The sequence below is a fragment of the Telluria sp. ZT3P39 genome, assembly GCF_059685935.1.
Genome location: NZ_JCASIH010000002.1, coordinates 1 through 57,671 on the forward strand (window position 1 = coordinate 1; position 57,671 = coordinate 57,671).

Annotated in this window: 45 protein-coding genes and 1 pseudogene (1 of these 46 running past the window's edge); 23 read left to right on the forward strand and 23 right to left on the reverse strand. The window is 67.0% G+C overall.

Features of this window, described 5'->3' with window-relative positions:
• Window positions 1–291 precede the first annotated feature (291 nt).
• On the reverse strand, window positions 292–741 hold the full coding sequence (locus AC56LR_RS02140) for a hypothetical protein (protein WP_497126911.1): 450 nt from the start codon (window positions 739–741) through the stop codon (window positions 292–294).
• A gap of 260 nt (window positions 742–1,001) precedes the next feature.
• Between AC56LR_RS02140 and AC56LR_RS02145 the strand changes: the two genes are divergently transcribed.
• A complete protein-coding gene (locus AC56LR_RS02145; protein ID WP_497126913.1) occupies window positions 1,002–2,627 on the forward strand; it encodes a response regulator in 1,626 nt (541 codons plus the stop codon).
• A gap of 39 nt (window positions 2,628–2,666) precedes the next feature.
• Here the strand turns inward: AC56LR_RS02145 and AC56LR_RS02150 are convergent, their stop codons facing one another.
• Window positions 2,667–3,122, reverse strand: coding sequence for a hemerythrin domain-containing protein (locus tag AC56LR_RS02150; RefSeq protein WP_497126915.1), 456 nt, complete (start codon window positions 3,120–3,122; stop codon window positions 2,667–2,669).
• A 188-nt stretch (window positions 3,123–3,310) separates the two neighbouring features.
• Between AC56LR_RS02150 and AC56LR_RS02155 the strand changes: the two genes are divergently transcribed.
• On the forward strand, window positions 3,311–4,048 hold the full coding sequence (locus AC56LR_RS02155; RefSeq protein ID WP_497126917.1) for a sensor histidine kinase: 738 nt from the start codon (window positions 3,311–3,313) through the stop codon (window positions 4,046–4,048).
• Between the two features lie 21 nt (window positions 4,049–4,069).
• On the opposite strand, the gene AC56LR_RS02160 is transcribed toward AC56LR_RS02155, so the two are convergent.
• A complete protein-coding gene (locus tag AC56LR_RS02160; protein WP_497126919.1) occupies window positions 4,070–5,404 on the reverse strand; it encodes an NAD(P)/FAD-dependent oxidoreductase in 1,335 nt (444 codons plus the stop codon).
• Window positions 5,405–5,565: 161 nt separating this feature from the next.
• Between AC56LR_RS02160 and AC56LR_RS02165 the strand changes: the two genes are divergently transcribed.
• A complete protein-coding gene (locus AC56LR_RS02165; protein WP_497126921.1) occupies window positions 5,566–6,576 on the forward strand; it encodes an aldo/keto reductase in 1,011 nt (336 codons plus the stop codon).
• Between the two features lie 4 nt (window positions 6,577–6,580).
• Here the strand turns inward: AC56LR_RS02165 and AC56LR_RS02170 are convergent, their stop codons facing one another.
• From AC56LR_RS02170 to AC56LR_RS02180, 3 genes are all read right to left on the reverse strand, one after another.
• Entirely contained in the window at window positions 6,581–7,075 is a 495-nt protein-coding gene (locus AC56LR_RS02170) for a hypothetical protein (RefSeq protein ID WP_497126923.1), read from the reverse strand.
• A 102-nt stretch (window positions 7,076–7,177) separates the two neighbouring features.
• Entirely contained in the window at window positions 7,178–7,957 is a 780-nt protein-coding gene (locus AC56LR_RS02175; protein WP_497126925.1) for a LytR/AlgR family response regulator transcription factor, read from the reverse strand.
• Complete coding sequence (locus tag AC56LR_RS02180; protein WP_497126927.1) at window positions 7,950–9,248, reverse strand: sensor histidine kinase; 1,299 nt, start codon at window positions 9,246–9,248, stop codon at window positions 7,950–7,952. Before AC56LR_RS02180 ends, AC56LR_RS02175 begins: the two co-directional genes overlap by 8 nt.
• A 214-nt stretch (window positions 9,249–9,462) precedes the next feature.
• On the opposite strand from AC56LR_RS02180, the gene AC56LR_RS02185 reads away from it, so the two are divergent.
• The 3 genes from AC56LR_RS02185 to AC56LR_RS02195 all read left to right on the forward strand — a co-directional run bounded on the left by AC56LR_RS02185 (window position 9,463) and on the right by AC56LR_RS02195 (window position 11,685).
• On the forward strand, window positions 9,463–10,134 hold the full coding sequence (locus tag AC56LR_RS02185; RefSeq protein ID WP_497126929.1) for a hypothetical protein: 672 nt from the start codon (window positions 9,463–9,465) through the stop codon (window positions 10,132–10,134).
• A 69-nt stretch (window positions 10,135–10,203) separates the two neighbouring features.
• Window positions 10,204–10,329: a hypothetical protein gene (locus AC56LR_RS02190; RefSeq protein WP_497126931.1), complete on the forward strand. Its 126-nt coding sequence runs from the start codon at window positions 10,204–10,206 to the stop codon at window positions 10,327–10,329.
• Between the two features lie 108 nt (window positions 10,330–10,437).
• A complete protein-coding gene (locus tag AC56LR_RS02195) occupies window positions 10,438–11,685 on the forward strand; it encodes a DEAD/DEAH box helicase (RefSeq protein WP_497126933.1) in 1,248 nt (415 codons plus the stop codon).
• A 68-nt stretch (window positions 11,686–11,753) separates the two neighbouring features.
• Here AC56LR_RS02195 and AC56LR_RS02200 read toward each other — a convergent pair whose 3' ends face one another.
• Window positions 11,754–14,432 carry a bifunctional acetate--CoA ligase family protein/GNAT family N-acetyltransferase gene (locus AC56LR_RS02200; protein WP_497126935.1) on the reverse strand — a complete coding sequence of 893 codons (2,679 nt, stop codon included), beginning with the start codon at window positions 14,430–14,432 and terminating at the stop codon, window positions 11,754–11,756.
• A gap of 299 nt (window positions 14,433–14,731) precedes the next feature.
• On the opposite strand from AC56LR_RS02200, the gene AC56LR_RS02205 reads away from it, so the two are divergent.
• Together AC56LR_RS02205 and AC56LR_RS02210 are read left to right on the forward strand one after the other, a co-directional pair.
• The gene (locus AC56LR_RS02205) at window positions 14,732–15,088 is read left to right on the forward strand and encodes a translation initiation factor Sui1 (protein ID WP_497126937.1); all 357 of its coding nucleotides are present in this window, start codon (window positions 14,732–14,734) and stop codon (window positions 15,086–15,088) included.
• Window positions 15,089–15,190: 102 nt separating this feature from the next.
• A complete protein-coding gene (locus AC56LR_RS02210) occupies window positions 15,191–16,435 on the forward strand; it encodes a glycoside hydrolase family 1 protein (protein WP_497126939.1) in 1,245 nt (414 codons plus the stop codon).
• Window positions 16,436–16,459: 24 nt separating this feature from the next.
• Here the strand turns inward: AC56LR_RS02210 and AC56LR_RS02215 are convergent, their stop codons facing one another.
• The 9 genes from AC56LR_RS02215 to AC56LR_RS02255 all read right to left on the reverse strand — a co-directional run bounded on the left by AC56LR_RS02215 (window position 16,460) and on the right by AC56LR_RS02255 (window position 31,346).
• Window positions 16,460–19,180 carry an ATP-binding protein gene (locus AC56LR_RS02215; RefSeq protein ID WP_497126941.1) on the reverse strand — a complete coding sequence of 907 codons (2,721 nt, stop codon included), beginning with the start codon at window positions 19,178–19,180 and terminating at the stop codon, window positions 16,460–16,462.
• A 192-nt stretch (window positions 19,181–19,372) separates the two neighbouring features.
• Window positions 19,373–21,814, reverse strand: a complete 2,442-nt coding sequence (locus AC56LR_RS02220) for a heavy metal translocating P-type ATPase (RefSeq protein ID WP_497126943.1) — start codon at window positions 21,812–21,814, stop codon at window positions 19,373–19,375.
• A 76-nt stretch (window positions 21,815–21,890) separates the two neighbouring features.
• On the reverse strand, window positions 21,891–23,789 hold the full coding sequence (locus tag AC56LR_RS02225; RefSeq protein ID WP_497126945.1) for a PAS domain S-box protein: 1,899 nt from the start codon (window positions 23,787–23,789) through the stop codon (window positions 21,891–21,893).
• Between the two features lie 153 nt (window positions 23,790–23,942).
• Window positions 23,943–26,363, reverse strand: coding sequence for a sensor histidine kinase, YfiR-like protein-associated (locus tag AC56LR_RS02230; protein WP_497126947.1), 2,421 nt, complete (start codon window positions 26,361–26,363; stop codon window positions 23,943–23,945).
• Between the two features lie 2 nt (window positions 26,364–26,365).
• Window positions 26,366–26,965 carry a TOL_0243 family YfiR-like periplasmic protein gene (locus AC56LR_RS02235; RefSeq protein WP_497126949.1) on the reverse strand — a complete coding sequence of 200 codons (600 nt, stop codon included), beginning with the start codon at window positions 26,963–26,965 and terminating at the stop codon, window positions 26,366–26,368.
• Window positions 26,953–28,863 carry a TOL_0244 family TonB-dependent receptor gene (locus AC56LR_RS02240; protein ID WP_497126951.1) on the reverse strand — a complete coding sequence of 637 codons (1,911 nt, stop codon included), beginning with the start codon at window positions 28,861–28,863 and terminating at the stop codon, window positions 26,953–26,955. The genes AC56LR_RS02235 and AC56LR_RS02240 overlap by 13 nt, the downstream gene beginning before the upstream one ends.
• Before the next feature lie 224 nt (window positions 28,864–29,087).
• The gene (locus AC56LR_RS02245) at window positions 29,088–29,510 is read right to left on the reverse strand and encodes a DoxX family protein (protein WP_497126953.1); all 423 of its coding nucleotides are present in this window, start codon (window positions 29,508–29,510) and stop codon (window positions 29,088–29,090) included.
• Window positions 29,511–29,534: 24 nt separating this feature from the next.
• Window positions 29,535–30,320 carry a dioxygenase family protein gene (locus tag AC56LR_RS02250; protein WP_497126955.1) on the reverse strand — a complete coding sequence of 262 codons (786 nt, stop codon included), beginning with the start codon at window positions 30,318–30,320 and terminating at the stop codon, window positions 29,535–29,537.
• A 129-nt stretch (window positions 30,321–30,449) separates the two neighbouring features.
• Window positions 30,450–31,346, reverse strand: coding sequence for a LysR family transcriptional regulator (locus AC56LR_RS02255; RefSeq protein WP_497126957.1), 897 nt, complete (start codon window positions 31,344–31,346; stop codon window positions 30,450–30,452).
• A gap of 75 nt (window positions 31,347–31,421) precedes the next feature.
• Between AC56LR_RS02255 and AC56LR_RS02260 the strand changes: the two genes are divergently transcribed.
• From AC56LR_RS02260 to AC56LR_RS02300, 9 genes are all read left to right on the forward strand, one after another.
• Window positions 31,422–33,890: a putative bifunctional diguanylate cyclase/phosphodiesterase gene (locus AC56LR_RS02260; RefSeq protein WP_497126959.1), complete on the forward strand. Its 2,469-nt coding sequence runs from the start codon at window positions 31,422–31,424 to the stop codon at window positions 33,888–33,890.
• A gap of 97 nt (window positions 33,891–33,987) precedes the next feature.
• Window positions 33,988–34,416 carry a hypothetical protein gene (locus AC56LR_RS02265; RefSeq protein WP_497126961.1) on the forward strand — a complete coding sequence of 143 codons (429 nt, stop codon included), beginning with the start codon at window positions 33,988–33,990 and terminating at the stop codon, window positions 34,414–34,416.
• 103 nt (window positions 34,417–34,519) lie between these two features.
• Window positions 34,520–34,858 (forward strand): hypothetical protein, encoded by a 339-nt coding sequence (locus tag AC56LR_RS02270; protein WP_497126963.1) that lies wholly within the window; start codon window positions 34,520–34,522, stop codon window positions 34,856–34,858.
• Window positions 34,859–34,877: 19 nt separating this feature from the next.
• Window positions 34,878–36,290, forward strand: a complete 1,413-nt coding sequence (locus AC56LR_RS02275) for a TolC family protein (RefSeq protein WP_497126965.1) — start codon at window positions 34,878–34,880, stop codon at window positions 36,288–36,290.
• Between the two features lie 16 nt (window positions 36,291–36,306).
• Entirely contained in the window at window positions 36,307–37,698 is a 1,392-nt protein-coding gene (locus AC56LR_RS02280; protein ID WP_497126967.1) for a multicopper oxidase family protein, read from the forward strand.
• A gap of 51 nt (window positions 37,699–37,749) precedes the next feature.
• Entirely contained in the window at window positions 37,750–38,106 is a 357-nt protein-coding gene (locus AC56LR_RS02285; protein WP_497126969.1) for a copper-binding protein, read from the forward strand.
• Window positions 38,107–38,139: 33 nt separating this feature from the next.
• Window positions 38,140–38,505 carry a copper homeostasis periplasmic binding protein CopC gene (copC, locus tag AC56LR_RS02290; protein ID WP_497126971.1) on the forward strand — a complete coding sequence of 122 codons (366 nt, stop codon included), beginning with the start codon at window positions 38,140–38,142 and terminating at the stop codon, window positions 38,503–38,505.
• A 1-nt stretch (window position 38,506) separates the two neighbouring features.
• Window positions 38,507–39,445 carry a CopD family protein gene (locus tag AC56LR_RS02295; protein ID WP_497126973.1) on the forward strand — a complete coding sequence of 313 codons (939 nt, stop codon included), beginning with the start codon at window positions 38,507–38,509 and terminating at the stop codon, window positions 39,443–39,445.
• Between the two features lie 22 nt (window positions 39,446–39,467).
• Window positions 39,468–39,914, forward strand: coding sequence for a YybH family protein (locus AC56LR_RS02300; RefSeq protein WP_497126975.1), 447 nt, complete (start codon window positions 39,468–39,470; stop codon window positions 39,912–39,914).
• A gap of 20 nt (window positions 39,915–39,934) precedes the next feature.
• Here AC56LR_RS02300 and AC56LR_RS02305 read toward each other — a convergent pair whose 3' ends face one another.
• From AC56LR_RS02305 to AC56LR_RS02320, 4 genes are all read right to left on the reverse strand, one after another.
• On the reverse strand, window positions 39,935–41,737 hold the full coding sequence (locus AC56LR_RS02305; RefSeq protein WP_497126977.1) for a 2Fe-2S iron-sulfur cluster-binding protein: 1,803 nt from the start codon (window positions 41,735–41,737) through the stop codon (window positions 39,935–39,937).
• Window positions 41,734–42,408, reverse strand: coding sequence for a PepSY domain-containing protein (locus AC56LR_RS02310; RefSeq protein ID WP_497126979.1), 675 nt, complete (start codon window positions 42,406–42,408; stop codon window positions 41,734–41,736). The genes AC56LR_RS02305 and AC56LR_RS02310 overlap by 4 nt, the downstream gene beginning before the upstream one ends.
• Window positions 42,409–42,515: 107 nt before the next feature.
• Window positions 42,516–45,113 carry a TonB-dependent receptor gene (locus AC56LR_RS02315; protein WP_497126981.1) on the reverse strand — a complete coding sequence of 866 codons (2,598 nt, stop codon included), beginning with the start codon at window positions 45,111–45,113 and terminating at the stop codon, window positions 42,516–42,518.
• A 375-nt stretch (window positions 45,114–45,488) separates the two neighbouring features.
• On the reverse strand, window positions 45,489–45,815 hold the full coding sequence (locus tag AC56LR_RS02320; RefSeq protein WP_497126983.1) for a hypothetical protein: 327 nt from the start codon (window positions 45,813–45,815) through the stop codon (window positions 45,489–45,491).
• A gap of 345 nt (window positions 45,816–46,160) precedes the next feature.
• Between AC56LR_RS02320 and AC56LR_RS02325 the strand changes: the two genes are divergently transcribed.
• From AC56LR_RS02325 to AC56LR_RS02340, 4 genes are all read left to right on the forward strand, one after another.
• Window positions 46,161–46,481: a hypothetical protein gene (locus AC56LR_RS02325; protein WP_497126985.1), complete on the forward strand. Its 321-nt coding sequence runs from the start codon at window positions 46,161–46,163 to the stop codon at window positions 46,479–46,481.
• Between the two features lie 63 nt (window positions 46,482–46,544).
• A complete protein-coding gene (locus AC56LR_RS02330) occupies window positions 46,545–47,861 on the forward strand; it encodes a TolC family protein (RefSeq protein WP_497126987.1) in 1,317 nt (438 codons plus the stop codon).
• The gene (locus AC56LR_RS02335) at window positions 47,858–49,408 is read left to right on the forward strand and encodes an efflux RND transporter periplasmic adaptor subunit (RefSeq protein WP_497126989.1); all 1,551 of its coding nucleotides are present in this window, start codon (window positions 47,858–47,860) and stop codon (window positions 49,406–49,408) included. Before AC56LR_RS02330 ends, AC56LR_RS02335 begins: the two co-directional genes overlap by 4 nt.
• Window positions 49,405–52,560, forward strand: a complete 3,156-nt coding sequence (locus AC56LR_RS02340) for an efflux RND transporter permease subunit (protein WP_497126991.1) — start codon at window positions 49,405–49,407, stop codon at window positions 52,558–52,560. Before AC56LR_RS02335 ends, AC56LR_RS02340 begins: the two co-directional genes overlap by 4 nt.
• 66 nt (window positions 52,561–52,626) lie before the next feature.
• On the opposite strand, the gene AC56LR_RS02345 is transcribed toward AC56LR_RS02340, so the two are convergent.
• The 3 genes and pseudogenes from AC56LR_RS02345 to AC56LR_RS02355 all read right to left on the reverse strand — a co-directional run.
• Window positions 52,627–54,339 carry a TolC family protein gene (locus AC56LR_RS02345; RefSeq protein ID WP_497126993.1) on the reverse strand — a complete coding sequence of 571 codons (1,713 nt, stop codon included), beginning with the start codon at window positions 54,337–54,339 and terminating at the stop codon, window positions 52,627–52,629.
• On the reverse strand, window positions 54,239–54,586 hold the full coding sequence (locus AC56LR_RS02350) for a cobalt-zinc-cadmium resistance protein (RefSeq protein WP_497126995.1): 348 nt from the start codon (window positions 54,584–54,586) through the stop codon (window positions 54,239–54,241). The genes AC56LR_RS02345 and AC56LR_RS02350 overlap by 101 nt, the downstream gene beginning before the upstream one ends.
• Window positions 54,583–56,604: pseudogene (locus AC56LR_RS02355) on the reverse strand (heavy metal translocating P-type ATPase); the annotation flags it as partial. The pseudogene AC56LR_RS02355 and the gene AC56LR_RS02350, both read right to left, overlap by 4 nt.
• Between AC56LR_RS02355 and AC56LR_RS02360 the strand changes: the two are divergent.
• Together AC56LR_RS02360 and AC56LR_RS02365 are read left to right on the forward strand one after the other, a co-directional pair.
• A complete protein-coding gene (locus tag AC56LR_RS02360; RefSeq protein ID WP_497126997.1) occupies window positions 56,563–57,087 on the forward strand; it encodes a hypothetical protein in 525 nt (174 codons plus the stop codon). The pseudogene AC56LR_RS02355 and the gene AC56LR_RS02360 sit on opposite strands and share 42 nt — an antisense overlap.
• Window positions 57,088–57,125: 38 nt before the next feature.
• Window positions 57,126–57,671 carry the 5' portion of a DUF7146 domain-containing protein gene (locus AC56LR_RS02365; protein ID WP_497126999.1) on the forward strand. Its footprint extends 270 nt past the window's final position, so 546 of the gene's 816 nt are visible here — the first part of the coding sequence; the start codon lies at window positions 57,126–57,128; its stop codon lies beyond the right edge, outside the window.

Consider the following 57,671-nt stretch of genomic DNA (forward strand, 5'->3'; position numbering starts at 1 on the left):
ACGAAGTTATTTGATGGAGAGTACGCGACCTCGATTACCTCCACACGCGTTCGAGACCGCCCTTATTGAACTGATTACCTTGGTGCAGGAGGTGAGAATTTGAGGGGAAGGGTCAGGGTCAGGTCTGACATTCGGACACGAGCCCGGCACTACTCCAGTTGAGTCCGTGTCTCAATGTCAGGACCTGACCCCGATTTTTGCGTTTTCGGCAGAAAGATTTTGGAAACAAACAGGCCACGAGCAGCTTGCGCCGCCCGTGGCCCGTTTTACGACCGAAGTAACCTGCCGCTATCAGCGGTTCCCGCCGTCGTCCTTCTGCAGGTACCCGGTACGCACCCCGGCATTGCGCAGCGCCTCTTCGGAGTGTGCTTCCATGGCCTGGGCGCCCTGGTGGTCGCGGGCGGCGTCGACCTTGTCCGGCGCCACTTCGATGCGGGTGATGCCCGAATCGACCGAAATCGGGTCGCTGGCGGGGAAGGTCATCTCGACGGCGTCGTCGAGCAGGCATTCTTCCGCCTGTTCCCTGCTGGAAGCGCCTTCGCAGGTCGCAAGCGCATGGATGGCCACTGCGTAGTTCACGACCGGCATCTTCGCCAGATCCCCGACCGTTCTCACGCCGACGGCGGCAAATGCACAGGCCTGCTGTTCGGTAATGCCGCTCAGGGCGCTCAGGGGCGCATTGACGAGTTCGCTAAACGACTTGCCGTGGAATTGTTGATTTACGATGTTATCGATATTCATGATTGTCCTTTCAAGTTGGGGCCCCGGTCCTGCATGTGAATACGGCTGAACTGGTCGCATCCACTATGGCACAGAGGGGGTGTGGCGTATGTGCGGCAGCGTACCGGTAATAGCGCACACAATTGAGTTTTTTGCTCTGGTGCACTTTATTCGTCGTGCTATCATTCGCTGTTATTACGCAGGATTTCTTTAACGTAACATTCGGCTCCGGTATTCTTGTTCCGAAGGCATTCCCTTTTGGCGAAAGTACCGCAAACATCGTGGCACATACTGATAAACCGAAAATTCTTGTCGTAAACGACGATGCGGCAAGCCTGCTAGCGCTGACGAGCTTGCTTGATCAATGGGCGGACGAGAGCAACTACACGGTCCATTCCGCCCGCTCCGGCCAGGAAGCCCTGCGCCAGGTGCTGCTGCATGATTTCGCCGTCATCCTGCTCGACGTGAACATGCCCGGCATGGATGGTTTCGAAACCGCCGAAGCGATCCACCAGCGCGCCCGCTCGGCCGACATCCCCATCATTTTCGTCACCGCCTTCCTGGCCGACGAGATCGACCGCCTGAAAGCCTACCAGCGCGGCGCCGCCGACTTCATGTTCACGCCGGTGATCCCGCAGGTGCTGCATGCGAAGGTGTCGGTGTTCGTGGCCCTGGCCATGAAGAACGAGCAGCTCAAGCGCCAGGCCGAGAAGCTGTCGCAACGCACCACCGAGCTGACCGCGACCAACCGCCGCCTCGTGCGCGAGATGGAAGAACGCCGTGATGCCGAGCGCAAGAGCCACGCCAAGGACGAATTCCTCGCCATGCTGGGCCACGAACTGCGCAACCCGCTGTCGGCCATCAGCAGCGCTTCCTCGCTGATCGGCCTGGCGGGCGCCAACAGCGAGACCGTCGGCCGCGCCAAGCAGATCATCCAGCGCCAGAGCCAGCACCTGTCGCGCATCGTGGACGACCTGCTCGATCTGTCGCGTGCGATGTCGGGCAAGATCCTGCTGGCGCGCAAACCGATCGACCTGGCCAACCTGGTATCGGGCTGCCTGGAGACCTTCCGCGCCACCGGCCGCACCGCCGGCTACCGATTCAGCGTCGACCTGTCCCCTGGATGGGTGGACGGCGACCCGACCCGCCTCGAGCAGATCACCTCGAACCTGCTCGATAACGCGATCAAGTACACCCCGGCCGGCGGCAACATCGACATCAACCTGGCCGAGACGGCAGACGAAGTCGTGCTGACCGTGCGGGACAGCGGCGTGGGCATCCCGGCCGAGCTGCTGCCGCATGTGTTCGACGTGTTCGTGCAGGGTGCGATCTCGATCGACCGCTCGCAGGGCGGCCTGGGCATCGGCCTGTCGCTGGTGCGCCGCCTGGTGGAACTGCATGGCGGCAGCGTCAGTGCGGAAAGCGAAGGCTGCGGCAACGGCTCGACCTTCCTGATCCGCCTGCCGCGCACCGAGCCGGCCGTGGCGCCGCAGGCGCCCCAGCATTCGTTGGGCGACAATACCGGCAAGCCGTCGGTGCTGCTGATCGAAGACAATGAAGACGGCCGCGAAATGATGGCGACCATGCTGGCCGCCCACGGCTTCCCGGTGGCCCAGGCGGCCGACGGACTGCAGGGCGTGGCGGCAGCGGTCAGCGGCTTGCCGGCGGCGGCCCTGGTGGACATCGGCCTGCCCGGCATCGACGGCTATGAAGTGGCGCGCCGCCTGCGGCGCGATCCAGCCACGGCCGGCATCCGCCTGATTGCGCTGACGGGCTACGGCCTGGCGGAAGACCAGCGCCGCGTGCTGGAAGCGGGCTTCGACCAGCATTTGGTGAAACCCGTGAGCATGGACCAGCTGCTGGAAGCACTGGCGCCGGCAAGCATGCCGGCGGCCGACGCGGCGTGAGCCGCTTTGCCCGGACCCTGGCGTCCGGGCGAGTAAAACCTACTGCAATTCGGCAGCGCGCGCCGCCATTTCCTGTCCCAGTCCCGCCAGATCGAGCTTCAGCTCGCGCATCTTCGGGAACATTTCTTTCTCTTCTTCCTCGACGTGGTGCTCGACCAGCTCGCCCAGCACCTTCACCTTGGCGTCGTACAGGTCTTCGCCCGGGTCCATTTCCTGGATCTGGGCGATCAGGTCCTTGGCCGAGGCGTGCTCGACCACGGCCTCGTCGACCATGTCTTCGGTTTCCTTGGTGGCTTCACGCACGGCCGGATACAGGATTTCTTCCTCGATCGTGGCGTGCATGATGAGCGCGTCGCAGATCTTGTCGGCGAGCTTTTTCTTGCTGACCTTGGCGCGGTCCGTCATGCTCTCGAACTCATCGAACATGGATTTCACTTCGCGGTGCTGCGCGGTGAGCAGCGTGATGGCATCCTGCGGTTTGGCTGCGGTCGTCATTTATGTTACCCCCGGTTATGTTGATAAAGTGGTACTTCCACGACCCCAGCATCGCCCGAAACCGCCGACCCGACTGTACGGCAGCGCACGCTGACCCCGGATGAGCGGAACCGGCGGCGCCATCCGGCTTGCGCGCCCCCTTCCGTCCAACTGTTGTATGATTTGGGAAACATTTAACCGAGCTTACGATGACCGAACCGGCACCTCCGCAGTCCGACACGGCAGCAAGCGCATCCAATGCGCCGCCTGCGGACCGCTCCGCTGAACTCGCCGAGATGCTGGCCTACGTGTCCGGCTGCTGGGACGAGGAACGCCGCCTGCTGGCACGCCAGCTGCACGACAGCCTGGGCTCGTCCATGACCGCGCTGACCATGCACCTGGCCCTGCTGAGCCAGCACATTCCTGCCGAGAACAAGTCGATGCGCGACCGCGGTGCGCAGATGAAGACCCTGCTCGCGAACATCATCGAGACCAACCGCAAGATGCAGCTCGAGCTGTGGAACGACAAGCTCGAATTCCTCGGCCTGAAGGCCGCGCTGGCCGAGCTGGTGCCCGAATTCGGGGCCGGGCACGGCCTGACCGCGCGCGCCAGCCTGCCCGAGGAAGACGGATCGACCAGCCGCACGCAAGGCGTGGTGCTGCTGCGCTGCGCCGAGGAAGGCCTGCGCAACGTGGCCGCGCATGCGCGCGCCACCGAAGTGGACGTGGTGCTCGACGACGACGGCGAGCAGCTGATGCTCACCGTGCGCGACAACGGCATCGGCCTGCCGGCGGGCGCCGGCGTCATGGAAACCAACAGCTGCCATGGCCTGCGCCTGCTGCGCGAGCGCGCCCGCTTCCTGGGCGGCACGCTGGAATTGATCGCGCCTGAAGGCGGCGGCACGCTGCTGCGCATGACCTTGCCGAAGGACGCGCCGGCCGTGTAAGCGGGCGCGCCCCGGCGCAGCTCAGTGCAGCTTCACCAGGGGCGTGGCCCGCCGCACCAGGAAGCGCGCCAGCGCCAGCACCCCGGTGCGCATGGTGCCGAGCACCGCGCGGTGGTGCATCAGGTGCAGGCTGGTGTACATCAGGCGCGCCATCGTGCCCTGCACGAACCAGCTCGCCCCACGCAGGGAACCCATCAGGCTGCCCACGCTCGTGCTGCGGCCCACCGACACCAGCGAACCGTAATCGCGGTACTCGTAAGAAGCGCTTTGCGGCGCCTCGCCCCTGTGCCTGCGCAGGAAGGTCGTCACCAGGTAATCGGCCTGCTGGTGCGCGGCCTGGGCGCGCGGCGGCACCACGGTGCCCTTGCCATCGGTGCAGGCGGCGCAATCGCCCAGCGCATACAGGTCCGGCATGCCCTTCACGCGCAGTTGCGCATCCACCTCGACCTGGCCGCCCTTGGCCAGCGGCAGGCCGAAGGTCTCGAGCAGCTCGGGCGCGCGGATGCCCGCGGCCCAGACGCACAGCTTGGCGGGATAGACATTGCCCTGCTGGTCGATCACGCGGTCCTTCTCGATGGCCGTGACGCGGCAGTTGGCGACCACGCGGATGCCGCGCTTGTCCAGCAAGCTGGCGGCGGCCGCCGAGACTTTTTCGGGCAGCGGCGCCAGCACCCGCGGCGCGCCCTCCAGGATGGTGATGCGCACGTCGCGCCGCACATCCAGCTGGTCGAAGCCGTAGGTGACGTAAGCGCCGGAGGCTTCGCGCAGTTCGGCCGCGAGCTCCACGCCGGTGGCGCCGCCGCCGATGATGACCACGTCCAGTCCCCCGCCCTGGCCACGCCCGCTGCCGTCCTGCTCTTCCTGGTCCTGTTCCGCGGCCAGCATCAGGCGCAGCATGCGCAGGCGGAAGCGCTCGGCGTCTTCGGTGGCGTTCAGGGAAATGGTGTGTTCGCGGGCGCCGGGCACGCCGAAATAATTCGAGGTGCTGCCGATGGCCAGCACCAGCGCGCCGTAGACGAGCCTGCGCTCGGGCAGGACTTCGTCGTTGTCGCTTGCTGCAACGATGGCGCCGACCGTGAGGGTCTTGCTAGCTGCGTCGAGCGCCGTCATCGGGCCGAACACGAAATTGAAGCCATTGTCGTGCGCCAGCATCTGGTAAGACAGGCCTTCCTGGTGGATGTCCAGGGTGCCGGCCGCCACCTCGTGCAGCGACGGCTTCCAGATATGGTAGAGCCGGCTGTCCACCAGCGTCACCTTCGACGGCCCGAGTTTCCGGCCCAGTTTGCAGGCCAGCTCCAGGCCGCCTGCCCCACCACCCACGATCACGATATCGCTACGCAAAGTAAGCTCCTTCATGTCGCCCGTCCGGCAACGCCAGCACATGGGCGATGTGGCAATCTTACTACGTTTGCGCAAGCTCAGCGTTGAGGCCGCGGCGCGTCCATCGGGGGCGAAGCGCGGCATGGCTATCATGCGCGGGGGCGGCCGGTGTAGCATGGCCCGGCAGGCCAACCACAATGAAAGGAGCCGACGTGAACCAGCGCTTTCGACCGATCACGCACCTGGGCCTGGGCGGCACCGGGCTGGGGGACATGTACCACACCACCAGCGACGAGGCGGCGCACGCCACCGTCGATGCGGCCTGGGACACGGGCATCCGCTATTTCGACACCGCGCCCCACTACGGCACCGGATTGTCCGAGCACCGCTTCGGCCAGGCCCTGCGCCGGCGCGCGCGCGCCGACTACACGCTCTCGACCAAGGTCGGGCGCCTGCTCGTGCCCGATCCGGCCGGCGACCCCGCCCCGCCCTTCGTCTCCTCGATGCCGTTCCGGCGCGTGATCGACTTCACGGACGGCGGCGCACGGCGCGCGGTCGAGGACAGCCTGCAGCGCCTGGCGCTGGGCAGCATCGACATCGTCTACGTGCACGACCTGTCGCCGGACGCCTTTGGAGCCGAGTTCGAGCACTATTTCAGGGTGGCGTCGGGGCCCGGAGGCGCTTTCGAAGGCCTGGTGCGGATGCGCGAGGAAGGCATGATCAAGGGCTGGGGCCTGGGCGTGAACACGGTCGAGCCCTGCCTGCGCGCGCTGCAGCAGTCCGACCCCGACATCTTCCTGCTGGCCGGGCGCTATACACTGATGGAAACGACGGCGCTGGACGCCCTCTTCCCGCTATGCGCCAGGCGCGGCGCCGGCGTGGTGCTGGGCGGCCCCTACAACTCCGGATTCCTGGCCGGCGGCGACCATTACGATTACCTGCCGGCCAGCCCGGAGCGCCATGCGCAACGCGAACGCCTGCGCCGCGTGGCGGCGCGCCATGGCGTGGACCTGGCCGCCGCCGCGCTGCAGTTCGGCGCCGCCCACCCGGTGGTGGTCGCCACCATCCCGGGCGCGAGCAGCGCCCACCACCTGCGCCGTAATGCGGGGCTGATGGAGGTGCAGATTCCGGCCGGGTTCTGGGAAGAGCTGGTGCTGGAGGGCCTGCTGCCGCGCGAGGCGCCGCTGCCGGGCCAGCCGGCCGGCTGAGATTTTAGTCGTGACCACGGCCGTGGCCCTTGCCATGGCCCTTGTCGTGGTGCTTGTCCTTGTGCTTGCCATGCCCGCGGTCGTCGTAACGGTCGTTGCGGTCGTCGCGGCGGTCGTAGCGGTCATCGCGGCGGTCGTCCCCGCGGCCATGGCGCTCATACCCGCCATGGCTCTCGCGGTAGCGCGGCGCATACACGTCCGAATACCACTGGTCCTGCACGAACATCACCGGCTGGCCGCAGGCGCCGTATTTGCGGCAATGCTTTCTCCAGTTCTTGCGATGGCCCGGCGGCACCCGCAGGTAGACCGGCTGCACGTTGGTGCGGTAGTGGCGCTCGATGACGACCGGCTGCGCCAGGTAGACCGGCGGCGGACCGTAGTCGCCGATGTCCAGGCGGCCGTAGAAGCCCGGCTGGCCGATGTTGATGCTGACATTGGTCTGGGCCAGCGCCGGGAAGGATGCGGCCGCCAGGGCTGCGCAAAGGATCAGGGATTTCATGGGTGCCTCTCGAGAGTTGATGTCCACACGTTACCATTGGGAACGTTCATTGGATGTACGGTAGCGAACAATCCCCTCTTGCGGGCGCCCTTTCACACTCGCTTACATATTCCTGAACAAGGCCATGAAGGGCTGGCTGACGGCGAGCGTCTCGGGCCGGTTCTTCAGCCGCACGATGCCGCGCCCGGTGTCGTCGCGCGTCACCCCGGCCACCGCGCGCAGGTTGACGATGGTCGAGCGGTGCACCTGCTTGAACATGGACGGGTCGAGCACTTCCAGCAAATCGCGGATGGGTTTGCGCAGCAGGGCTTCGCCGTCCGCCGTCATCACCACCGTGTACTTGCTGTCGGCCTGGAAGTAAGCCACGTCGTCGACCAGGATCAGGCGCGTCTCCTGCCCGCGGCTGGCGGTGAGCCAGACCAGCGGCGGGGCCTTGGGCTGGGGTGGCGCGACGGTCGCCAGCTGCTGCAGCAGCGCCTGCAGCTGGCCGAGTTGCCCCTGGTCCTGGCCGCCGCGCGCCAGGCGTTCCTTCACCCGCCCCACCGTCCCGGCCAGCCGCTCGCGCGCCACCGGCTTGAGCAGGTAGTCGACGGCGCCGCGGTCGAACGCGTCGATCGCGTACTGGTCGTAGGCGGTGACGAACACCACCTCGGTCTTGATCCCGGAATCGAGCACGCTAGCCGCCACTTCGAGTCCGCTCAGGCCAGGCATGCGGATATCGAGGAAGGCGACTTCGGGCTGCCAGGCGGCGATCGCCTCCAGGGCGCTGCCGCCATCTTCGCAGGCGGCGACGATTTCCAGCTCCGGCCACACCTGGGCGAGAAGCTGCACCAGCGACTCGCGCAGCAGGGCTTCGTCTTCGGCAATCACACATTTAGGCATGATGGACTCCTTCGCCAACCGTGCTGTTGACGGCATTGGGCACGGTGATGGTGGCCGCCACGCCGCTCGGGAAGTTGGCCACGATCGAGAACGAGGCCGCGTTGCCGTAGGCCAGGCGCAGGCGTTCGCGCACATTGCGCAGGCCGACTCCGGTGCCGCCGCCTTCCGCCGTGAAGCCGCGGCCATCGTCGGCCACCGTCACGGCCACCGCGTTGTCGACCTGGCGCGCCAGGATCCAGACCGTGCCGCCGCCGGGCTTGGGCTCCAGGCCGTGCTTGATCGCGTTCTCCACCAGGGTCTGCAGCATCATGGTCGGGAACAGCACGCCGCGCAGGGCGTCCGGGATATCGACCTGCAACTGCAGGCGCGGGCCCATGCGGATTTTCAGGATGTCGAGGTAGGCGCGCGCCCGCTCGAGTTCCTCGCCGATGGTCGAGGGGGCGTCTTCGGTACGCGGCAGCGAGTGGCGCAGGTACTGGATCAGGTTGCCCAGCATCTCGTCGGCGCGCGCCGGATCGGTGCGCGTGAGCACCTGGGCGCTGGCCAGGGTGTTGTACAGGAAGTGCGGTTCGACCTGGGCGTGCAGCAGGTTCAGCTTGGCGACCGTGAGTTCCTTCTCGGTGGCGGTCTGGCGTACCCTGGCTTTCTCGCCGCGGCGGCGTTCGGCCACGCGGCGGGTGATGGCGCGCACGATGGCTTCGGCGTTTTCCAGGTTGGTGCCGTGGTCGACCAGGAACCAGTCGGTCCAGGCCGCGCCTTCCGGCTCGCAGATCAGGGTCACGCTGCCGGCTTCGTCGCCGTTGGGCGTGACGGTGGCCAGGATCTGGTTGCGGCGCGAACCGAAATGGTCGAGCGCCCAGTTGGACAGCGCGCTGTCGCCGCGCTCGCTATTGCCGTAGGGGTCGATGCGGGCCACCTTGGCGCGCACCTGCAGGCTGTCGCGGGCGCTCTCCGAGATTACCGCGCCCGGCAGTTCGCGAATGGCCGCGTCGATCAGGTCGAAGGCTTCGCCGGCCTCGAACGGGATCTCGATCTGGCGCCGCTGGCGGTTCGACAGCGTGCTGGAGTTGACCGCGCCGGACACCAGGCGCACCCGGCGGATGTGCGAAAACACACCGGACAGCACCCACAGGCCCAGCACGAAACCGAGCAGCACCAGGTAGCCGCCGATGTCGCGCTCGCCGAATTCGGTGTGCTTGAAGATCGACTCGACCAGGAAGATGCAGAGGGTAATGTAGACGATGAGCCAGGCGGCCAGCAGCCGGCCGAAGTGGAAGGTACTTGAAATCATGATGTTCTCTCATTAGTCAGGGCAAGGCCAGATTAGCCGTGGTCTGCATTGCCGGGTGACATTATGCGACGGAGCCGGGATAAGGGCGACGAAACCGGGGACGGCGGGCATCAATAAACCGTTGCGCATTGGTCTCACCTGGCTTGCGGCGCTCGCGCCATGGCCTGCCCTGCGGCTACAATGCCTGCGCTAATCGACACTGAAAGGTTTTCGCATGTCCCTGAAACATCTCGTCTTCGCTGCCGCCGCCATCGTGAGCGGCGCCTCCGCCCAGGCCGGCGTCGCCCTCACCGCCGACCTCGGCACCACCGGCGCCGGTTTCCACGTCGTGGTCCCGATGGAGACCTACCTGAATGGCCGCTTCGGTGCCAACTATTTCAAGCATGATTTCGACAAGCGCTCGGGGCTGGTCGACTACCACCTGGACGGCAAGCTGCAGACCTTCGACGTGCTGTTCGACTGGTACCTGCGCCCGCAAGGCGATTTTCGCCTGACCGGCGGCCTCGTCTACAACGGCACCCGCTTCGACGTCCGCGGCAAGCCGGGCGTAGCCGGCAGCTTCAGCTTCAACGGCACCACCTATACCAGCAACGACATCGGCACCCTGGAAGGCGACGTGAGCTTCCGCCGCGCCGCGCCGTATCTCGGCATCGGCTGGGGCAATGCCTTGAACCCGAACAAGCGCTGGAACGTCAGCGCCGACCTCGGCGCCTTCTACCAGGGCAAGGGAACCGTGAACCTGATCCCGCGCGGCTGCGTCACCTCGAACGCCCTGTGCGGCCAGCTGGCGCGCGACGTGGCGGTCGAGGAACTGCGGCTGAGCGAGGATGCGGCCGATTTCAAGGTGTATCCGGTGCTGCGCGCAAGCGTATCGTACAGTTTCTAAAAAAACCACAGGCGTATGCATTTCCGGCGCGGACCGGCGTATGATGGAAGCTTCCCTGGAGGATCCGCCATGCCACCGCGCCTTCTGCTCGCCGCCGCCTTCGCCATCACCTGCGTGTTTCTTGCAGGCTGCAAGGACCAGCGCGAGCCTGCCAAGCCCATCGTCGACCTGTCGCGCACCGCCGTCGTCGATTAAGCCGGCGGATTGCGTCACCTGCTCCCCTGTGCCGACACCGGCAGGCGCCACAGCGGCTGTCCCGATGTGAGACACTAGCGGCTGTTCATTTATTTCCGCAACCACCCCATGCCGTTTGCTTCCCTCGGGCTGATCGACCACCTCAATCAGACCCTCGCTACACTCGACTACACCACCCCGACCACCGTGCAGCAGCAGGCGATTCCCGCCGTGCTGGCCGGCAAGGACGTCATGGCCGCGGCCCAGACCGGCACCGGCAAGACCGCCAGCTTCGCATTGCCGCTGCTGCAGCGCCTGAGCAAAAAAAGCACGCCGGTCAGCAGCAATGCCGCGCGCGTGCTGGTGCTGGTGCCGACCCGCGAGCTGGCCGAGCAGGTGCACGAGAGTTTCAAGACCTATGGCGCCGGCTTGCAGCTACGCACGATGGTCGCCTATGGCGGGGTCAGCATCAATCCGCAGATGATGAGCCTGCGCAAGGGTGTGGACGTGCTGGTGGCAACGCCAGGCCGCCTGCTCGACCTGCACCGCCAGAACGCCGTCACCTTCAACGAAGTACAGACCCTGGTGCTGGACGAGGCCGACCGCATGCTCGACCTCGGCTTCTCGCGCGAGCTCGACCAGGTGTTCGCCGCCCTGCCGAAAAAGCGCCAGACCCTGCTGTTCTCGGCCACCTTCTCCGACCAGATCCGCGCCATGGCCAACCGCCTGCTGCGCGAGCCGGTGCGGATCGAGGCCGCGCCGCGCAACTCGACCGTCACGGCGATCAGGCAGTGGCTGGTGACGGTCGATAAAAAGCGCAAGTCCGAGCTGTTCCTGCACCTCTTGAGGCAACACGACTGGCCGCAGGTGCTGGCCTTTTGCAAGACGCGCAGAAGCGTGGACGAGCTGGTGGCGCTGCTCGACGCCAAGCGCATTTCGGCCGACTCGATCCATGGCGACAAGCCGCAACCTGCGCGCCTGCGCGCGCTCGATCGCTTCAAGGCCGGCGAGGTGCGGGTGCTGGTGGCCACCGACGTCGCCGCGCGCGGGCTGGATATCGAGGACTTGCCGGTCGTCGTGAACGTGGACCTGCCGATCGTGGCCGAGGACTACGTGCACCGCACCGGCCGTACCGGGCGTGCCGGCGCCTCGGGCGAAGCGGTGTCGCTGGTCTGCGCGGACGAGGTCGAGCAGCTGGCGGCGATCGAGGCGCTGACGCGCCAGACATTGGCGCGGATCGAGGAGAACGGGTTCGTGCCGGATCACCGGGTGCCGGTGACCGAGGCGGGCGGGCAGATCGTGAAGAAACCGAAGAAGCCGAAGAAGCCGAAGGGGAATGCGCCGGTGGTGACGGAGGATGTGCGGTTCAGGCGATGAAAGATTATTTCAACTTCGCACTTCTGATGAAATATTCTTTCGTAGGGCGGGCGGCGAAGCCGCCCACCCTACAAGATCAACTTCATCTCGCGCATGCCCTCCAGGCCCGTCGACGTCACCGTAAAACCCAGCTTCTTGACCATCGCCGTAATCCGCGAATTCTGCGGCAGTGCCTCCCCCACGATCTCGCGCGTGCCGCGGCTTCGGCAGTAGGCAATCAGCTTCTCCATCATCATCTTCCCCAGCCCCATCCCCTTCAGGTCCGAGCGCACGGTCACCGCGAATTCCGCCGTGATATTGTCGGGATCGGCCACCACCCGGCCCACCGCCAGCGTCTCGGCCACGCCGTCCGCATTCGGACGCGTCGCGATGAAGGCCATCTCGCGGTCGTAGTCGATCTGCGTGAAGCGCGCCAGCTGCGAAGGCTGCAGCTCGCGAATCCGCACGAACATCCGGTAGCGCACATCGTCCGGCGTGAGCGCGTCAAAGAAGGCCAGGTGCGCCGGCCCGTCCTCCGGACGGATCGGCCGCAGCAGCAAGGGCCCGCCATTCCACTCGACCGTCTCTTCCAGCTCGCGCGGATAGGGGCGGATGGCGAGGCGGTCGAGCGTGCTGCCGGAACGGTCGGCCAGCGCCAGGCGCATGCGCGCGTCCAGCACCACGGCGCCCTTCGCATCGGCCAGCAGCGGATTCAAATCGAGTTCCACGATCTCGGGAATGTCCGAGACCATGCGCGAAACCTGCACCAGGCTTGCCAGCACCGCGTCCATGTTCACCGCCGGGCGGTTGCGGTAGCCGGCCAGCAGCCGCGCCACGCGGGTGCGGTCGACCAGGTCGCGCGCCAGCACCAGGTTCAGCGGCGGCAGGCCGACCGAATGGTCGTCGGCCACTTCCACCGTCACCCCGCCCTGCCCGAACACGATCACCGGCCCGAAGACGGCATCCAGCGCCGCCCCGACGATCAGCTCGTGCGCGCTGCTGCGCCTCACCATCGCCTGCACCGCGAAGCCCTCGAAGCGGGCATCGGGGAACAGTTCGCCCAGCCGGCGCCGCATGCGCGCGGCCGCGGCCCGCACGGCTTCCTCGGTGTCGAGGTCGAGCGCCACGCCGCCGAAATCCGACTTGTGCATCACGTCGGGCGTGAGGATCTTGACCGCCACCGGGTAGCCGATGTTCTGCGCCGCCTGCACCGCCTTCTCGATGTCGGGCGCGGCGCGGGTCTCGACCACCGCCATGCCATAGGTGCGCAGGATCGCCTTGGTCTCGGGATCGGACAGCAGCTTGCGGCCGCTGGCGAGGGCTTCGCGCACCAGCGCGCGCGCCGCCGCGCGGTCCGGCGCCACCGTGCCCGCCATCGAGGGCGGCACTTCCATCAGCAGGTTCTGGTTGCGCCGGTAGTGCACCAGCTGCATGAAGCCGGCCACCGCGTCTTCGGGGGTGCGGTAGGCCGGCAGGCGCGCGCCGGATGCGATCGCACGCGCATCCAGCACCGAGGCCCCGCCCAGCCAGCACGAGAGAATGGTCCTGGAAGCCGTGCGCACCAGCGGCGCGATGGCGTTGGCCACGTCGCCGCTGGCCACGGTGGCGGTGGGCGACTGGATCACCAGCACCGCGTCCACCTGCGGGTCCTGCAGCAGGATCTCCATGGTCTCGCGGTAGACCGCGGGCAGCGCGCCGCCCTGCAGGTTGACCACGTTCCCGCGCCGCCAGCCCGGCGCGAGCAGCGCATCGAGTCTTTCCGACGAGGTCCCCGACAACTGCGCTTCCACCCCGCCGCCGTAGGCCAGCGCATCGCGCGCCAGCACGCCGGGCCCGGCGCCATTGCTGACGATGGCCAGGCGCTCGCCGTGCAGCGGGCGCGCATAGGCCAGGGTCTCGGCGGCCGAGAACAGCTGGTCGGTGGTGTACACGCGCAGCATGCCGGCGCGCCGGATCGCGCAATCGAACACGTCGTCGGGATCGGCCAGCGCCCCGCTCTCGCTGGCGGCGGCCGGCAGCGAGTCGTTTTCGCGGCCGGCCTTGAGCACCAGCACCGGCTTGCTGCGCGCCGCCGCGCGCGCGGCCGACATGAACTTGCGCGCGTGGCGCAGGTCCTGCACGTACAGCAGGATGGCGGAGGTGGCCCCGTCGCTGGCCAGGTAATCGAGCACGTCGCCCAGGTCGACGTCGGCGGCGTCGCCCAGCGCGACGAAATGCGAGAAGCCGATGCCGCGCGTGCGCGCCCAGTCCAGCACCCCGGCCATCAGGGCCCCCGACTGCGACACGAAGGCGATCCGCCCCGGCAGCGCCCCGCTGTGCGCCACGCTCGCGTTCAGGCCCAGTCCGGGCGCCAGCAAGCCGGCGCTGTTCGGGCCCAGCAGGCGCAGCAGATACGGGTGGGCCGCGTCGAGCATCGCCTGGCGCAGGCTGCGCCCCTTGGGGTCGCGCGCGTCCTGCGGGATCGCGGTCAGCACCACCGCCGCGCGGGTGCCGCGTTCGCCGAGCTGGCGCACGATGCCCGGTATGGTCGACGGCGGCGTGCAGATCACGGCCAGCGCAGGCGCCTGCGGCAGCTCGGCCACGCTGGCATGGCAGCGCTGCCCCTCCAGTTCCTGGTACTTGGGATTGACCGGCCAGACCTCGCCCTTGAAGCCGCCGGCCAGCAGGTTGTGCAGCAGGGTCGCGCCCAGGCTGCCGGGACGCGCGGACGCGCCGACCAGGGCTACCCCGCCGGGCGCGAACAGGTGCTGGAGGTTGCGCACGCTCATGCGGCGTTCCCGGCCGGGGAAGTGGCCGCCGGGGCGGCAGGAGAACGGGCGTCTGGCATGGGCGCGGTCTTTCCTCGTGAGCAGGTGCTGTGGCAGATGCCGGCCCGTGGCAGGCCTTTATGAGGAGAGCATAGCGCCGCTTCGGAAGACGGCGCGCACCGGACCGCTCAGCCGGCGTAGCGCGGGGCGGCCTTCTAACAGTACCTTGCTTTTGCGGCAATTTATCGACCGTCAAGTGAGGCAAAGCCCATGCTAGAATCCCTCGACCCGGCGCGGGCCGCCTCAGTCAAACCAGACCCATGAAGAACAATCCAAGCAGCAGCCTGGTCTACTCCACCGAGAGCGGGCGCATGTGCCCCGCTTGCCGCCAGCCCCTCGCGCAATGCGCGTGCAAGGCCAAGCCCGTGATCGCGGGCGACGGCGTGGTGCGCGTGTCGCGGCAAGCCAAGGGCCGGGGCGGCAAGACCGTCACCCTGGTCAAGGGGCTCGCGCTCGATGCTGCCGCGCTGGCCGTGCTGGGCAAGCAGCTGCGCACGGCCTGCGGGTCCGGCGGGACGGTAAAGGATGGCGTGATCGAGGTGCAGGGCAACCATTGCGAGCTGGTCATGGGGGCGCTCGAGAAGCTTGGGCACCGGCCCAGGCGCGCCGGCGGCTGAGGCCTTTCTGCTGCGAGCGCCATCCGCTGCGCCGCCATGGGTCGGTGGGAGGTAAGCTGCCTCTTCCTGCCGCGCCGACGGCACACCGCAATGGAGAACCGCATGGCACGTCATCCAGGCATCTTCCCCACCTTCTTCCTGTCCGGCTTCGAGTGTTCCAACTTCTTGTGGAACAACGGCGTGCGGCGCAACCTGGTGGCGGAAACGGGACATGACCGCCATGCGGCCGAGGATTACCGGATACTGAGCAGCCTGGGCATCGCCGTGGCGCGCGAAGGCATCCCGTGGCCGACCGTGGACAAGGGCGGCCGCCATGACTTCTCCTGCGTCGATCCCTATATCGAGGCCATGAACGCCTCGAAGATCCTGCCGATCTGGGACCTCTGCCACTACGGCTATCCGGACGACCTCGACCCGTTTTCCGAGGATTTCGTCAGCCGTTTCGCGGCCTATTGCCGCGCCGCGGCCGCCTACGTGGTGCCGAAAGTGCGCGGCCCGCACTTCTTCACCCCGATCAACGAGATCACCTTTTTTTCCTTCTGCGCCGGCGAATGGGGCTGGGCCGCGCCTTACCAGTGCAGCCGCGAGGACCGGACCCGCCTGCTGCTGGCGCTGACGCGGGCCGCGATCGCCGGCGTGAAGGCGATCCGCGAAGTCGACCCGGAAGCGCGCATGGTCAACGTCGATCCGCTGGTCTGGGTGGTGGCGCCGCGCGACCGCCCGGACCAGATCGAGGCCGCGCGCCACGAAACCCATGTCGACACCTTCCTGGCCTGGGACATCCTGTGCGGGCGCGAGCATCCCGAATTCGGCGGCTCGCCCGAGGTGCTGGACATCGTCGGCGCCAACGCCTATTCCTTCGGGCAGATGGAATACCGCGAGCAGGGCCCGCATGCGCCGCTGCCGCCGGGCGACGACCGCATCGCGCCGCTGTGCGACATGCTGGAGATGATCTGGACCCGCTACCGCCGGCCGATCATCATCGGCGAGACCAGTGGCCTGGGCCATGGCCGCGCCGCCTGGCTCAAGGACGTGATGGAAGAATCGCTGGCGGCGGTGCGCCGCGGCATCGACCTGCAGGGGATTTGCCTGTTCCCCGCGGTCGACATGCCCGACTGGCATACCGGCGAATGGGTGCACAACGGCATCTGCGACGTCATCGAGGACAACGGCGACCTGAAACGGGTGCCGCACCGGGAGTTGGTCGACGAACTGCGGCGCTGGCAAAAGGAACTGAACCGGGTCACCTGCCTCGACGAAGACCCGTTCAGCGACCCGGTGGACCTGCAGGACGTGTTCGACGCGGCCCAGAGGCTCAAGCTGCAGTCGGACAAGGACTGGTCCTGACGGCTCGCGCGCATGCCCGGCCGGCTACAGCCGGCGCAGCAGGTCGATCAGCTCCTGCGGCGCCACCGGCTTGGTGAAATGCTCGTCGAAGCCGGCCGCCAGCGAGGCGGCCCGGTCTTCCTTGCGGCCGCGCCCCGTCACCGCCACCATGTAGGGGCGCGGCGAGCGGTGCGACAGCGCGGCCGCCACTTCCAGGCCGTCCATCTCCGGCATGCCCAGGTCGAGCACCGCGATGTCGGCCGGGCGCTCGTTGTACAGGCGCAGGGCGGCCGCGCCGTCGTGCACCACTTCGACCGTCGCACCTTCGGAGCGCAGCAGCCAGGCCAGCGAATCGGCGGCGTCGACGTTGTCGTCGGCGATCAGGATGGTCTTGGACAGGCCGGGCGTGGCGCTGCTGCCCGCTTCGACCGCCAGGCGCGCTTCGGGCGGCTGGACGGTCGGCAGGCGCACGCTGAAGCAGGATCCATGTCCCGGGCCGGCGCTGTGCGCGTCGATGCGCCCGCCATGCAGCTCGACCAGGCCCTTGGCCAGCGACAGCCCGATCCCCAGTCCCCCCTGGGCCAGGTGGCTGGCGCTGCTCACCTGGACAAACGCGTCGAACACCCGCGCCAGCATGTCCGGCTCGATGCCGATGCCGTTGTCGCGCACGCGGACCAGTGCGTCGCCGCCTTCCTGCTTCAGGGTGATCTCGATCTGGCCACCGGGCGGGGTGTACTTGGCGGCGTTGTTGATCAGGTTGGCGAGCACCTGGGTCATGCGCAGCGCGTCGGCATCGACCCAGACCGGCTCGTCGCACAGGTTCAGCGCCACCTGGTGGCGGCCCGCTTCGATCAGGGGCATGCTGGTCTGCAGGGTGTCGCGCAACAGGCGCCCCATCTCCAGCGGCGTGCGCCGCAGGTCGATCTTGCCGCGGCTGATGCGCGAGACGTCCAGCAGGTCGTCGAGCAGGCGCGACATCTGGGCGGTCTGGCGGCCCACCATGGCGGCGATCCACTCGATGCGGTCCGGCGCCAGGTGCTTGCTGCGCAGGAGCGAGGCCGCGTTGGCGATCGGGGCCAGCGGATTGCGCAGCTCGTGCGCCAGGGTGGCGATGTAGATGTCCTTGCGGCGGTCGGCTTCGGTCAGGCCGTCCATCGCCTCCTCGCGTTCGCTCACGTCCAGCACCAGCGAGAACACCTTGTCGATGTCGCCCTGCTCGTCGTACAGCACCGAGTTGTACCACTCGCAGCGCAGGGTGCGCCCGTCGCGCGTGCGGTTGCGGTTGCACGACTTGACGTACTTGGTGGCCGAGTCGATCAGGCGGCCCATCGCCATCGCCACCTTGCCGGCGTCGTCTTCGTGGATCACCGGCAGGCCGTCGATGCGCTGGCCGACCGCCTCCTGCGCAGTCCAGCCGAACAGCTCCTCGGCGCGCCGGTTCCACAGGCGGATCACGAAATTGCGGTCCCATTCGATCACGGCCAGCGGCGTGTTCTCGATCAGGTACCTGGCCTGGTCGAGCGCACTGGCCAGCGCCACGCTGGCCGCGGTGCGCTCGGTGATGTCGTCCAGGACGATCACGGCCGCCGCCAGTTCGGCCGCGCCGTCGCGCAGCGGCGCGCCGCTGACGGTGAACATGCGGCGTCCGTCGCCCGCCACGCTTTCGAGCATCGCGTCGCGAAACGGCACGCCCCCGACCGCGCGCCGTACCGGCTCGCCAATCAGGGAAAGCATTACCTCGGGGCCGGGCTTGCTGCCCTTGCCGCTGTGGGCGAAGCGCGCCGCCATGCGCTCGGCCTGGTCGTTCGCCATCACGCAGTGGCCTTCGGCATCGACGATCAGGACCCCGTCCGGCAGCTGCTGCAGCACCGATCCGAGCAGGCTTTGCCACTGGGCGCGCGAGCGTGTCTCGATCATTTCCTCGAAGGTGTCGCGCAGGCGCGCGTGCAGCGCGATGTTGTCGATCGCAACCGCGCCGAGGACGAACAGCGAAGCGGCCAGCCCGTACAGGCGGCCGGCATAGAAACCGAGGTCGTACTGGCCCCCGTTGACCAGGCAGGAAAGCAGCACCTCGAACACCCAGGCCGTCATCGCCACGATCAGCCAGACGTCCAGCACGGCGCGCGGGCGCCTGGCGCCCAGCTTGTACAGCGCCCCCAGCGTCAGGGCCAGCACCGCGAGGCTGATCCAGCGGTAGGCGCCTTCGTGGCGCTGCGCCGTCACCAGCGCCGGCAGGTGGCGCGCACCGCTGGTACAGGCCAGCACCAGGGTCACGACGAACAGGACGATGAGCAGGGTGCCGACCCGCATGAAATGCGGCGGCAGCGGGCGCCGGTAGCTGCGGGTATAGGTAAGCACGAACAGCGGGAACAGCGCATGCCAGAGGATGAACAGCCAGGGCGTGGTCTGGCCGTTCCCGCCCAGCAGCCCGCGAGCCGAGAACAGGCCCGGGTAGGTCAGCATGTGCGCCAGTGCGATCAGCGCCGTGAACAGGTAGCCCAGGGTCAGGATGCCGAGCGACCAGGAGCGGCTGGTATGCACGTGCCCGAGCAGGAGGATGCCGGTGAGGAGGTTGCTGCCGATGAGGATCGACTGGTACATCGGCACGAATGCCGGCGCCGCCGGCATCGGCGTGCCGGCGAACGGCACGAGCAGCGCGAACAGCGCCGCCAGGAAAACGAGAACGCCAATGACAGTGCGCAGCTGACGCCGGGTGGGGGGGTGCTTCGCGAGATCTGCTGGTTCTGCCAGAACACCATATCGCATGTGTCATCCCGATGGAATGCTGAACGATGAAGTCGTGCCGCGCGCTGTCTTTACTCCTATACCCTGCTGACAATTGATACTCATCAAAAATATAGCCCAAAAGCCGGTGCTTGTGAGCCTTATTTAGTTGCCATGATCAAAAAAGGGGCCCCGCCTATCCATTCCGCATCGAACGGGGCTCCCGGCCATGCGTCAAAGGCTCGCGGAGGAGGCCCTGACCGGGTAGCCTGCGGCATCGATCGCGGCCACGATCGCCGCCAGCGGCGCGCTGCTGGCGATCCGCACGCGCCTGGCCGCCAGGTCGATGTCGACCCTGGCCGCCGCATCGATACCCTGCACTGCCTGGGTCACGCGTCCCACGCAATGCCCGCAGCTCATGCCGTCCACCGTCAATTCATACATCTCGTTTTCTCCAGTTGGTGCGGGCGCTTCGGCCCGCGTGGTTGACAAGGATGGCGCCGGACGCCAGCGGCGCAGCAGCAGCGCGTTGGCCACCACGCTCACCGAGCTCAGTGCCATGGCGGCGCCGGCCAGCACCGGGTCGAGTTGCCCGCTTGCCGCCAGCGGGATGCCGACCAGGTTGTAGACGAAGGCCCAGCCCAGGTTCTGGCGTATCTTGGCATAGGTGCGCCGCGAGATCGCGATCGCATCGGCCACCAGCAGCGGGTCGCCCCGCATCAGGGTGATGCCGGCGGCGTGCATGGCCGCGTCCAGGCCCGCCATCGCGATGCCGACATCGGCTGCCGCCAGCGCCGGCGCATCGTTGATGCCGTCGCCGACCATCGCCACCTTGCGCCCGCCCTGCCTGAGTTCCCCGACCAGGCGCGCCTTGTCGGCGGGCAGGATGCCCGCGTGCCAGCGCGCGATGCCGGCCGGGGTCGCGACCGCGCGCGCGGCGCCTTCGTTGTCGCCGGTGAGCATGACCGCTTCGATGCCCATCGCCTGCAGGCGCGCCACCGCGGCCGCGGCCCCTGGCCGTACCGTGTCGCCGAAAGCGAGCAGGCCCGCGACCTGCGGCGCGCCGCCGCCCCGGCCGCTGGTGGCCAGCCAGGACACGGTGCGCCCCAGGTCTTCGTGGGCCTGCGCCGCGGCCTGCAAGGCGCTGGTGTCCGCGCCCAGTTCCGCCATCAGGCGCGCGTTGCCGAGATGGACCGTGACGCCATCGACCTCGGCATGCACGCCGCGGCCCGGCAGCGCTCCGGCCTGCGTCGCCTCGAACCAGGCGGCGCCGCGTGCGCTTGCCGCCTGGGTGACCGCCTCCGCCAGCGGATGCGCGCTGGCCTGCTGCACGGCGCGCGCCAGCGCCAGCACCCGGCCCGGGTCGATCCCCTCGATCGCCGCCACGCGCGGCCGGCCTTCGGTCAGGGTGCCGGTCTTGTCGAACACCACCACGTCAAGCGCATGCGCGGTCTCGAGCGCCTCCGCGTCCTTTACCAGGATGCCGTAGCGCGCCGCCACGCCGGTGCCCACCATGATCGAGGTCGGCGTGGCCAGCCCCAGGGCGCAGGGACAGGCGATCACCAGCACCGCCACCGCATTGAGCAGCGCCGCCTGCCAGTCGCCGTTCGCCAGGCCCCATCCCAGCAGCGTGGCGAGAGACACCAGCAGCACGGCCGGCACGAACACGCTGCTGACGCGATCAACCAGGCGCTGGATCGGCGCCTTGACCGCCTGCGCCTGTTCGACCAGGCGGATGATCTGCGCCAGCATGGTCGCGCTGCCCACCGCCGTGGCGCGCACCAGCAGCAGGCCGTCCGCGTTCACGGCGCCGCCCGTCACGCGCTCGCCCGGGCCTTTGGCCACCGGCATGCTCTCGCCGGTGAGCAGGGATTCGTCCAGGTGGCTGCGCCCTTCCTCGACGACGCCGTCGGCGGGCACGCGCTGTCCCGGCCGCACTACCATCAGGTCGCCCACGCGCAAGGCATCCACGGGAATACTGCTGTCCACGCCGCCCTGCCGCACCAGCGCTTCGCCTGGGCGCAGCGCCTCGAGGGCGCGGATCGCGGCCACCGCCCGGTGCTTGGCGCGGCCTTCCAGCCATTTGCCCAGCAGGACCAGGGTGATGATGACGGCTGCGGATTCGAAATACAGGTGGGGCGCGCCATGCGCGCCGTGCCGCAGGAGCAGGTAGAGCGACAGCCCGTAGGCGGCGCTGGTGCCGAGGGCGACCAGCAGGTCCATGTTGCCGCTGCCGGCGCGCAGCGCCTTCCAGCCGGCGCGGTAGAAGCGCGCGCCGAGCCAGAACTGCACCGGGGTGGCCAGGGCCATCTGCAGCCAGCCGGGCAGCGCCCAGTGGACCCCGAACAGCTGCGCGAGCATGGGCGCGGCCAGGGGCACGCTGAACAGGCTCGCCGCGGCAACCGGCCACCAGGACGGCAGGCCGGCTTCGGCCGGAGCCGCAAGGGGAGCAGCCGCGTCGGAAGCTTCATAGCCGGCCCGGCGCACGGCCGCGACCAGGGCCGAGGCTTGCGCGCTGCCGCGCACGGTGGCGCTGTCCAGCGCCAGGTTGACGCTGGCATCGAGCACGCCCGGCACCGCGCGCAAGGCCTTTTCCACCCGGCCCACGCAGGATGCGCAGGTCATGCCGCCAATGCGCAGGACCGCTTCACCGCCCTTGCTTGTTGTAATGTTCATCTGCCCTCCTCGTTCGATACGCGAAGGATAGGCCTTCCCATGGTGGGAAGGTCAAGCGGCTTGCCCCGCGCGATGCTCAGCAGGGGTACTTGGCCGAGCACACCCGCCCGCGGCCGGCCTTCTTGGCGCGGTACATGAAGCCGTCGGCTTCTTTCAGCAGCGCGTCCGGATCGCGCACGGCGCCGCTGCCGGCGACGTCGAGGGCGATGCCGATGCTGGCGCGCACCCGCACCGCGCGCCCGGGCAGTTCCACCGGTTCGGAAATGCTCGAGATGAGTTTTTCGGCCACCATGTGGGCGTCGTCGAAGGTATCGGCCATGTCTTCCAGCAGCACCGTGAACTCGTCGCCGGACAGGCGGAACACGCTGTCGGTCTTGCGCACGCCCTGGCGCAGGCGCTCGGCAATCACGCCCAGCAGGATGTCGCCGGCCTCGTGGCCCTGCGAATCGTTGACGGCCTTGAAGCCGTCCAGGTCGATGAACAGCATGCCGACCGTCTTGCCGCTGCGGCCCGCGCGGGCCTGGGCCAGCGGCACCGATTCCATCAGCGCACGGCGGTTGAGCAGGCCGGTGAGCATGTCGTGCCGGCTTTCGTATTCGCGCTGCGCCTGTTCCTGCTTGCGCTGGGTGATGTCGTGCAGGAAGGCGCTGAACATGATGCGGCCGTTGACCTCGAGGGCGCGGATGCGCACCTCCACCGTCAGCCCGGTGCCGTCGCGCCGCCTGGCGGGCAGCTCGAGGCGCTGGGCGGCCACGGTGGCATCGCGGGTCGCCAGGTAGCGCTGCATGCCCTGGCGGTGGCGGTCGTGGTATTCCGGCGGGATGATCAGCTCTTCCAGGGCCTGGCCCAGCGCCTCGGCGCGCGGCCAGCCGAAGGTTTCCTCGGCCTGGCGGTTCCATGCGGTGACGACGCCCGCTTCGTCCAGGCCGATGTAGGCATCGTTGGCGTTTTCGACGACGCTGCTGATCTCGGCCTCGCGCGCGCGCAGCAGGCTGTTAACTTGCTGCAGCTCGGCGGTGCGCTCGGCCACGCGCCGCTCGAGGTCGGCGTTGAGCGCGGCAATGGCTTGCTGCGCGTGCTTCTGGGCGTCGATGTCCTTGATCACCGCCACATAGTATTCGACTTCGCCGTGCGCATCGCGCTTGAACGAGACGTTCAGGTTGATCCAGACCGTGCGGCCGTCCTTGCGGATGTAGCGCTTCTCGAGCTGGTACTGGTCGATCTCGCCGCGCCCGATCGCCTGCAGCTGCACGGCGTCGAGGTCGATGTCGCCGGGATGGGTGATGTCCTGGTAGGTCAGCCGCCACAGCTCTTCTTCGCTGTAGCCGACGATGTCGCACAGTGCCTGGTTGACGCTGATCCAGCCGCCGCCTGGGGCCACCAGCGCAATGCCGACGCTGGCGATATCGAAGATGGTGCGGAAACGCGCATCGCTCGCCCCCAGCACGTCGCTGGAGCGCTGCAGCTGGTCGCGCGCCAGCGCCAGGCGCTCGCGGTACTGCACTTCCTTGGTCAGGATCGCGGCCAGGTCCTCCAGCACCTCCGTTTCGGCAGCACTCAGTTCGCGCGGGATGGTATCGAGCGCGCACAGGGTGCCGATCGCCAGCCCGGCCGTGGTGCGGATCGGCACGCCGGCATAGAAGCGGATGTTCGGCGGACCGTTGACCAGGGGGTTGTCGCTGAAGCGCGCGTCCTGCGTCGCGTCGCTCACCACCAGCGGGCTGAGCATGCCGATCGCATGGGCGCAGAAGGCTTCCTCGCGCGGGGTTTGCTGGACATCCAGGCCGACCCGCGACTTGAACCACTGGCGGTCGGCGTCGACCAGGGAAAACAGCGCCATGGGCACGCCGAGCATGCGGCTGGCCAGCCGCGTGACGCGGTCGAACACCGGTTCGGGAGGCGTATCGAGCAGGTCGAGGGCGTCGAGGAGCGACAGCCGTTCAAGTTCGTCCGGTGGCAGTGGGGCAGCAGGCATGAATGTCCGTCAGGGTCAAGGGAGCAGCATCGGCACTGCCCATGCACGACTGTAACAGATACTCAATTGCCAACACAAAATGTCTGTGTTCCTGAGACCAAGAATGTGTCGTAAATGAGCAATTTTGTGACAATTAAGCCCGTCCCGCATGCCTCAAGCCATGCTGACGGTGCTGCGCAGGAGGGCGTCCATCCGGTCGATCTGGTAGGGCTTGGCCAGGCTCAGGTAAGGATGTTCGCCCTCCGGCGCCTTGACCTCGCCAGAACCCGAGGCCACCACCACATCGAGCGAAGGCTGCAGCCGGCGCAAGGCCGCGGCCAGTTCCAGTCCGGAGATGCCCGGCAGGTGCACGTCGGTCACCAGGGCGTCGAATCGGCCCGGCCGGAAGGCCTGCAGGCCTTCTTCGCCGCTGCCCACGGCCGTAACCAGGTGTCCGAGCATGCCGAGCAGTTCCTGCAGCAGCATGCGGTTGTCCGGGTCATCCTCGACCACCAGCAGGCGCAGGCCGTCTTCGGCTTCGGCTTCGGTACTGCTGCGCGCGGCGGCCTGCTCCGCGGCCGCGGCACTGGCTTCGCGCAGGCGCTCGACCTGGCGGGTGTTGGCCAGCACGTGGCGGATCTTGCGCGCCAGGTCGTCCGCGCGGTAAGGCTTGCTGATGAGTTCAACGCCCGGGTCGAGCCGGCCGCCGTGCACGATCGCATTGCGCGTGTAGCCGGAGGTGAACAGCACCGAAATGGCCGGATGCAGGTCTTTCGCGATGCGCGCCAGTTCGGGGCTGCGCACGGCGCCCGGCATGACCACGTCGGTAAACAGCATGTCGATGCGCGCGTGCTCCTTGAGCACGGCCACCGCCGCGTCGCCGTTGTCGGCGCGCAGCACGCGGTAGCCCAGGGCGGTCAGCATGTCGACCGCGGTGGCCTGCACCGCCAGGTCGTCCTCGACCACCAGCACGGTTTCGGTGCCGCCCACGACCTCGCCCACCGCCATGTTGAAGGCCTGCTCTTCGGCCTGGTGCGAGCGCGGCAGGTAGATCTTGATGGTGGTGCCGGAGCCGGGTTCGCTGTAGATCTTGATGTGGCCGCTGCTCTGCTTGACGAAGCCGAAGGCCATCGACAGGCCCAGGCCCGTGCCCTCGCCTTCGCGCTTGGTGGTGAAGAAGGGCTCGAAGGCGCGCGCCACGACCTCCGGCGGCATGCCGCAGCCGGTGTCGGAAATGGCCAGCATCACGTACTGGCCGGGCGCCACTTCCTGCTCGCTGGCCGCGTAGTGCTCGTCCAGCATCGCATTGCCCAGTTCGAGCGTGAGCTTGCCGTGGCCCTGCATGGCGTCGCGCGCATTGATGGCCAGGTTGAGCACCACGTTTTCCAGCTGGTTCGGGTCGACCATGGTGTTCCACAGGCCGCCGGTGACGGCGGTCTCGACTTCCACGGTTTCGCCGAGCGCGCGGCGCAGCATGTCGTCCATGTCGCGCAGCACGCGTCCCAGGTCGGTCGGCGCCGGCTGCAGCGGCTGGCGCCGTGCGAAGGCCAGCAGCTGCGAGGCCAGCTTGGCGCCGCGCTCGGTCGCATAGCGCGCCGTTTCCAGGCGCCGCTGGGCGGCCGCGTCTTCGGGCAGGGTCATGCCCAGCAGCTGCAGGTTGCCGTTGATGACCTGCAGGACGTTGTTGAAGTCGTGCGCCACCCCGCCCGTGAGCTGGCCGATGGCTTCCATCTTCTGCGACTGGTGCAGCTGCTCGTTGGCTTTTTCGAGTTCGAGCGAGCGCGCCGCGATGCGCTCTTCCAGCGACGCGTTCAGCTCGTTCAGGGCCTGCTCGACCTTGGCGCGTTCGCCGATCTCGTGCAGCAGCGACGCGTTGCTCTGCTCGAGGCGCGCGGCGTGCCGGCCGATTTCCGCCAGCATGGCATTGAAGGCGTCGACCAGCATGCCGGTTTCGTCTTCGGTGGTCTTGCTCACGCGCTGGGAAAAATCGCGCCGCATGATCAGCTCGCGCACCGCGCGCGTCATGGCTTTCACCGGCATCGTGACGGCCGACTGCAGCCAGCCGGCGGCCAGCGCGGCCACCGCCAGGCTCACCGCGAGCGCGGCGCCGAACATCTTCAGGCCGCGCTCGATGCGTTCGTCGAGCGGATAGGCCGAGCGCAGGTAGATCGTGCCGACCTGGTCGCCCCCGCGCAGGATCGGGCGGAAGATGTGCAGGTCCTTGCCGTCGATGATGTGGCCGGTGGCGCTGGGGCGGCCCGGCGGCGACAGCGCCTGCGGCTGCCCGGCGCTGGTATACGACACGAACAGGCTGCCGTCGGCGCGGTAGATCGCCGCCGCATGCACGTTCGGGCGGGCACCCAGTCGCGCCAGCGTCGATTCGGCGCTCGGCTTGTCTTCGAACTCCAGCGCGGCGGTGCTGACCTGGGCCAGGATGTCGGCCTGCGAGCCCAGTTCTTCCAGCACGCTGGTGCGGAAGTCGTTGACGTCGTAGGCCAGGTTGGCCAGGCCCGACACGCAGACGGCGGTGAAGGTGGTGACCATCACGGCCACCATGAATTTGCGCGAGATGGAGCGCCGGATCGAGCTGAACATGATTATTGTTTTTCCCGGACGACGTGCGCCGCCAGTGCCAGCAGTTGGGAGCTGATTTTCAGCCCGCTTTTCTCGGCCGATTCCAGCGAAATATCGAAGCGGATGCGCTCGTCGGCGACGTGGAAGTTGATGACGCTGCCGCGCGCGAGCGCGCCGTCCGATTCGGTGACGACCAGGATCGAGCGTGCGCCCGCCTGGGCGACCATGCCGCCTGCGCGTCCGAGCCAGGTGTCGCCGATGTACAGGATGTGGACGCCCTCCAGCGCGTCCCCTGGACGCAGGCGGCGCACCGCCAGCGTGCCGCGCACCGGGTCGCGCACGTTTGACAGCTTCATCAGGTTGTCGGCCACCTCGTCGGCGCCGACGATGCCGATCACGGTGCGTGCGCCCGCGGGCGGCGCGGCGCGCGCCGGCCACTCGACGTAATGGCGCAGCTTCGACAGGTAGGCGGCCTTGACCGCTTCTTCGGTCGGCGCGCCGAACTGGGCCTGGGCCGCGCCCGCGGCCAGCCAGGCCAGCGCGAACAGCAGCGGCAGCAGCAGCGACACCAGCAGCCGTGCGAATGGGTCGTGGCCGGCGGCGCGCATGGCTAGAGGCGCCACACCAGCTTCAGGCCGACGCTGCGCTCGACCACGCTGCGGTTGGCGCCGCCGCCGTATTCCGGATGCGCCGCGTCCAGCAGGTTACGGCCGCTCACCGACAGGTCGAGCCCCTTGTTCACGCGCCAGGTGTAGTTCAGGTCGAGCGACTCGTAGGACGGCACTTCCGGGCGGCTGAGCTTGCCGTAATGGCGCAGCAGCGCGTCGAACGAATGGCCGGGGGCCAGGTCGTAGGAAGCGCGCAATTTCCAGTAGTGGCTCGGGTCGCTGGTGGCCAGGCCGGTCGCGGCGCTCTGGTCGCGGCTGCCCGCTTCCGGCGCGGTATGCACGTTCTGCACCACCAGGCCGGCCGACAGGCGCAGTGCGGTGGTGGCTTCCCAGGTCGACCACATCTCGATGCCCTTGGTGCGGCCATAGGCCTTGTTCGAGAAGACCGAGCCCGGACCTTGCGTGTTCGGCTCGAGCGTGCGCAGGCGGTCGTAGTCGCTCAGGAAGGCGGTGGCCGAATACGACAGGCCGGGCGTGAGCGCGATGCGGTAGCCCAGTTCGAACACGTCGGCCACTTCCGACTTGAAGTCGGGGCCGCCGGCGAAGGCAAACTGCGGCAGGCCGTTCACCACGGCCGGGCGGGTCGGGCTGTAGAAGTCGCGGTCGATGCGCGAGGGCGCACGCACGGTGCGCGAGGCCGAGGCCCAGGCCAGGCTCTCGCCGGAGGGCTTCCAGGCCAGGCGCAGGGTCGGCAGGAATTCCATGCCGGTGTAGTTGTTGTGCTCGAACTTGGCGCCGGCAATCACGCGCACGTTCTCGAGCAGGTCCATCTCGTCCTGGACGAAGACGTTACCCCAATGCATATTCAAACTGCCCGGCACGAAGCCGAAGGCGGCGCCGTTCTCGATCCGGTCGAAGGACTTGCGGTAGCCGGCGCCCCAGACCACGCGGTGGTGCTCTGCCAGGGTCACGGACGACTGCAGCTGCAGGTCGAGCGTGTTGAGGTGCTCGATGAAGGCGCCCGGCTGGTTGCGCTCGGTGAAATCCCAATACGCCTGGGCCATCAGCTCGGAGCCGCCGGCCAGGCGCATGGTCTTGCGGCCCAGCAGGTTGGCGCCCGCGATGGTGATGTCGCGCGTGCCCTGCTGGTGCAGCGCGCCCTTGTAGGCGTCGCCCTGGAAGGTGGCGGCGTCCACGCCCTGTCCCCAGTCGGCGCGGAAGCCCGCCTGGGCGCGGCGGTAGCCGGTCAGGCTGTCCAGCCCGTTCTGGCGCTCGATGTCGTCCTGCTGCAGCGCCTTCGCATACACGCGGTAGCGCCCGCCTCCCGCCAGTGCCCCGCCGTAGCGCACAGAACCGGTGCGCGTATCGGGCTCGGCCGCGGCGCTGAGCTGCGTGCCCTGGGTCGCGCCGGCAGCCTTGGTGATGATGTTGATGACGCCGTTGACGGCGTTCGCGCCCCACATGGTGGCGCCGGCGCCGCTGATGACTTCGATTCGCTCGACATCTTCCAGCAGCACGTCCTGGGCATCCCAGTACACGCCCGAGAACAGCGGGGTATAGACGCTGCGCCCGTCGATCAGCACCAGCAGCTTGTTCTCGAACGCGCTGTTGAAGCCGCGCGCGGTGACCGCGTAGTTGCGCGCATCGACCCGCGCCACCTGCAGGTTCGGCGCCAGGCGCAGCGCTTCCGGCAGCGTGGTATAGCCCGAGCGGCGGATGCTGTCGCTGCTGATCACGAACACGGAAGCGGCGGCATCGGCCACCGGCTCGGAACGGCGCGAGACCGAAGTGACGCGCACGTTTGTCAGGGCTTCCAGGCTCAGCGAAGCGAGCTCTTCCGGTTCGGAATCGGCGTGCGCGGGCAGGACGAGCATGCCGGCGGCGAGACAGGCGGCCTGGGCGATGCGGTTCATGGGAAGGCTAAGCGGGCCGGCAGGAAAGGAACGACGCAGGATCATGATTACCAGTGGCAGTGAGTCGGATGGGCCGCGCTTGGGTGCGCGGTCGGCGCGGAGCATCATGGATGCGCCGCTGCAAATCATTGCAACTGGGAATTTTATCAGAAGCCCTTGAGAATTGAATTAAAAGAAAGAATGTTGCACGGCCCTGCCCTTGAGCGCAACACTCCCCCCTGCTCTCAGTTCCAGCGGTTCTGCATCCCCTGGATGCTGTAACGCCCGGCGCCCAGCAGGGCCACGGCCACGGCCGATGCCATCAACAGCACCTGCAATTCCACCGCCCAGCCGCCGGTGTCGTTCAGCTTGAAGAGGTCGCCGGTATGGACGAGCAGGAGCGCGGCGACCATGTTGAAGGCAATGACGAGGGCGCCGGCGCGCGCCCACAGGCCCAGCAGCACCATCAGCGGCGCGACCACCTCGCCCACCAGTACCAGGTAGCCGACCGAGCCGGGCAGCCCCGCCTGCTCGACCAGTCCGGTGATGAAACCGACACCGCCGGTGATTTTTGCCATGCCGTGGAAGAGGATCAGGATGGCCAGGGTGGCGCGCAGTATCAGCTTGCCGGCATCGTCGAAGTTGTTTTGTTGGGTCAGGCTGGTCATGTGGAACTCCTAAGCGAATGTTGACTAGTCGAAGGCGTAGGCGTCCATCGCCAGCACGCCATGCTCGACACTGGCGTGCAGCCGGGTGGCCCGTGCGTCCACTCCGGCCGCGCCCATGGCCACGAACAGGGGCAGCAAGTGCTCGTCGGTCGGGTGGTTTTGCACCGCGAACGGGGCCTGGCTGCGATAGTCCAGCAAGGCCGCGCGCTCGCCCGCATCCAGGCGCGCCTTCATCCACGCCCCGAACTCGCTGACCCACTGCGGCGCCGGGGCGTCGGTCCCCTGCCCGCGAATTTCGTACAGGTTGTGCGTGAGCGAGCCGGAACCGACCACCAGCACGCCTTCCTGGCGCAGTGCGGCCAGGGCCAGGCCCATCCGCTCTTGCTCTGCGGGGCTGGCGCCGTGCACGATGGACAGCTGGGTGACCGGTACGTCCGCGTCGGGATACATCAGCGACAGCGGCACCCAGGCGCCGTGATCGAGGCCGCGGTCAGGGCTGCGGCCGACCTCGAACCCGGCGCTTTCCAGCAGCGCCGCCGCGCGGCCGGCGGCCGCCGGCGCGCCCGGGGCCGGATAGCGCATCTCGAACAAGGCGCGCGGAAAGCCGCCGAAGTCGTGGATCGTCTCCGGCTGCGGGGCGAGGCTGACGGCCGGGGCGCCGCGCGTTTCCCAGTGCGCGGACACCACGACGATGGCAGACGGCCGCGGCAGGGATTTGCCGAGCCCTTGCAGGAAGCGGCGCGCCGGACTGTCCTGCAGCGCCAGCATGGGCGAGCCATGCGAGAGGAAGATGGTGGGAAGTGCAGACATGGTCGACTCCTTTTTCGAAAAAGCGGCGTTTGCCGCAGCACATGCCACATCTTATTCGCTACTGATTGAGGAATAAATAGGCCAGTCCGAGGCAGACTATCTCATTTTCAGGAACAATCTGGTTTCCGCTTAGTCCCAGGCAGGATCGGCGAAGGCCTCGACCAGGAAGTCGATCAGCAGGCGCACCTTGGGCGAGACGAATTTGCGCGACGGGTACACGGCGTAGACGCCCAGTTCCATCGATCGGTAGCCGGGCAGGAGCTCGCGCAGCACGCCCCGGGCCAGGTCGGCCCCGACGATGAAGCCCGGCTGCAGGATAATGCCCTGGTGCTGCAGGGCCGCGGCGCGGCAGGTGTCGCCGCTGTTGGTGCGCAGGCGCGGCGCCACTTTCACCGACACTTCGCCGTCCGGCCCGGTGAAGACCCAGTTCTCGCCGCCCGAGAACAGGCTGTACGAGATCACGTCGTGCGCGAGCAGGTCGCCCGGCCGCAGCGGTTCGCCGCGCCGCGCCAGGTAGGCCGGGGAGGCGCAGAGCACCATGCGCGTCACGGCCAGCTTGCGGCTGATCAGGGACGAGGACGGCAACTGGCCGATCCGTACCGCGAGATCGAATCCGTCTTCGACCAGGTCGACGACGCGGTCCGACAGCGTGATGTCGAGCCCGAGTTTCGGATGGCGCGCCAGGAAGGCCGGCCACAGCGGGGCCAGGTGCATCAGGCCGAAGGTCACGGGCACGTTGATCTTCAGCAGGCCGCTCGCCTCGCCGCTGCGCGAGGTGATCTCGGCTTCCGCCTCGTCGAGGTTGACCAGCAACTCGCGGCAGCGCGCGTAGAAGATCTCGCCTTCGGTGGTGGGCGAGAGCTTGCGCGTGGTCCGGTGCAGCAGGCGCACGCCGAGGCGCTGCTCGAGCTCGGCCACGTAGCGCGAGACGGCGGCCTTCGACATGGCAAGGCTGCGGGTGGCGCCCGTGAAGCTGGCGGCCTCGACCACGGCGGAGAAGACTTTCATTTCCAGGAATTTATCCATTGTCTCGATTGTTGGAACAGTTCCATGTATTTTAAGGCGTTTGTTCCTTGCCGTGAGATCCAGCTACGTGGCTCCTTGAGACAAGGTCCACATCGTATCGAAGCACTCCTTTATTGCCAGGGCAAGGCCGACGCGGTCATTGCCAGCGACTATGCGGGAGCCCTGTATGCAACCGGCACCGGGCTGGTAGCTACCCCGATCATGTTCCAGCCCGTCCGTCTGTTTTACGCGGCCGCGAAAGGCCGCAGCGGCGACCTGCTGGGGGCGCTCGACAGCAGGCTCGGCGCCTGGCAGGGCGACCCGGGGTCGGTGTACTTCGGCATCCTCGAGCGCTGGCGCTCGCGCGGCATCCTGGCGCAGGTACCGGCCTGGGTGCGGTGGGGCGCCGGCCTGGTGCTGGCCCTGCTCCTGATGGCACTGGCCACGGCGGCATGGCTGAAGCGCCAGAACCTGCGCAAGACAGGTGCGCTCCGGGAGACCGAGCAACGCCTTGGGACCATCCTGGACAGCGTGGACAGCCTCATCTATATCAAGGATGCCGCCTACCGTTATACCTACGCAAACCTGGCGCTGCATGCTTTCCTGGGCCGCGGACGCCAGGATATCGTCGGACGCCACGACAGCGAACTGTTCGAGCCGGAGGTCGCCGAGGTCATCGGGCGCAACGACAGGCGCACGATTGTGGGACGCCAACGGGTGGTATCCGAAGAAACCGTGCCCGATGCCCACGGCCGGCAGGTAACCGTCCTCACGACCAAGATCCCCCTTGTCCACCAGGACGGCAGCATCCATGGCCTGTGCGGGATTTCGATCGATATTTCGCAACGGCGCGCGGCCGAGGAGGCGAACCGCGTGGCCGCCACGGTATTCCAGTCGGCCGAGGGCATGTTCATTGCCGGCCGTGACCATCGCGTCTTGCGCGTCAACGAGGCCTATTGCGCCATGACCGGCCATACCGCCGAGGACATGGCAAGACACTTCCTGCCGCCTTTTTCGCTGTCGCGCGACAGCGGCGACGCCCTCGCCGACATGTGGCAGTCCGCGGAGTCGGAAGGGAAATGGCAGGGCGAGATCTGGACCTCGCGCAAGGATGGCAGCGTCTACCCGGCACGGCTCACGGTCACGGCGGTGCGCGACGCATCCGGCCGCATCACCCATTATGTCGGCACGCAGGGCGACATCACGGCGCAGAAGCTGGCGCAGGACGAAATCGGGCGGCTGGCCTATTCCGACCCGCTGACCGGCCTGGCAAACCGCCGCCTGCTGCTGGAACGGCTGCGCCATTGCCTGCCGCTGCACCAGCGCGCCGGGCAAGTCGCCGCCCTGCTTTTCCTCGACCTGGATAATTTCAAGGACCTGAACGACCTGCGCGGGCACGAGGCCGGCGACCGGCTGCTGCTGCAGGTGGCAGAGCGGGTCGGCGCCTGCACCAGGGCCGGCGATACGGTGGCGCGCATCGGCGGTGACGAATTCGTCATCCTGCTCGAAAACATCGGGCAGGACGAGAGGGAGGCGGCCCACCATGCCGCCGCGACCGGCTGGAAAATCATCAACGCGGTGCGCGAGCCCTTCGATATCGACGGCATGCCCCACCACGCCACCTGCAGCCTCGGCGCGGCGCTGAGTACCGAAGGCGCGGTCGACACCCTGATGAAGCGTGGCGACATGGCGATGTACCGCGCCAAGCGCGAAGGAAAAAATACCTTGCGCTTTTTCCACCCAGACATGGAAGCCGAGGTCACCAGCCGCCTTGCCATGGAGGCGGAACTGCGCGAATCGCTGCGCACTTCCGGTTTCGTACTGCACTACCAGGCCCAGGTCGACAGCCAGGGCCGGATCAGCGGCGCCGAAGCACTGCTGCGGTGGAACAATGCCGCAGGCAAGCCGGTGAGTCCTGCGGAATTCATTCCGGTCGCGGAGGCGTCCGGCCTGATTCTGCCGCTGGGCCACTGGGCACTGCGGACAGCCTGTGGGCAGCTGGCGCAATGGAGCCGCATGCCTGCAATGCGCCACATGAGCATTGCAGTCAACGTCAGTGTGCGCCAGTTCCGGCAGCCCGGCTTTGCCAACGAGGTGCTGGAGATCGTCGACGGCCGCGGGATCGATCCCGCCCTGCTCAAACTCGAACTGACGGAGTCGGTCCTGATCGACGACGTCGGCGATACGATCGACAAGATGCTGCGCCTGAAGGCGCGCGGCATCGGTTTCGCGCTCGACGATTTCGGCACCGGATATTCCTCGCTCAGCTACCTCAAGCAGCTACCGCTGGACCAGCTCAAGATCGACCGCTCCTTCGTACGCGACATCCTGGACAACGCGGACGACGCCTCGATCGCACGCAGCATCGTGGCCTTGAGCCAGTCTTTGGGGCTCGGGATCATCGCCGAAGGCGTGGAAACCCAGGCCCAGCGCGCCTTTCTCGCGGAGCTCGGATGCGGTTGTTGCCAGGGCTACCTGTTTGGCCGCCCCATGGAGGCCGCGGCGCTGGAGCAGATGGTGGCCGCGCAGGCGGCCGGACAAGCGGGCGCATACAGCTTCGCGTAAGCGGCCGCGGAGCGCGGATGATCCTTGCACCGGACTGCTTTCGCCTGCCTTGAAGCCCATCCAGGCCAAAATTTGTCGTGTTATACTCGCCGCACCTATGAACCGCGCACTTGAAACTTTCCTGGTTTGGCTGCTGCTGGCCGTGCTTCCGCTGCAAGCGGTTGCCGGTAGCCGTCTGTCGTGCGGACCGGTTCATCAGCAGTCCAGCCAGGTCGCCACCGATCACGGGCTGCAGCAGCACGAACCCATGGCTGATGAACACGCCCATCATGGTGGCGGGCACGCCAGCCAGGCCGGCGAATTGCCCCCTGAAGCACAATCGGCAGAGCGCATGACTGGAGAACAAACGCACTCCACCTGCAGTGCCTGTTCCGCCTTCTGTCTCGGCGCCGTGGCTCCCCCCTCCACGCAGTTGCCTGTTCCCACCTTCGACGGCTCCGACGCTGTCGCCGTTACGCCTCCGGTGTTCGCCGTAGGCTTCATCCAGGAGGGCCCCCAGCGCCCTCCCCGGCATCAGTACGCATAAATCCGGCAAGACCTGACCCGGCTGTTTTTTCGCGCCGTCGTCCTGGCTTTTTAACACATGCGCGTGCCGACGCACGTCCTGTTACCGATTTCGAGGATAGCCCATGACATCCAAGCTTTGCGCCGTCGCCATCGGCGCCCTGCTGGCCTTGCCGCTCTGCGTGCAGGCCCAGCCAACCCGTGCGCAGGCCAACCCGGCTGACCCTGCTGCAAGCGTACCACCTACGGTCTACACCCCGGCCGCGGCGGGCTATTCACAAGCGCCGCAAGACGATGCGATGACCCCCGACAAGGCCTGGCGTGCGGCGAACGATAGCGTCGCCGCCGTTCCGGGCCACGGGGGACAGGAGGCCCATGGCGGCGAGCACAAGAGCGAGGCAGCGCCGGCGGTTACCCCGAAGCCGGCTACCGCGCCACCGGCCGACCACAGCAAACATCATTAATCCAGGGCATACGATGACAATGAAGCCATTTTCTCCCCGGCTGCGCGCGCTTGCTGCAGCGGCCGTGGTGCTGGTGTCGAGCGGTTGCGCCACGTTCTCGAAGGACGGCGGCCTGGACGACGTGTCCGCCATCACCGCAGAACGCACGGGACAAGACCTTCGCCTGCCCAAGGCGGACGCCGACAGCGCCGCCGTCCAGGCCGAGCTCGATCAGCTGCTCAAGCAGCCGCTGACTGCCGACAATGCAGTCCGTGTCGCGCTGCTCAATAACCGCGGCCTGCGCGCATCGCTTGCCGAGCTCGGCGTCGCCGAGGCGGACCTCGTACAAGCCGGCCGCATGGCCAATCCAGGCTTCAGTTTCAGCCGGATGTCGGGCGGCGGCGAGACCGAAATCGAGCGTAGCGTCATGTTCGACCTGGTCGGCCTGGTGACGATTCCGATCCGCCGCGACATCGAATCGCGCCGCTTCGAAAGCGCCAAGCTGGTGGCCGCTACCGAGGCCGTCAGGCTGGCGGCCGATACGCGCAAGGCCTGGTTCAGGGCCGTCGCGGCCACCCAGTCGGCGAGTTATGCGCAGCAGGTGCACGAGGCTGCCGGGGCGAGCGCCGAACTGGCGCAGCGCATGGCGAAAGTCGGGAATCTCAGCGCCCTCGACAAGGCGCGCGAACAGGCGTTTTCGGTAGAGGCGACCGCGCAGCTTGCGCGCGCGCGCCACAACGCGACGGCTGCGCGCGAGCAGCTCACCCGGCTGATGGGCGTATGGGGCGAACACACCGCGTTCCAGATTCCGGACCGGCTTCCAGACCTGCCGGCAACGACGCGCGACGCGGCACAGATCGAATCGCTCGCCATGCAGCAGCGCCTCGATGTGCGCCTGGCCAGGCTGGGCACCGAGTCGACCGCGCGCGCCCTGGGCCTGAGCCGCGCCACCGGCATCGTCAACGTCCTCGACGCCGGCTACGTCAACTCGAGCAAATCGGGTTCGCCCCGCGAGAACGGTTACGAGATCGAACTGAGCCTGCCGCTCTTCGACTGGGGCGGCGCGCGCGTTGCGAAGGCCGAAGCGATCTATATGCAATCGGTACACCGGACGGCCAATACCGCCACCGTCGCACGCTCGCAGGTGCGCGAAGCCTATTCCGCCTATCGGACCAGTTACGACGTCGCCCGGCAGTACCGCGACGAGCTGGTGCCCTTGCGCAAGAAGATCTCCGAAGAGACCCTGCTGCGCTATAACGGCATGCTGATGAGCGTATTCGAGCTGCTGGCCGATGCCCGCGCCCAGGTCGCCGGCGTCAACTCGGCCATCGAGTACCAGCGCGACTACTGGATCGCGGAAACCGATTTGCAGGCAGCCATCAGCGGCACCGGCGGCTCGTCGATCTCCATGGCTTCCACTGCCGCGCCAGCCGACGCCGCTGCTGAACATTAAACAAGGAAACACCGAAATGAGTTCTCGTCGAGATTTCTTCACCGGCGCCGCCGCCCTGGTTGGCGCAGGGCTGGTAAGCCGCGCCGGTGCGGCTTCCCTTCCGGAAGCGCCGGTCATGACCAGCGCGGCCACGCAGCCGCCACCGCCGCCGCCGAACGGCCGTCCGTACAACCCGGTCGTTACCCTGAACGGCTGGTCGCTTCCCTGGCGCATGAACAACGGCGTCAAGGAGTTCCACCTGATCGCCGAACCGGTCGTGCGCGAAATCGCACCCGGCATGAAAGCCAACCTGTGGGGCTACAACGGCCAGAGCCCCGGCCCGACCATCGAAGTGGTCGAGGGCGACCGGGTGCGCATCTTCGTGACCAATCGCCTGCCCGAGCACACCAGCATCCACTGGCATGGCCAGCGCCTGCCGAACGGCATGGACGGGGTCAGCGGCGTGACCCAGCCGGCCATCCAGCCCGGCAAGACCTTCGTCTATGAATTCGTGGCGCGGCGGCCCGGTACCTTCATGTACCACCCGCACGCCGACGAAATGGTGCAGATGGCGATGGGGATGATGGGCTTCTGGGTGACGCACCCCAGGAATCCCGCGCAGCACAGGGTCGACCGCGATTTCGTCTTCCTGCTCAACGCCTACGACATCGAGCCGGGAAGCTATACGCCGCGGGTGAACGAGATGCTCGACTTTAATATCTGGACCTTCAACAGCCGCGTCTTCCCGGGTATCGACACGATGAACGTGCGCCAGGGTGACCGGGTGCGTATTCGCACCGGCAACCTGACGATGACGAATCACCCGATCCACCTGCATGGCCACGAGTTCGAGGTCACCGGCACCGATGGCGGCTGGACCCGGCCGGAATCGCGCTGGCCGGAGGTCACGACCGACATCGCCGTGGGCCAGATGCGTGCCATCGAGTTCATCGCCGACGAACCCGGCGACTGGGCCTTCCACTGCCACAAATCGCACCACACGATGAACGCCATGGGCCACGACGTCCCGACCCTGATCGGGGTCGACCACCGTGGCGTGGCCGACAAGATCGCCAGGCTGGTGCCGGACTACATGGTCATGGGCGACAAGGGCGGCTCCATGGGCGACATGGAGATGCCTCTTCCCGAAAATACCCTGCCGATGATGACGGGCCAGGGACAATTCGGCGGCGTCGAGATGGGCGGAATGTTCACGTTGCTGAAGGTGCGCAAAGACCAGAAGCCGGGCGACTACAAGGATCCTGGCTGGTACAGGCACCCGGCAGGCACCGTCGCCTACGAGTGGAAGGGCGAACCGCCGGCCGCCGTACGAAGCCAGGGGGCGGGCGGCCAATCGATGCCGGCCACCAAAACCCCGGATGTCGAAGTAACCGTTCGTAAGCCCGCTGGCCACAAGGGCCATCATTAACTACGCTCACTACCACTGAACATCATTTCTTGACCAATGAAAGGAATCACCATGAATGCATTCTCGAAACTCACTTTCGCTCTCGCCCTGGCTGCAGCTGCCTCCACTGCGGCCGCCCAGAACGGCGCGCACGCCGGCCATGGCGCACATGATGGCCATGCTGGCCACCAGGCGCCGGCCGCAGTCGAACTCACCGACGGCGAAGTGAAGAAAATCGACAAGGAAGCCGGGAAGATCACGCTGCGCCACGGCGAACTGAAGAACCTCAACATGGCCGCGATGAGCATGGTATTCCGCGTCAAGGAACCAGGCATGCTCGACAAGGTCAAGGTCGGCGACAAGGTCAGGTTCGCAGCGGACCGTGTGAATGGCGCGATCACCGTCGTCCAGCTCCAGGCGACCCTGTAAAACGCAGCATTCATGAACCGCCGGAGAACCATCGTGAGAACCACAACCTTGTTCGCTGCCGCGCTGGCAGCGTCGGCATGCCTTTTCTCTTCAACCGCGTCCGCGCACGCCAGGCTCGAATCCTCCTCGCCGCAGGCCAATGCCGTCGTCAGCCCGGCGCCGAGCCAGGTGCGGTTGCAGTTCAGCGAGCAGCTTGAACTTCCGTTCAGCAAGATCAAGCTGGTCGATGCCGCAGGCGCGATCGTGGAGCCCACCAAAACCGCCATCGACAGCGCCAATCCCAAGGTGCTCACGGCCACGGTCCCGGCCCTGCACGCCGGCGCGTGGCGGGTCCAGTGGTCCACCGTCACCCGCGATGGTCACAAGATCAAAGGGCAGTTCGAGTTCCAGGTGAAGTAAGGTGGAGCCGGACCTCGCAACGGCCCAGCGCTTCGTCACCTTTATCCTGAACCTGTCTGTCGCCGTGCTGGTGGGCGCCAGCGCGGCGCATCTCTGGCTGCGCAGCGCACGGTCTGCATGGGGCGTCGACCTGGTGCCCCGCCTGCGCAAGGCCATGCTGGCCGTGGTGCTGGCGGCCATCGCGGCCCATGTCGCGCTGCTCTGGCTCGAAGCGGCATCGATGGCCGAAGTACCTGTCAGCCAGGCCTTCCCCGCCGTGCAGTCGGTGATCACGGCCACGCACTACGGGCTGGCCTGGATGATCGGCGCCGGCGCCTTGCTCGCCGTGTGCCTGACCCTGCGCGCGTCTGGCGGTAAGCCGGCGCGGGGCGCGGCGCCCCTGCTGCGCGCCGCGGCGCTCGGCGTGTTCCTCTACTCGCGCAGCATGGTCAGTCATGCCGGCGCCGGGGGCGACTTTACCTGGCCGGTCCTGGTCGACTGGATCCACCTCGTGCTGATCAGCGTCTGGGTGGGCGAAGTCATCGTGGCCGGGCTGCTGACCTTGCGCAAGCAGCCGGAATGGGAGTCGAAGAACCGCGCCGAATGCGCCCGTTTCGTTTCCTCGCTGTCGGCCTCGGCGACCGTCGCACTGGCCGGCATCTTCGTCACCGGCATCCTCAGTGCATGGCGCGCTCTGGGCAGCTTCGGGAACGCGCTCGGCCATCCGTATGGAACGCTGCTGCTCATCAAGGTAGGGCTGGTGCTGTGCGCGGCGGCGCTGGGCGGCATCAACCGCTTCGTCGTGATGCCCCGGCTGCTGGCGCAGCTGCGCAAGCCCAAGCCGGACCCGGTTGCAGGAAAACGTTTCGCTCGCATCCTACAGCTCGAGGCATGCATCCTGGTGGCGGCCCTCCTCGCTGCCGCTTTCCTCAGTTCCACCTCACCGCCGACGGCGTCGTGAGTTTCATCATCCAGGGAAAACAATGATCAAGAAAACCATTCCAGCCTTCCTCCTGACTGCCGCCCTGTTCGCGGTATCGGCAACGAGCCTGGCCGCATCGCCAAAAGAGACGCTGTCGGCCTTCCACGACGCCCTCACGAGTGGCGACAAGGCCAAGGCACTGAGCCTGCTCGCACCCGATATCGCGATCTACGAGTCCGGTTACGTGGAACGTTCACGCGACGAATACGCTCACCATCACCTGGGTGGCGACATGGAATTCTCGAAGAACGCGACGCGCAAAGTGCTCAGGCAGAGCGAACGTATCGACGGCGACACGGCCGTGGTCTGGGAAGAGTCCGAGACCACCGGCAGCGCGCGCGGCAAGCCCGTGCACCTCTTCGGGACCGGGACTGCCGTGCTGGCACGGAAGGACGGGCACTGGTCGATCGTCCACGTGCACTGGTCGTCGCGCAAGGCCAAACAATAAGGCGCACGCCCGGATGCTGCTCAGACCTTGAAGTCGTCGTAGGCGATGCGCGCGTCGTCTACGCCCAGGCTGCGCAACATGCTGCGGGTCGCCGCCAGCATCGCCGGCGGCCCGCAGACATAGAACTCGAGCGAAGCGAGGTCCGGATGCGTGCGAAGCAAACCCTCCAGCACGGCTTCGTGGACCAGCCCCGCCGGCCTGCCGTCGGCGCCTGCTTCCTCGGAGAGCACCAGGCGCCAGTCGAAGTTCGGATGGCGCGCAGCGAAGCCGCGCATCTCGTCCACATAGGGCGCATCGCGGTGGGTGCGCGCTCCGTACCAGAAGTGCAGCGGTTCGGCCGCGCCCTTCGTCAGCAGTGCGTGGATCATCGCGCGCAGCGGCGCCATCCCGGCGCCGCCACCGATGAACACCTTTTCGCGGGAGCCGGGCTTGAGCGCAAAGTCGCCGTGCGGCCCGCTGAAGCGCAGCGTATCGCCGGTCTTGAGCGTGTACATGTAGCCCGAGCCCCTGCCCGGTTGCGCCCCCGGCATGAAGCGCACCAGGAAGGTCAGTTGGCCGCCGGCGCATTCCACCGGCACCGAAACCGAATACGAGCGCCGCACCGGCGCATCGTTGGCCAGGCGCTCTAGCCGCCCTGCCGCGCGCCAGTCGTCGCGGTGCTCGTCCGGAATGGCCAGGTGGCTGGCATCGCGCGCGTAGGCGGGAACGATCACCTGCACGTAAGCGCCGGGGCGGCATTGCAGGTGGTCGTTGGGGCTCACCGTAATCTCGCGCAGGAAGGGCGTCAGCGCTTTCACGCCCGTCACGATCCCTGAGCGCTCGGTGGTCAAGGCCGCGCCATCCCCCGCGTCGATCGCGAGACTGCGCCTGACCGGAAGGTTGCAGGCCAACCTGTACCCTGCTTCGAGCTTCTGCGGCGACAGCAGCGCGCGGTCGGCGCTGGTGGGTGCAGGCGCCTGGCCGACGCAGCGCACCTCGCACAGGCCGCAGCTCTGCCCGCCCCCGCAGTTCGACGGCAACTGCAGGCCCGAGCGGGCCAGCGCCTGGAACACGGTCTCGCCCTGCACGGCGTCGACCGAACGCTGCTTCACTCCCTGGCTGTCGACCAGGTCGATCCGGCGGCTGCGGCGCCAGCGGCCTGGAACGAATTCGGCGAGGCGCACGCTCGCGAACAGCAGCCAGACGCCGGTCAGCGCCATCCACAATCCGCCGATGGCACTGGAGACCAGCAACAGGTTGTTGAAATTGGTGCGCTCGCTGTAATCCATGATGTGGAGCATCCAGAACAGGTCGAACAGGCGCCAGGTGTCGTTCCTGTGTTCGAGCACCGCGCCGGAGCGGCTCGATACGTAGACGGACGTCGCGTCCGCATCGTTGAAGTCGACGCGCCAGACCGGTTCCTTGTGGGCGCGTGCCTCCAGCGTGAAGTTCAGCAGGCGCGCCGTAGCGGCGGTGCCCGGGCCGGCGTAGGAGGCGCGCGCGATGTCGGCGGCCAGGCGCGCATCGACCTGGACAGCCTTGCCATCGGCCGCACTCACCAGCCAGTGACGCTTGTCGTTCTGCAGCCGGTACACGGGCCGGTCGAGCAGCCACCCGGAGGTGATCTGCATGACGCCTTCGGGACTGGCGGCGAGCACCGCGTCGGCGGCAAGCACGTCGCGCGGCCACGCCGGCGGCTTCGGGGGTTTGACGCGCAATTCGCGGCCTTGCACCTTGTCCGCATCGAGCAGGCTCATGACGACCCCGCTCGACATCCACAACACGAACTGGATTGCCAGCAGCAGGCCTACCCACTTGTGCAGGCGTCTGATCCAATGGCTCATGCCGCTTTCCTCCGCGTGAAGCTGTAGAACAGCAGCCAGGCGCCGCTGAGGGCAAACAGCAGGCCGGTGATCGAGGCGGCCCGCAGCAGCGTGTTGTTCACGTTCTCGCGCTCCTCGTAGTCCATGATGTGGAACATCCACAGGAAATCGAACCAGCGCCAGAGCTCATGTCGCCGGGCCACCAGGTCGCCCGTGTGGGGCGAGAAGTACAGGGTCGTCAATCCCGGCTCGTCGTAGTGGACGGCCCACAGCGGCACCGGGCGCCCCCCGACTTCCTGCGGCGCCCTGGTCACCCATTCCACGCCCTTGATGCTGCCTTCGCCGACATAGGCCGCGTCGGCAAGGGCGACGATGTCGTCGCGTTCGAGCGGGCTGATCTTCTTGCCGCTGGCGGCGTCCACCAGGCTGGCCTGCGGGCCCTGCCTGATCTCGTAGACCTCCCTGCCGAGCAGGTTCTTCATGCGGATGCTGGTGATGCCGGGATAGGCATCGTGCAGGCGCTCCTGCGGCATGCGGGTACCGGACGGCTCCAGCGGCTCGGTCGGCACGTGGGCCAGGTGGTCGCCGTGAATGACTTCGAGCGGGACCACGACCATGTAGAGGCCACTGATCATCCAGAGCAGCGCCTGCACGCCGATGATCAGGCCGATCCATTTGTGGGCGCGTCGCACCCAGAAAGCTGATTGCATAGTGATTGAGTAGTTGATGTTTCCTGGCTGGCCGGGCAGGCCGCTGCGAAGGATACACGCAAGATGGCCCGCCTGGTGTCATCGCATGGCTAGAACCGGTAGCCGAGGCGCAGGTGCCAACGGCGCCCGAGCAAGTCGTAGGTCATGGTATCGGTGTTACCGTCGGTCCAGCTCTGGATGTACGGCGGCCGCTTGTCGAACAGGTTGTCGACGCCGAACGAGATCGCCATCGCCTTGCTCAACGCGTACTTCAGGCTGGCGTTGTGGTAAGCGATGCTCGGCGCACGCGCGCCGATATCCTCCGGCGCCGCATTGATGTCGTCGGCCTTGCCGATGTACTGGACCGTATACGACCCGGACCACGGGCCGTTCGAGGTCGCCAGCGACGCCGTCGACCGCCACCTGGCATAGCTTCCGCGCCCGCCCGTGATCTTGCCGCCGTACTCGATGACCTCCCCGCCCGGGAACGGCGTCACGTCGAAGCGGTTCAGCCGCGACACGTCGGCCGTCAGGGACGAGTTCCAGCCCGCCAGGCTGAAGTCGTAGCTGGCGCCGACGTCCAGCCCCGCGACCTTCTGCTGCGCGGCGTTCTCCGGCTGGGACGACAGGAAGTTGATCTCGCCGGTGCGCGGATCGCGGGTGAAGCTCGAGGGACGGCAGAAGATGTGCGCCAGGCCCGGCGAGTCGTAGCACACCGATAGTTTGGTCGAGCCCGGGACGGTCTCGATCGCGTTATCGATCTCGATGTTGAAGTAATCGAGCGTCAGGGTCAGCGCCTTCGACGGCGTCCATACCGCGCCGACCGTGAAGGTGTCCGCATTTTCCGGCTTCAGGTTCTGGTTGCCCCCGCCGGTGGTCAGGATCGACGGGCCGAACTGCCGGAAGCCGGCCGGGACGCCGGAAGCCTGGCAGTTCTTGTAGACCGCCGAGTTCGGATCGAACGTATTCCAGTTGTTGCACGGGTCGGTCGTGGTCAGGTTGCCTTCCGAGACGCCGCCGAACAGTTCCGGCACGTTCGGGACGCGGAAGGCCGTCGAGCGGTTCGCGCGCACCTTCAGTGCCGGAACCACCTGCCAGTCGAGGCCGACCTTGTACGTCCCCTGGGAGCCGAACAGGCTGTAGTCCGAATAGCGGGCCGCGGCATTCATCGTGAGCGAGTGCACCATCGGCAGCCTGGCCAGCAAGGGAACGGACAGCTCGGCGAACACTTCGCGCGCGCTGTACTGGCCGGCGATCGGGTCCATGGCATTGGTGTTGGCCGCGCCGGACACGATCAGGCTGTCCGGATCGCGCCAGCCTTTCTCGCGGCGGTATTCAAACCCCGAGGCGAAACCGACAGCGCCGGCCGGCAGCGAGAACAGCTCGCCGCTGATGCTGGCGTTGAAGCTCTTCTGGTCATTGCCGCCATGGTCGCGCGTGGTGAAATGGATGTATTCCAGCACGGCGGGGCTCAGGTTGCCGTAGCCAAGGTAATTGCCGCACGGCGCAGCGGCCGGGCTCCTGCCGCAGGTCGCGGCATTGAGCGTCGCATCGACGCGATCGAGGTTGATGATGTTCGTCATCCCGTCCACGCCCGTGTTGCGGCCCCAGTTGAGCGATGCCGACCAGTCCCATTTCTCGCCAATCGCCCCTTTCAGGCCGGCCACGACGCGGAAGGTATTCGTTTCCTGGAAAAAGTAGCGCGGCCCGACCTCGGCAACACGGCGCCGCGCCAGGGTCAGGTTTTGTCCGGTTGGATTGGTCGGATGGCTGGCCGCGATCTCGATGGGCCGGTAGGCCCCGATGGCGCCCGGCGTCGCCAGCTGCTCCGACTTGCGGTTCGTGAACATGAGCTCGCTGAAGAAATCGAGCCTGTCGGTCAGGCGCATGTTGCCGAAGGCGCTCATGCCGACGCGCTTGATCGGATTGACCGCATTCAGGAGCGGGTTGCTGTTGTAGGCATGCTTGGGTGCGCTATAGGTCTCGAAGCCGCGCGGGTTCCCGTTCGGATCCTGGTTGAAGTTGACGCGCCGGCCGTCCGCCAGACGCGCCCGGCCGCCGATGGTGGACGAGCTGCCGGAACAAACCAGCTCGCCATCTTCCTCGAACAGCGCACAAGGCGCGCGCGAGGCCAGGTTGACCGGGCCGCTTTCCGAATAATTCAGCGAGGCCATCAGCGTTCCACGCTCGCCTTTGCTGCCCCATACGAGGTCGGCGGACTTCTCGTCGCCGTCGCCGCGTTCGGTCTTGCCATAGCGGACCGACGCTTCGAGCCCGTCGAAGGCCTTCTTGGTGATGATGTTGACCACCCCGGCCACGGCGTCGGCGCCATAGATCGCGGACGCCCCATCCTTCAGCACCTCGATGCGTTCGATCATCGCCACCGGGATCATGTTCAGGTCCACCGAGCTGTTCGCGCCCGTGCCGCCGGATACGACACGGCGTCCGTTCAGCAGCACCAGGGTGCGGTCGATGCCGAGGCCACGCAGGTTGACCTGGGTCGTCCCGTAGCCGTTGCTGGTCCAGTACGCGCTGGTCTGGTTGCCTGCGGTACCGGCAGACGACGGCAGCCGCTGCAGCAGGGTCTCGATCGAAATCGCCCCGGAGCGCTGGATGGTGTCGGCATCGATGACAGTGACGGGACCGACTCCGGAAAGCTGCTCCTGGCGCAGGTTGATGCGGCTGCCCGTGATCTGGACCCGTTCCATTCCGGCTGCCTGAGTGTTGTCATTGGTCGCAGGCTGCTGTGCATGGGCGCTTTGCTGCAGGACGAGCAGTGCGAGCGCTGCTGTCGTTCGTGGGACGTACTTGTGAACCATTTACCCCTCCGGATTTCTTTTTGTAGACAGCACAGGACCTTGACGATTGGTGGGTCAAGCACGGCCCGAACTGGATTTTCGAACAAAGAAACGCTTGTCTAGACAAATGAATGCTTAATTAATTTAGACAGATTTTCGAATCTCAGCAACAAATCTTCATTAAAGCAACGGTAAGCCATATAAAGTTCAGGCGCGAGTCGGAGCGCGCAATCGCATGCTGGCGATAGCGCGTGTCGGCACGCCGGTTGCCGCGGGCCGCAAGGATTACGCCGCGATGGTTGTCGTGCGCGGGGGTCGTTCGATCCGGGCCGGAATATGCCCGGTGAACGAAGCGGAGGAGAAATGAAGGACGCCGCTGGCCGCTTCCTCGACCGCGTTGACGGTCATGACGGGAGGCGGCGCGCAGGCGCCGATGGAACAGTTCGTACAATTGCCGCAACCCGAGCGCCCATGCTCGCCGTCGCTGTCGCAATCTTCGTCAGGCGACGCGGCGGCCTGCGCCGCAGCGCCGGCATGTTCGTGCCCGTCGCCGTGCACGCCGCTGCCGGCCGCTGCTTCGGCAGTGCCGGCCGTGGAAGGATGATGCGCCATCCCGCACTCGAACCTCACCATCCCCGCGATGCCCTGCAGCGGTAGGGAGATGATGAGCAGGCACAGTAGGAATGATCGTAACCTGAGGCGCATATGGCCAATGTAGCATGCCATTGGTCAAGAATGCACGCGTTTCATGAAGGGCGCATGGCCGCTCTCCGACACCGGCATGCTCGGGGTCGGTCGATGCGCAGATGTCGGCGAATGACACCCCTGGATCCCCAAAAAACTTGGACTGCCAGGGGATTGTGGCTAGAATGGCACCGAACCCCTTTCCTCCAACCGATGCGCCGCTCCTTCCCATCACTGTTCCGATACATTGCACTTCTCCTCGTCATGAGCCTCATGACTTCTGGGATGGCAATGGCGTCGTACCTGTGTCCTGAACTTGTCACGCAGCCCCTGCCCATGCAGATGATGGATGGCGAGCCGTGCGCAGGGATGGATGTGGAACGCCCCGTCCATTGCGCCGAATTCCTGGCCGACACCAAGGCCTCGGTCGATCACCACAACCCTGCGCCGGCGCTCACACTGCTGTGCGCCCCGGGACTGGTGCGTATCGTCGCGCCCGTCCTTGCGCACGCGAGTGTGCTGGCCTGGCCAGGATATCTCCCCGGCCCCGGCGCCGACCCGCCCTATCTGCGAACACTGCGCATTCGCGTCTGATCTCCTCCCGCTGCTCACGTGCCCGGCAAGACGCCGGCGCCTGTTTTCAATCGCGGAGGATGTATGTTTCATGTATTCACGTCATATCACGCCGTGCCGGCCAGGCCTGTACGCACTCGTCGCGCCCTGCTCGCGGCCTTGTTCTATGTTGCTTCCAGTGCCGCATCGGCCGGCTCGGATGCACTTACCCTGGATGAAGCCTTGCGGCGCGCGGCCTCGGTCTCGGCGTCCGCACGCGCGGCACGCGCCTCGGTCGCGGCCAGCGAGCATGCTGCCGCGCGCGCCGGCCAGCTACCTGACCCCAGCCTGAAACTGGGCATCGACAACCTGCCGGTATCAGGCCCGGACAAGTTTCGTCCGAACGCCGATTTCATGACCATGCGCCGCATCGGCGTCGAACAGCAATGGGTGTCCCGCGACAAGCGCGAGGCCCGGTCGGCGCAGGCGCGCAGCGCCATCGAGGCCGGCGAGGCGGCGCACGTCGACAAGCTCGCCAGCGTACGCGTCGAGACTGGAACAGCCTGGCTGACAGTGCTGTACAGGCAGCGCGCGCTGGCCCTGGTGCAGGCGATCGCACGCGAAATGGAAAGCGATCTTTCCGCCCTCCAGGCGACGCATCGCGGGGCCCGGGCTTCGGCCAGCGACGTGTTGCAGGCCAAGACCGAGCTGCTGCTGGCCGGCGACAGCGTCGATGCGGCCGCCCAGGACTTGCAGGCGGCACTCATCGGCCTGCGCCGCTGGACCCGCACCGATACCAGCGCCGTTGCAGACGAGGCCCCGAGGCTCGATACCGCGGCGGCGCACCTGGCCACGACAGACCTCGAGGCGAAGCACCCTGCCATCCTCAGCGCACGGCGCGCCGTCGACCTGGCCGATGCCGATGCACGCGCGGCCGTCCATGAAAGCCGGCCGGACTGGTCATTCGAACTCGGCTTTGCCCAGAGAAGCAGCCAGTACTCGAACATGGTCTCGTTCGGCGCCAGCATTCCCCTTAGCGTTCGCCGGGCGCAGCGCCAGGATCGCGACATCGCGGAGAAGCTTGAACTCGGAACCCGGGCGCGGCTGGAGTACGAGGATGCGCTGCTCGAGACCCGGGCGGCGACCGAAGCGCAGCTGGCCCAGCTGGACAGCCTGACACGCCGTGCTGTCCGCCTCCGGAAGGAGCTCCTGCCCACGGCCGCGCAGGAGGTCGAATCGAGGCTGGCCGAATACCGAGGAGGAAGCGGAACGCTGACCGCGGTTTTCAAGGCCAGGCGCAGCGCCCTCGAGCGCAGGCTGCAGGTCAATGCGCTCGAACTGGACGCGGCGCTGGTGTGGGCGGCACTCGAACTGCGCCTGCTCCCCCAGGCCCTTGCAAGCACTGGGAGGACCGGCAAATGAAGCGCTCCCTCGCACTGAAAATCGCCGTCCTCGCCGCCGCAGCTGGCCTGATCGGCTATGGCGGCTACTGGCTGGGCTCGGGCAGGACTGCCGGCGTCCCAGGCCAGCAGACGGGCACGAACGCACCAGGCGCCGCCTCGTCACCGGGTTCCGGCAAGCGCGTCCTGTACTGGCACGACCCGATGGTTCCCGGCCAGCGCTTCGACAAGCCCGGGAAAAGCCCCTTCATGGACATGCAGCTGGTGCCTGTGTATGCGGACGAAGGCGGCGATGCGGCCGGCGTGACGATTTCGCCGTCGCTCCAGCAGAACCTCGGCATCCGCTATGCGACCGCCAGGCGCGAGGAAACGGCGGAATCCTTCGACATGGTCGGCACGACGCAATTCGACACCTCCCGTGAAGAAGTCGTGCAAAGCCGTGCTGCAGGCTACATCGACCGGCTCCACGTCCGGGCGCCGCAACAAGCGATCAAGCGCGGGCAGGCGATCGCATCGGTATTCGTTCCGGAGTGGATCGCCCCGCAGGAGGAATACCTTGCGCTCAAGCGCGGGAGCGATCCCGTCCTCGCAGCCGCCGCACGCCAGCGCATGCGCGCGCTCGCCATTCCCGACAGCCTGGTCGCGGACCTGGCACGGACCGGGCGTGTGCAGACTCACCTGACACTGAACTCCCCCGCGACCGGGATCGTCAGCGAGCTCGGGGTCCGGGAAGGGGCCCAGGTCACGCCGGGCATGACGATCGCGAAGGTAGTCGGCACGGCTACTGTCTGGCTGCTCGCCGAAGTGCCGGAGGCCTTGATTGGAACCGTGCAGGCAGGCATGCAGGTCAGCGCCACGGCTGCGGGTAACGCCGAGCGTACCTACCAGGGCAAGGTGCGCGAGATCCTGCCAGGCGTGAATACCGCTACCCGCACCGCACAGGCCCGCATCGAGCTGGGCAACCCGGACGGGGCGCTGATCCCCGGCATGCTGATGCGTGTAAGGCTGAGCGCCGCTGAACGCAAGTCGCGCCTGATGGTCCCGAGCGAAGCAGTCATTACCTCGGGCATGCGCTCGGTCGTCCTGGTCGCACAGGGCGCCAGCGTGCGGCCGGTCGTGGTCACCACGGGCCGCGAGATCGGGGACGCAACCGAAATCCTGAGTGGCCTGGACGAAGGCCAGCGGGTCGTCGCTTCCGGCCAGTTCCTCATCGACTCCGAAGCGAACCTGAAATCGATCCTGCCCAAGTTTGCAACGGGTGCACCGGCAACGCCGGGCGCCGCCAGCGCGGGGCAGGAGCCTGCCCGGCCGGCCAAGCCAGGCAAGGCAGCGCTGACGGTGCACTCAGCCCTTGGCAAGGTGGAGCAGATTTCGGATGAATCAATTACGCTGTCGCATGGCCCGGTCGCGACGCTGCAATGGCCGCCGATGACGATGGACTTCATGAAACCCTCGGCGGGGGCGTTCAAGGACGTCAAGGTCGGACAGACGGTCGAGTTCGAATTCGTCGAGGGCGCCGACGGCTACATGCTCAAGCGGGTGGCGGTCGCCAAGGGTGGCAAGCAATGATCGCGCGCATCATCCGCGCCTCGATCGCCGCGCGCGTCTGGGTCCTGCTCGGCGCGGCCCTGCTGGCCGCGTGGGGACTGTACTCGCTGCGCACGATCACGCTCGACGCCCTGCCCGACCTGTCCGACACCCAGGTCATCATCCGTACCCAGTACCCCGGCAAGGCGCCGCAACTGGTCGAGGACCAGGTCACCTACCCCTTGACCACCGCCCTCCTCTCGGTCCCGGGAGCGACATCCGTGCGCGGTTATTCCTTCTTCGGCGACTCCTTTGTCTACGTGCTGTTCGACGACGCGACCGACCTTTACTGGGCGCGCTCGCGCGTGACCGAGTACGTCAACCAGGTCCAGAGCCGCCTCCCCGCCGGTGTGCGGGCCGAGCTGGGCCCCGACGGCACCGGAGTGGGCTGGGTATTCGAATACGCGCTGGTCGACCGCACCGGCAGGCATGACCTGAGCCAGCTGCGCGCCCTCAATGACTGGTTCCTGAAGTTCGAGCTCAAGACGGTGCACGATGTCGCGGAAGTGGCGAGTATCGGCGGCATGGTCCGGCAGTACCAGATCGTGCTGGATCCCGACCGGCTGCGCGCCTTCGGCATGACCCATACCCAGGTAATGGACGCGGTGGCCAGCGCCAACCAGGCCTCTGGCGGCTCAGTCGTCGAGATCGCCGAAACGGAATACGTGGTCCGCTCGCAGGGCTATTTGCGCAACCTGGAGGACTTCCGCAATATCGTCCTGAACGCGAGCGAGACGGGGACACCGGTGCTGCTGCGCGACCTCGCCACGGTACGGCTCGGGCCCGAAATGCGGCGCGGGATCGCCGAACTCAATGGCGAGGGCGAAGTCGCCGGTGGCGTCGTCATCATGCGCGCCGGGAAGAACGCCCTCGATACCATTGCTGCCGTCAAGGCCAGGCTCGAGACGCTCAAACGCTCGCTCCCGAAAGGCGTCGAGGTCGTGACGACCTATGACCGCTCGACGCTGATCTCGGCATCGGTAGCGAACCTGGGCAGCAAGCTGGTCGAAGAGTTTGTCGTGATCGCGATCGTGTGCGCGCTGTTCCTGTTCCACGTCCGCAGCGCGCTGGTGGCCGTGCTCACGCTGCCGCTGTGCGTGCTGGCCGCCTTCATCGTGATGCGCTACCAGGGCGTCAATGCCAACATCATGTCGCTAGGTGGAATCGCCATTGCAGTGGGCGCCGCCACCGATGCAGCGCTGGTGCTGGTGGAAAACGTGCACAAGCACCTCGAGGCCCATGCCGAATCGCACCCGGGCGTCCCGCTCGATAACAAGACCCGGTGGGACATCGTCGCCCAGGCCTCGGTGGAAGTCGGGCCGGCGCTCTTTTTCTCGCTGCTGATCGTGACCCTGTCGTTCATCCCGGTATTCGCCCTCGAAGCCCAGGAAGGCAAGCTGTTCGCCCCCCTGGCCTACACCAAGACCTACACGCTGGCCGCTGCCGCTGGCCTGGCCATCACGCTGGTGCCGGTGCTGATGGGCTACCTCATCCGGGGCAGGATCCCGAAAGAGTCTGCCAACCCGATCAACCGCGTGCTCATCTCGGGTTACCGCCCCCTGCTCGATGCCAGCCTCAGGCATCAGAAGACCGTCCTCGGTATCGCCCTGGTTGTGCTCCTGCTGACGGCCATTCCGATCTCGCGGCTGGGTGGAGAGTTCCTGCCCCCCCTGAACGAAGGCGACCTGCTCTACATGCCCTCGGCCCTGCCCGGCCTTTCAGCGGCCAAGGCCAGCGAGCTGCTGCAGCAGACCGATCGCCTGATCAAGACCGTGCCCGAAGTGGCGACCGTGTTCGGCAAGGCAGGTCGCGCCGAAACCGCCACCGACCCGGCGCCGATGGAGATGTTCGAAACCACGATCCAGTTCAAGCCGAAGGACCAGTGGCGGCCCGGCATGACTGCCGACAAGCTGGTCGAAGAGCTGGACCGGGTCGTCAAGGTGCCGGGATTGTCGAACGTGTGGGTGCCGCCGATCCGCAACCGCATCGACATGCTCTCTACAGGCATCAAGACGCCTGTCGGCATCAAGATCTCGGGGCCCGACCTGGGGCAGATCGACAAGGTCGCAACGGCGATCGAAGCCGCGGTCAAGACGGTGCCGGGGGTCAGGTCAGCGCTCGCAGAGCGGCTGAGCGGCGGCCGCTATATCGACGTCAACATCGACCGGGTGCGCGCTGCGCGCTATGGCATGAGCGTGGCCGAGATCCAATCGGTGGTGTCCACCGCGATCGGCGGCGACAAGGTGGGAGAGGTCGTCGACGGGCGGCAGCGCTTCCCGATCAACATGCGCTACCCGCAGGACTACCGCAATTCAGTGCAGGCCTTGCGTGAGCTGCCGCTCGTTACCGCGCGCGGCGCGCAGATCCGTCTGGGCGACGTGACGAGCATCGTCGTGACGGATGGACCGCCGATGATCCGCAGCGAGAACGCCCGCCTGTCCGGCTGGGTGTATGTCGACGTGCGCGGTGTCGACCTGCTCACTGCCGTACGTGCGATGCAGGCACAGGTGCGCGACCAGGTCACGCTCCCCGCGGGCTATGCGATCGGCTGGTCGGGGCAATTCGAGTATCTCGAGCGCGCATCCGAGCGCTTGACGACCGTCGTGCCACTGACTCTGCTGGTGATCTTCCTCCTGCTCTACCTGGCCTTCCGGTCCAAGGCGGAAGCGGTGATGCTGATGGCCACCGTGCCGTTTGCCCTGGTCGGCGGATTCTGGCTTATCTGGCTGCTTGGCCATGCGGTGTCGGTGGCGACAGCGGTCGGCTTCATCGCGCTGGCCGGACTGGCTGCGGAATTCGGCGTGGTCATGCAGGTCTACCTGCGCAATGCGCTCCAGAGCCGGCTCGACGCAGGAAGGCCATTCACCAGCGAAGTGGTGCTGGAAGCGATCCGGGAAGGCGCGCTCCTGCGGGTGCGGCCCAAAGCCATGACGGTGGCGGTCATCGTGGCTGGCCTGCTGCCTATCATGTTCGGCAGCGCGGCAGGCTCCGAGATCATGCAGCGAATAGCCGCGCCGATGATCGGCGGGATGATCACGGCGCCGCTGCTTTCCCTGTTCGTGATTCCTGCCGCCTGGGGGTTGCTGCAGGAGTGGCGCATCCGGCGGCGGCTCGATCAGCGGACAAGCCTGTAGTGTGTGCAACGAGCATTGGCTACCCCGACCGGCCAGCCCAAGACTGCTGGCCGATAAGGAACCGCGTCATGTCGTCAGCTTCCCTTTTTCCTTCCTGTGGGCGAGGAAGTACATCAATGGAAGCAGCAGGAGCGTGAGCGCGGTCGACGACAGGACGCCCCCGATGACCACCGTGGCAAGCGGGCGCTGCACTTCGGCCCCGGTGCCGGTGGCGATCGCCATCGGGACGAAACCGAGCGAAGCGACGAGCGCCGTCATCACGACGGGGCGCAGCCTGGTCACCGCTCCATCGTGTACTGCGTCGAGCAAGGGCACCCCGGCTTCGCGCAGGCTCCTGATGAACGAGATCATGACCAGGCCGTTGAGCACCGCCACGCCGGACAGCGCGATGAAGCCCACCGCGGCCGAAATCGACAGCGGAATCCCGCGCATCCAGAGGGCGAAAATCCCGCCCGTCAAGGCAAACGGAATTCCGGTGAAGACGAGCAGGCCGTCCTTGACGTTATTGAACATGACGAACAGCAGGGCGAACACCAGCAGCAGCGACGCCGGAATGACGACCTGCAGCCGCTTGGCCGCCGTTTGCAGGTTCTCGAACTGGCCGCCCCAGGTCGTCCAGTAGCCGGTCGGGACCTTTACCCCGGCCTGGATGCGCTGCTCCGCCTCCTGCACGAAGGAGCCGATATCCCGGCCGCGCACGTTGGCCGTAACGACGACGCGGCGCTTGCCCTGCTCGCGGCTCATCTGGTTGGGGCCGGGCGCCATGTCGAAGCTGGCGATCTCCCCCAGGGTAATGAAATGCTGGGGCACATCAGGTTCGCCCGCGGGCAAAGGTTGGGCCCGCGCCCGAGCCAGTGCCGGCGCCTGTTCCAGTTGCGCCAGCAGTCCCGGTAGTGGAGCGAGAGCAGGCAAGTCGAGGACGCCGGAATCGGCGACGTCGACCAGTGCAGGGCTGCTGCCTGTCAGGGCGCCAAGGCGCACCTTGGCCCGCTCCAGTTCCCGCGTCGCCTGCACCGCTTCGACGCGCACGCCGGCTTCAGCGACCCTGGCACGGGTTTCCTCGACCGGCGAGATCTTCCCGGCGACGACACGCTTGCCTGCAGCACCAGTTGCCTTCTGCGCGATCGACACAAGTTCAGCGGCCAGCCGGCTGCGCTCCCGCGCCGCAGCCAGCTCGTACCAGGCTGCCACTGTCTCGGCCCGGATGCGAAGCCGAACCGCGTCCAGGTCCAGGCTTGCAACCTGCTGCTCCCCGCGTGCCGCGCGTACGCGTGCGGAGCGCTTGCCGCCCAGTTCCACGGGAATGTTGAGCTGGACCGTCGTCGTACGGCTCGTCCCGTTCGCGCCTTCGCGCAGGAGCGCGAGCTCCGGATTGGGAAAGGTGCCGGCCTGGGCAAGCGCACCGCCCCGTGCCGCCACCTCGCTCGCCGCGGCCCGGATCTCCGGATGGTGCTGCATTGGGCGTTCGATGGCCTTAGCCAGTGTCAGCGGCGCGGTGGTGGCCCGCATTTCGGCCGCCGCCTGTGCGTAAACCGGGGCGGGAATACAGAAGATTGCCGCGATGACGAGCGGCAGGGAATATCGTTTCATATGTGAATCCGAACAGGATTTCCATTCGGCGGAGACGTCCGGCTCCGCGCGCAGGCAGCGCAGGTCCGGATGCGGTTGTTCCGCCAGCTCAGGCGAGAGCTGGCCAGTCGGGCGGCGGGATGAGGTCGGGAATATGTGATGCGTATCGATGCATTTCCAGGCGCAGGTGCGCCGATAGAAGCGGCGCATCCTGGAGCGCCTGAGCAGCGACGATCGCACTGGCCGAGACATGGTGGCAGTATTCGCAGTCGCTGTCGGCCTTGGCCTTTTGGGGCGCCTCCTGCGAGGCACTCCCGCCTCCATCGTGCTTGTGCACGTGATGGCCGAAGTGCTGCGCTGCGCTGCCATCTTCGTGCGCGCAATAAGCGCCCGCGGCGGCCCAGGAAAACTGAAGCGGCAACAGCATGAGCAGGAAGATCAGGAAAAAGCGTTTCATTTAGTTTCGCGGCGCAGCAGGCGCAGTCCATTGAACACCACAAGCAGGCTTGCACCCATGTCTGCGAACACAGCCATCCATAGTGTAGCCAATCCCATGATCGCAAGGGCGAGGAACACCGCCTTGATCAGCAGGGCCGCGGCGATGTTTTGCCGCAGGATCGTACTGGCCTGCCGGCTCAGGCGGATGAACTGCGGAATCTTGCGCAGGTCGTCGTCCATCAGCGCCACGTCGGCGGTTTCGATGGCGGTATCGGTGCCTGCGGCGCCCATCGCGAACCCGATGCTGGCCTTCGCCAGGGCCGGGGCATCATTGATGCCGTCGCCCACCATGCCGACGGCGCCGTAACGCCCAAGCTCCTCGCCGACCGCGGCCAGCTTTTCTTCAGGCAGAAGATTGCCGCGGGCGTCGTCGATGCCGACCTGCCGGGCGACCGCCGCGGCCGTCACCGCATTATCGCCGGTCAGCATGACGGTGCGGACGCCAAGCGCATGCAGCTGGGCGATCGCCTCGCGGCTGGTGTCGCGGATCGTATCGGCCACGCCGATGACGAGGAGCGGCGCCTCGGCGTCGCACAGGACCACCACGGTCTTGCCTTCGCGTTCAAGCCGGGACAGGACTTCCTCGGTCGCTGCGGTGCAGACGCCCAGTTCCTCGACCAGGCGGTGATTGCCCAGGTAGTACCAGCGGCCCGCGATTTGTCCCTTCGTGCCGCGCCCGCCAAGCGCTTCGAAAGCGTCCACGCTCGCGAGGTCCGGCCGCTGCGGGGCGCCGTGCCAGTGGCTGCTGACGGCAGCCGACACCGGATGGTCCGAGCGCCGGGCAAGGGAAGCCGCCAGCTGCAAGGACACCTCCACGCCCGGCCGCAACGCGCCCACATCCGTCACGATGGGCTTGCCTTGCGTGATCGTGCCCGTCTTATCCAGTGCGAGCACGCGCAGCTTGCCGCCCTGCTCCAGGCAGACCCCGCCCTTGACCAGGATGCCCGCCCTGGCCGCGGCAGCCAGGCCGCTGACGACGTTGACCGGAGTCGAGATCACCAGTGCGCAGGGACAGGCAATCACGAGCAGCACCAGTGCCTTGTAAATCCAGGGCATCCATTCCGCACCGAACATCGGCGGCAGCATGGCGACGGCGAGCGCGAGCGCAAATACACTCGGGGTGTAGACGCGCGAGAACTTGTCGATGAAGCGCTGCGTCGGTGCACGGCTGCCCTGCGCTTCCTCGACCGCACGAATGATCCGCAACAGCGTCGAATTGCTGTGGACTGCGATTACGCGGTATTCGAACGATCCGGTTTCGTTGACCGTACCGGAGAACACCTTGTCGCCGGCCGATTTCGTTACCGGCATGCTTTCGCCGGTGATGAAGGCCTGGTTGACGATGGAATGCCCCAGGGTCCCCTCACCGTCCAGGGCGATCCGCTCTCCTGGGCCGACGCGCGCAAGCGCGCCGATCGCGACCGCCGCGGCATCGCGGGTTTCCCAGGAGCCGTCCTGCTGCCTGATGCTAACCGTGTCGGGTGCCAGCGCCAGCAAGCCCTGGATGGCATTCCTGGCGTGGTCGAGCGAGCGGGCCTCGATCATTTCGGCAATCGCGAACAGGACCATCACCATCGCCGCTTCGGGCCATTGCCCGATCAGGAGCGCGCCGGTGACGGCGATCGACATCAGGGCATTGATGTTCAGGGTGCGGTTCCTGAGCGAAATCCAGCCTTCCTTGTACACGCCCAGGCCGGTCGTGCCGATTGCCAGCATCGCCAGCAGGATCACGGGCAGGGAGTTTTCGTCGCCGGTGGACCACGCGACGATCTCCGCGCCAACGGCAGCCGCGAGGCCAATGAACAAGCCCGCTTGCCGCCAACTACGGGCCGCCGGCTGTACTGGTCCGGTGTCCGGTACGGATTCCCCCTCCAAGGCAACCGCCTCCATTCCGATCGACCGCAGTGTTTCCTGGATGGCGCTCACCGGCCCCGTGTGCGTCACGCCCAGGTGTCGCTGGACCAGGTTGAGGAAAAGAAGAATATCGCAAAAGACGCGGTGCCCGAAGTCAAGAACGATTCCTGCGCTTCGAAGATCGAGCCAATGGTGCCGCCCGGTGATGAAAACGAGCTCGCTCGCCTGCGTGGTGAGAATACTGCGCTGCGCATCCGCGTCGAGGAGCTGACCGCCACCAGCCAGCAGGCAAAGGCCGAGGTCACGCGCTTGTCCGAACTGTGCGCGGAGCTGAACTGCCGCATCGCCACCCTGAACGGGGAAAACGAAGCTTCATTCGAACATTTCGACCTGCAAGATCAGATGAACCACGCGCCGGAACTGACGAATGCGATCGTCGAGGATTCCCCCGATGTGCTGGAAAAGCAGCTGAGGGATGAATCGCTGGAACTCAAGCACGAAGCGCTCGCCCCAGTCACGTTGGATGCCAGCGCTGAACCAAATCCCAGCACGACTATCGGCGACAACGTCGACCCCGACACTTTCGCTGCAGAGGCCAGCTGCTGATGCCTCGCCATCCAAACGACTACCCATTCGGTCTACGCATGGCGATCCTGCGCACCCTCGGCGCCGCCCCCGACCACATCAAGGCTGACGGCTACACCCGCTTCTCGACAAACGGGCGTCCAACCAATACTGACGGCTGGCTGAGCGCCGCTGACAACGGCGTGTTCCGCTTCGGCTGCTGGCGCCAGGGTCTGCAGGGTCGCTGGCCAGAACCGCACGCTGTCTTGGGAACGCCGTATCTCATGCCGCCGACGTCGCGCCGCATTGGCATCGCTGTCGAAGAGGAACGGCAGGAACGTGCGCGCAGAAACGCACGCACGTGGAACGGTGCGGCTCCCCTGTCGCCGAACTCGTCCGTTGCAAGCTACCTGGGAGGCCGCGGCTTGTACTTGGCGGAGTACCCGTTCTCGCTGCGAATGTCCACCCTGCCCTATTACGAGAATGGCGTCGAGCACGGGCGCTTCGCGGTCCTGCTGGGTGCGGTCACCGACAGGGACGGCAAGCTGCTCGCGCTGCACCGTACGTTCATCACGGATGACGGACGTAAGGCGCCAGTCGAGAACCCGAAGAAGCTGACCCAGGCG

Bases quoted from the DNA above. Each gene is read 5' to 3' on its own strand.
- AC56LR_RS02140 (WP_497126911.1), bottom strand. From the start codon at position 741: ATGAATATCGATAACATCGTAAATCAACAATTCCACGGCAAGTCGTTT.
- AC56LR_RS02150 (WP_497126915.1), bottom strand. From the start codon at position 3,122: ATGACGACCGCAGCCAAACCGCAGGATGCCATCACGCTGCTCACCGCG.
- AC56LR_RS02155 (WP_497126917.1), top strand. From the start codon at position 3,311: ATGACCGAACCGGCACCTCCGCAGTCCGACACGGCAGCAAGCGCATCC.
- AC56LR_RS02160 (WP_497126919.1), bottom strand. From the start codon at position 5,404: ATGAAGGAGCTTACTTTGCGTAGCGATATCGTGATCGTGGGTGGTGGG.
- AC56LR_RS02165 (WP_497126921.1), top strand. From the start codon at position 5,566: ATGAAAGGAGCCGACGTGAACCAGCGCTTTCGACCGATCACGCACCTG.
- AC56LR_RS02170 (WP_497126923.1), bottom strand. From the start codon at position 7,075: ATGAAATCCCTGATCCTTTGCGCAGCCCTGGCGGCCGCATCCTTCCCG.
- AC56LR_RS02175 (WP_497126925.1), bottom strand. From the start codon at position 7,957: ATGCCTAAATGTGTGATTGCCGAAGACGAAGCCCTGCTGCGCGAGTCG.
- AC56LR_RS02180 (WP_497126927.1), bottom strand. From the start codon at position 9,248: ATGATTTCAAGTACCTTCCACTTCGGCCGGCTGCTGGCCGCCTGGCTC.
- AC56LR_RS02185 (WP_497126929.1), top strand. From the start codon at position 9,463: ATGTCCCTGAAACATCTCGTCTTCGCTGCCGCCGCCATCGTGAGCGGC.
- AC56LR_RS02190 (WP_497126931.1), top strand. From the start codon at position 10,204: ATGCCACCGCGCCTTCTGCTCGCCGCCGCCTTCGCCATCACCTGCGTG.
- AC56LR_RS02195 (WP_497126933.1), top strand. From the start codon at position 10,438: ATGCCGTTTGCTTCCCTCGGGCTGATCGACCACCTCAATCAGACCCTC.
- AC56LR_RS02200 (WP_497126935.1), bottom strand. From the start codon at position 14,432: ATGAGCGTGCGCAACCTCCAGCACCTGTTCGCGCCCGGCGGGGTAGCC.
- AC56LR_RS02205 (WP_497126937.1), top strand. From the start codon at position 14,732: ATGAAGAACAATCCAAGCAGCAGCCTGGTCTACTCCACCGAGAGCGGG.
- AC56LR_RS02210 (WP_497126939.1), top strand. From the start codon at position 15,191: ATGGCACGTCATCCAGGCATCTTCCCCACCTTCTTCCTGTCCGGCTTC.
- AC56LR_RS02215 (WP_497126941.1), bottom strand. From the start codon at position 19,180: ATGCGATATGGTGTTCTGGCAGAACCAGCAGATCTCGCGAAGCACCCC.
- AC56LR_RS02220 (WP_497126943.1), bottom strand. From the start codon at position 21,814: ATGAACATTACAACAAGCAAGGGCGGTGAAGCGGTCCTGCGCATTGGC.
- AC56LR_RS02225 (WP_497126945.1), bottom strand. From the start codon at position 23,789: ATGCCTGCTGCCCCACTGCCACCGGACGAACTTGAACGGCTGTCGCTC.
- AC56LR_RS02230 (WP_497126947.1), bottom strand. From the start codon at position 26,363: ATGTTCAGCTCGATCCGGCGCTCCATCTCGCGCAAATTCATGGTGGCC.
- AC56LR_RS02240 (WP_497126951.1), bottom strand. From the start codon at position 28,863: ATGAACCGCATCGCCCAGGCCGCCTGTCTCGCCGCCGGCATGCTCGTC.
- AC56LR_RS02245 (WP_497126953.1), bottom strand. From the start codon at position 29,510: ATGACCAGCCTGACCCAACAAAACAACTTCGACGATGCCGGCAAGCTG.
- AC56LR_RS02250 (WP_497126955.1), bottom strand. From the start codon at position 30,320: ATGTCTGCACTTCCCACCATCTTCCTCTCGCATGGCTCGCCCATGCTG.
- AC56LR_RS02255 (WP_497126957.1), bottom strand. From the start codon at position 31,346: ATGGATAAATTCCTGGAAATGAAAGTCTTCTCCGCCGTGGTCGAGGCC.
- AC56LR_RS02265 (WP_497126961.1), top strand. From the start codon at position 33,988: ATGAACCGCGCACTTGAAACTTTCCTGGTTTGGCTGCTGCTGGCCGTG.
- AC56LR_RS02270 (WP_497126963.1), top strand. From the start codon at position 34,520: ATGACATCCAAGCTTTGCGCCGTCGCCATCGGCGCCCTGCTGGCCTTG.
- AC56LR_RS02275 (WP_497126965.1), top strand. From the start codon at position 34,878: ATGAAGCCATTTTCTCCCCGGCTGCGCGCGCTTGCTGCAGCGGCCGTG.
- AC56LR_RS02280 (WP_497126967.1), top strand. From the start codon at position 36,307: ATGAGTTCTCGTCGAGATTTCTTCACCGGCGCCGCCGCCCTGGTTGGC.
- AC56LR_RS02285 (WP_497126969.1), top strand. From the start codon at position 37,750: ATGAATGCATTCTCGAAACTCACTTTCGCTCTCGCCCTGGCTGCAGCT.
- AC56LR_RS02300 (WP_497126975.1), top strand. From the start codon at position 39,468: ATGATCAAGAAAACCATTCCAGCCTTCCTCCTGACTGCCGCCCTGTTC.
- AC56LR_RS02305 (WP_497126977.1), bottom strand. From the start codon at position 41,737: ATGAGCCATTGGATCAGACGCCTGCACAAGTGGGTAGGCCTGCTGCTG.
- AC56LR_RS02315 (WP_497126981.1), bottom strand. From the start codon at position 45,113: ATGGAACGGGTCCAGATCACGGGCAGCCGCATCAACCTGCGCCAGGAG.
- AC56LR_RS02320 (WP_497126983.1), bottom strand. From the start codon at position 45,815: ATGGCGCATCATCCTTCCACGGCCGGCACTGCCGAAGCAGCGGCCGGC.
- AC56LR_RS02325 (WP_497126985.1), top strand. From the start codon at position 46,161: ATGACTTCTGGGATGGCAATGGCGTCGTACCTGTGTCCTGAACTTGTC.
- AC56LR_RS02330 (WP_497126987.1), top strand. From the start codon at position 46,545: ATGTTTCATGTATTCACGTCATATCACGCCGTGCCGGCCAGGCCTGTA.
- AC56LR_RS02335 (WP_497126989.1), top strand. From the start codon at position 47,858: ATGAAGCGCTCCCTCGCACTGAAAATCGCCGTCCTCGCCGCCGCAGCT.
- AC56LR_RS02340 (WP_497126991.1), top strand. From the start codon at position 49,405: ATGATCGCGCGCATCATCCGCGCCTCGATCGCCGCGCGCGTCTGGGTC.
- AC56LR_RS02345 (WP_497126993.1), bottom strand. From the start codon at position 54,339: ATGCGCCGCTTCTATCGGCGCACCTGCGCCTGGAAATGCATCGATACG.
- AC56LR_RS02350 (WP_497126995.1), bottom strand. From the start codon at position 54,586: ATGAAACGCTTTTTCCTGATCTTCCTGCTCATGCTGTTGCCGCTTCAG.